The organism is bacterium (genome assembly GCA_026708015.1).
Taxonomy (GTDB): Bacteria; Actinomycetota; Acidimicrobiia; order Acidimicrobiales; family Bin134; genus Poriferisocius.
On the sequence record JAPOVT010000013.1, the window covers coordinates 1 to 57,671 of the forward strand.

A 57,671-nucleotide genomic window follows, 5' to 3' on the forward strand; every position below is an offset into this window, starting at 1 on the left:
CCACATCAAATGAAAACCATCACGACCGGTTACACAAAAAAACTGACAGACCCCTTGATTGTTCCGTTTATACGCAATCCGCAGGAATGGGTTTGGCCCGCCGAAATTGCAGTGAACTTGTCCTCGGGAGCGGCTAACTGCCCGTAAGATCGATCCCCCCAACAGTCGATCGTCTCGTCCCAGCGCAATTCCGCCAGATTTGGGAATGCACAATCCCTGCGCAGCACCCCCCAACAGTCAACCGTGCCGTCTTCATGCAGCCCACAGGCAAAGTCCAACCCAACTGAGACCTCGCTCCACGGGCCATCTGGAATTTCCGCCCAGGGGGGAGTCACCGGCTCCGGGGTTGGGGTCGGCGTAAACCAAGGGGTGGGTGATGGAGGCGGGCTAGGCGCTGGAGTCGAAGTCGGCGCTGATGTAGGCGTCGGAGATACCACCGAAGTGGAAGTAGTTGTTGGGGTCGGAGCAGGAGTCAGTGCCGCAGTCTCAGTAGCGGTTGGCTGAGCGGTGGTGGTTACTTCTTCAAAGGCCGGAAGTAGACCAACCTTCTCTCCATCATCACTTGAGCAAGCCGCTGCCCCAAGCATCACAACTAGCAGCAAACCGGTCCTACGTGCGCGCACCTATCGACCCCTTTGCGAGTACTCGACGCATCACGACCCTATTCGGTTCCCTGTTTCCACCGTCAGTAGGCCAGGAAGCAAATTTGCAGTGCCTTCTACGTATATCTATCGCTAATATGTACGTATGCCGAATCGAACGATCTATCTGCCCGATGAGCTCGACGAGATCAGCCGCCGTGTCGGTCTCAATCTTTCCCGGCTGACCCAGCAGGCGATCCGAGACTTTGTTGCGGAGCACCATGAAACGGCCCTCGAAGCCCGCATAGATGCCATCTCGGCCCGATGTCGGGAGTTGGGAATTGACTGGCCCACGGACTATCTGGATAAGCAACGATCAGAAGCCGGAGAGCGATGACGATCGTTGTCGACGCCAACATCGCCATTGCGATTCTCGACTCACAGCATCAGTTCCATCGAGCCGCGGTTCAGCGCTGCCTAGAGGCCGACGGTGTCGCCATCTTGAACATCACCCACGCCGAGGCGCTGATCTATCCGAGTCGCATGGAGAAGCTCGATGAGGCGACCACGGTACTTGACCAGCTTGGGTTCAACCCAGAAGTTCTCGACAACGGCGTTGCCGACCGGGCCAGGGAACTGCGCGCCGAATACGGCAACCGGAATTTTCCAATGGTGGACGCTGCGGTCGTGGCTTTGAGTATTGAACGGGACTGGCCAGTTGTGACATGCGACACCAAATGGCCAGAGATTGCAGAAGCAGAAATCGAGGTTCTTTCCTCCTCATAACACAGGAAGAGTCGAAACTATGACCGCCGCCCGCCTGGGCGGCCAGCCAAGAGGGAGAAGGCTACGCCTCCTCAGGGCATGTCCAGGAGGCTCCTACCACCCCAGCACTCGACGGTCCTGTCCGTGCGCAAACCACAGGTGTAGCCCGAGCCGGATGAGACCGCCGACCAAGTGCCGTCCCTGGTAGCTGTCCAAGAACCAGCGACATTGTCGATGATTGTGACGTGGATTGGAACCGGTTCGGGCGTGGGAGTGGGAGAGGGCTCGGCATCGGGAGTTGATACCGGCACTGCTGTCGGTTCCGGGGTCGGCAACGGCGTGGGCGAAGGCAACGGCGTCGGGCTAGGAGTGTTAGGGGGCGATGGTGCTGGAACCGGAGAAGCATCGGCACCGAGGACTGCTACCGCAGTTGGAGTAGGGGCTGGCGCAGGACCCGGTGTCGCACTCTCAATTCTTGTTGAGGGGCAGCGGGAATCACATGATCCTTTGCCCGGACAATGCCTTCCCCTTCACTGCTATCGCTTGAGCAGGCCGTGACCGCTATGGCCACAACCAAGATCAATGCAGTCCAGCGAACGCTCACCATCGCCCCCTTGCAAGCAATAGACGCTTCTCGACCTAGTTTGGTTCCTATTCTTCTGATTCAGAGCCGGAGCAGGCGGGTGGCGTTGGCGTTGAGGGTTTCGGCCAGGTCGGCCACGTCGGGGCCTGTGCCTCGGTCCCAGCCGCCGAAGTTCGTGCCGTAGACCAGGCGGTCGATGCCGTATTGCTCCAGAGCGAGATTGAGCTCGGCGGGGCCGGTGATGTGGCAGTCGAACCATAGGCGGCTGAGGGCTCGGTCGAAGGCCCCTGATTCCTTGATCCACTCGGGGGCGGCGGGGCGGCGCTCGGCCAGCTTGCGGAGCTTGGACAGGACGATGGGGGTGGTGCCGCCGCCGTGGGACAGGCACAGATCCAGATCAGGGTGGCGTTCGGTGACCCCGCCGAACACCAGGGTGGCCACCGCCACCGTCTCCTCATAGGAGTACTCCAACACTAGGTCCAGGTCCCAGCGGCGCAGCCGGGGATCGAGCAGCGGGCCGTCGATGCCCGACTGGGTGGGATGCAGAAAGTGGGGCACGTCGAGCTCCGTACACAGCGACCAGAGCTGGTCGAGGGCCGGGTCGTCCAGCGGGGTGCCGAAGTCGGTGCCGGTGTAGCCGGCCAGGAGGCCCAAGTCTCGCACAGCTCGCTCCAGTTCGGCGCAGGCCGCGTCGAGGTCCTGCATGGGCAGCGCAGCCAGACCGACGAAGCGATCGGGACGGGCAGCCACAGCGGCGGCCAGATCATCGTTGTGGCGGCGGCAGAAGTCGATGGCCAACTGAGGCTCGATGAAGTGGAGATAGGTGAGCGGGTTAGGCGACAGGGCCTGCACTGCTATCCCCTGGGCGTCCATGGCCTCGAGGCGCATATCCAACTCGGTAAATAGAGACCCTCGGTAGGCCACCCCGTTGAGCTGGTAGCCGCCTACCCGAAACCAGGGGGTGCCGTCGTCGTGGGCACCGATCTCGGGGCCGCACGGGCCGGCCGCGCCCATAGTGCCCTCCAGCACGATGTGGGCGTGGACATCGATGAGCCCGGTCATGGGGGTGAGCCTCCGCTGCCTGCCTTGGAGGTGGCGGGCAAACCTATTGGCGGCCTTCCATGATCCCATCGGCGCCGGGCAGCCAGGAGGCCACGCCGGAGATGGGGATGGCGCACACCACCGCCTCGGTGATCTCGGCCTCGGAGGCTCCGGCGTTGCGGGCGCCGTTGGCGTGGATGTTCACGAACCGGCTGGAGAACTCCGCGGCGTTGATGGTGCACAGCAGCAGCTCAACGTGCTTGGCGTCGAGCATGTTCTCGGCCAGCGACCACTGGCGCATCAATACATAGCCCTCCAAGGCTCGAGGGGCATGGTCGGCCATCACCTCGATGTAGTCGGGCACGAAACCGAAGTAGCTCTGGAAGTAGTCCAGCGCCGCCTGGCGATCGAGGGTGAAATCGGGAATCGGCTCGGTGGACTGGTCGGCAGCGATGTCGAACGCCTGGTCAATGGCCCGGGCGAAGGCGTTGTAGGTGGCTTCGCCCCGGGAGATGAGCACGGCCAGCGATGCGCCCCGGGCGTCGCTCAGGCTCAACCCCAGCTCGCGAGACCGGGTCATCTCCCTAAGGGCTTGCTCCGGCTGGCACCGAACCGCGGCGGCGCAGGCCATGTACAGCGCCTTGGCCCACGCGGGGCAGGCCCCGTCGCGGTCGGTCACGTCGCGGATGCGGGCGTAGCCCTCGGCAAACTTGGGGGAGATGGCGGCCAGTTCGCCGCCAGCCAGTGCAGGACTGCCCAACTCGCTGTGGACCGCGTTGTTGGACCCAGCTTGCGCATCTCTTGCAGCGGCTTGCATGGTCATCTCTTGCCTCCCTTGGCCATTTTCATTGTCAGAGCTTCATCATCAAAGCTTGGACGCTTCTCCGCCGTCGATCACGAAACACGAACCGGTAACGAACCCGGACGCCTCCGATGCTAGGTAACAGACCAGCGGTCCGAGCTCATCGGGGTGGCCCATGCGGCGTACAGGTATCTTGCGCAGCCGGGCGGCCAGGGTGTCGGGATCGCCCAACACCGCGGCCTGGGCATCGGTTTCGAACGCACCGGGGGCGATCACGTTCACCCGGATGTTGTAGCGGGCCCACTCCCCGGCCAGGGCCTCGGTGAGCCGCAACAGCCCGCCCTTGGAGGCCGAATAGGCGGCCAGGGTCGGCTTGCCCTTGAGCCCCGAAGTAGAGGCCACGTTGATCACCGAGCCGGGCCGGGCAGCATCGATCCAGTATGTGGCGGCTTGTCGGGCCAAAGCCGCCGGTGCGGCCAGGTTCACGGCCAGCACCTCGTCGAACACATCGTCAGGCTGGTCGACGAACTTGGAGGCGGGAGCGATGCCCGCGTTGTTGACCACCGAGTCGAGTCGGTCGAACCGGCTCACCGCCTCATCCACCAGCCCGGCCACTGCGTCTCGGTCCCGCATGTCGCACGGCACCGCAGCCACCGCGTCGCCCAGTTCGTCGGCCAGCGAGTCCAGGGCATCTGTGGAGCGGGCGGCGGCCACCACCCTGGCCCCTTCGGCCACCATGGCCCGCACTGCGGCCTCTCCCAACCCCCGGCTGGCCCCGGTCACCACCGTCACGTGGCCGTCAAGGCCCCAATCCACCGCCATTGCCTACTCCCCCTCCTCGCCCTGTCGGTCGGCCGCTTCGTCGCACAGCCGGCTGGCGATGCCCAGCCGGAGCACTTCGGAGGCCCCCTCGTAGATGCGCATGGGTCGGGCCTGGCGGTAGTAGCGCTCAATGTCGGAGCCCCGAATGAGCCCCCATCGGCCCATCACCTGCACGCAGCGGTCAACCACCCGGCTGGCCGCCTCGGTGGCGGCCAGCTTGGCCAGCGACGACCGGTCGAGGTGGGCCGACGGATCCTCCCGGGCGGCCTCGGCGGTGGCGTAGGCCAACAGCCGGGTGGCCTCCAACTCGGCCCAAGAGTCGGCCAGCAGGCCCGCGACTGGTCCCAGCCGCACCAGTGGCCGGCCGAACTGTTCGCGGACCGCCGCGTGGTTTGCCGCGCAGGTCAGCGCCCCGTCCATCAGCCCCACCGCGGCCCCGGCCACTGAGATGCGAAACACCGACAAGGTGGCCAGAACATGGCGGAATCCGGCGCCGGGTTCGCCCAATCGAGCCGAAGCCGGCAGGCGCACCCGGTCGAAGGTCACCTCGCCCAGCACATGGGGGGCGATGATCTCCGGAGAGGGCTCGATCGACACACCAGGAGCATCGGCGGGCACCAACACCAGCGAGAACCGGTTCTCCTCCCGGGCCATGGTGGTGTAGAACCCAGCCGCCCCGGCATTGGAGATGAACGACTTGGCCCCGTTTAATTCCACTTCATCGTCGTGGTCGGTCAGCGTGGTCTCGATTCCCCGCAGATCGGATCCCGCCACCGGCTCGGTGAGGGCCAAAGCAGCCAGCACCTCAGCGTTGGCCACCTTGGGCAGCCACTGCTCCCGTTGCTCATCAGTGCCGGCCACGGCAATGGCGTAGCTGCCGATGCCTTGGAGGGCGAACAACGAGTCCAAGTGCGACGAAGCCCGCATAAGGGCCTCCCGAACCACGCACACCGCCAGCGGGTCCACTCGCTCGTAGCGACCGCCATAAGCAGCGGGCACCATCAGCGAGCAGAGGTCGCTGCCCCGCAGCACATCGAGGGTGGGCTGATGTATGTGGTTGGCCTCGTCGGCCTCCGCGGCGAACGCGGCCACTTGGCGGGCCACCGCCCGGGCCTCTTCTTGGATTGCCCGTGTGCCGGAGTCGAGCTCGAACGCCATACGATGCCGGACAGTACGCGCTAGGAATTAATCGCGCTACAGCAGGGGGACCACCGTGAGCGACATAATCGTTGAGCGAAACGACCGAGTCGTCTGGCTGAGGCTGAACCGCCCCGAGCGATTGAACTCCTACGACCGCAACACCATCGACGAGATCATCGCCGCCTTCCGGGAGCACGTCGACGCCGGGGTGGTGGTGATCACCGGGCAAGGGCGGGCGTTTTGCGCGGGGGGATATCTGGCCAATTTGGCCGAAGCGAACTTCTATGAGCTGCGGACGATGTTCTACGGCTCGCTGGAGCTGTTCGACGCCATTCGCAACGCCCCCATGCCGGTGATCGCCGCGGTGAATGGGCCGGCCTTCGGCGGCGGCAACGAGTTGGTGGTGGCCTGCGACTTCGCCATAGCCGCCGAGTCGGCCGAGCTGGGCCAGACCGGGGTCAAGGTGGGCAGCGCCCCAGTGCTTGGGGGCACCAACCTGTTGGCCATGACCGTCGGGGAGAAGCGGGCCAAAGAAGTGGCCTTTTTGTGCCGCAAATACACCGCTCAGCAAGCCTGCGACATGGGCTGGATAAACGCAGTGGTGCCCGACGAGGAGCTGGAGAACGAGGTGCTGCGGTGGTGCGATGAGCTGCTGGCCATGAGCCCCCGCTATCTGGAAGCGGCCAAGATCAGCTCCAATGTGTACTGGAACCAGCTGCGCGACAACATGGCCTCGGGGCTGGGGATGCTGGCCCAGGCCATCGGGTCGCCCGACATGATCGAGGGCGCCACCGCGTTCATGGAGAAGCGCCGCCCGCAATTCCCCCCGAGAACCGCCCGATGAGTTTGCGCTGCCCCAGCCACAGGCCTGTGCCGTGACCCGCTACTACGACCAGTACCGGCCCACCTTCGACGACAAGGGGCTGTGGAGCGCGCCGGCAGTGCTGGCCGAACGGGCCCGAACCCACGGCGACAAGACCTACTTGGAGGTGGGCTGGACCTCCGAGCGGTTCACCTATGCCCATAGCCACGAGATCGCCCAGCGGGTGGGGCGGGGGCTGCTGGCCGGGGGGGCCGCTCCCGGCGACCGGCTGCTCATCATGGCGCCCAACTCGGCGGCCTACATCTGGAGCTGGCTGGGTTCGGCAGTGGCCGGGATGGCCGAGGTGCCGATCAACACCGCCTATCGGGGATCGTTCCTCGAACACCAGACCACCACAGTGTCGCCGTCAGCAGCGGTGATCCACGCCGACTACGCCGACCGGTTTGTTGAGCTGCCCGACGCGGTGGGCTCCATCGGCTGCTTCTACCTGCTGGGCGACGACGGCAAGATCGCCAAGGGCGGACGGGTGCTGGACGAGGCCGGTCTGCGGTGGCAGCGCTGGGACACCCTGCTGAGCGACGGCAACGCCGATCAAGCCCTGCCCGAGGTGTCGTATCGGGACCTGGGGTCGGTGTTTTTCACGTCAGGCACCACCGGGCTGTCCAAAGGGGTGATGATGCCCCACGCCCACATGCACCTGTTCGCCGATGAGTGCGTGTCGCTCACCCGGCTGACCAACGCCGATGCCTATATGTCGTGCGGGCCGCTGTTCCACGGCAACTCGCACTTTCTGGCCGCCTATCCGGCGCTGATCGCCGGGGCCCGCTACGTGCTCCAAGAGCGGTTCTCGGCCAGCCATTGGCTCGAGCAGGTGCGGCACAGCGGGGCCACCGTCACCAACTTCGTCGGGGTGATGATGGACTTCGTGTGGCAGCAGCCCCCCACCGAAGCCGATGCCGACAACCAGCTTCGGTGCGTGTTCGCCGCTCCCACCATGTCGAGCGTGCTGGATGAGTTCAAGGCCCGATTCGGCATCGATGCGTTCGTGGAGGTGTTCGGGCTAACCGAGACGTGCATGCCCATCCTCACCCCCTACGGGGAGGATCGCCCGGCGGGAGCGGCCGGGCTCTTGAACCGGGACTGGTTCGACATCCGCCTGGTGGACCCCGACACCGACGAGGAGGTGCCGGTGGGAGAGGTTGGCGAGCTGGTGGTGCGCTCCCGGGTTCCGTGGACCACATGCATGGGCTATTACGGCATGGCCGAGCAGACCTGGGACGCGTTCAGGAATCTGTGGTTCCACACCGGCGACGGACTCCGCCGGGACGCCGAGGGCTGGTACTACTTCGTCGACCGCCTCAAAGACGCCATCCGCCGCCGGGGGGAGAACATCAGCTCGTTCGAGGTGGAGCAGGCCTTGACAGGCCACGAGGCCATTGCCGAGGTGGCGGTGGTGGCAGTACCCGCCGACCAGGAAGCCGGAGAGGACGAGGTGCTGGCCGCGGTGGTTCTAGAGCCCGACGCCGCCCTCAGCGCCGATGAATTCTGGGCGTACGCCGACCGTCGGCTGCCCTATTTCGCGGTGCCTCGCTACGTGCGCTTCACCCCTGAGCTGCCCAAGACCCCGTCAGAAAAGGTGCGGAAAGTGGAGCTGCGAGACCAGGGGGTGGACGATCAGACATTCGACCGAGGCCCCATCAGCCGACCGAAGGATCGCCGGTGAACAATGGGTCGAGCAGGATCGAGCTGTCGCCAATGAACCCAGGGGAGAGTCGATGAGCCAGAGCGCAGACAAGCAGACCGAGGTGCTGGCCTCGGCACGGGGCCGGGTGGTGTGCATGGACTCGGCCTACGACGTGGACGAGACCAATCGCGGCCAGGACGTGTGCGTCAACTCGTCGTATTGCGGCGTGCTGCCCGCCCGATTCATCGCCGAGCACCGGCCCCGGGCGGCCATTGGGATGGACTGCGGCGTGGGGCCGGAGGGATCGGCCATAGCCGGACTGTGGTACCTGGAGGCCCTGGGCATTCCCGCCGCGGTGGCTGACGTGATGACCGCCCATTTGGGCGACGGCGTGCATCTCTACAACAACGGGGTGGTCAGCTTCGTCAACCAGCTCGCTCTGGACTGCGGGGTGAGCGCGGGCATGTCAGTGCGGGAGGCGGCTGCGGCCTTGCTGGACAACGATCCGGAGGCTGCCGCGGCGGCGGAGATCACCAACCGCACCGTGATGGAAACCGCCTCCGACGGGCGCTGCGTGGTGGCCGCCGACTCCATCGCCTTCGGTGCCGCCGAGGACACCGACCGCAATGTGCTGGTCACCGCGGGCCACACCGGCCGCTCGGCGGTGCCCTACCTGCGCCGGTGCCGACCGTTCGGGTTCATATGCTCCGACGGCGGACGGGGCATGGACGACTCCGGCATGGCCGGGCTCTACATCGTGGAGGCCGACGGCCTGGCCGGCGCCACCGTCGACGCCCGCCGAGCCCGCATGGGAAGCGGCCTGTCCCACTACCACGACGGCATCATCTCCGCCGCCAATGCCCCTGCCTCCGCCGCCGGCGTCGAGGTCGGCATGCCTTGCCCCCAAGCCGCCAGCCTGCTGCTGAATCGGTAGGACGTCACTAGAGTGACCACCGACATGCAAGCAGCACTCCGATGAGCATCTTGGCAACGGCCGATCTGCTAGCGCAGTCGTCGGACGACTCGATCATCGACGAGGCCCTGACCGTGTCCGACTGGGTGCAGGCCGGGATCATCGTGGCGGCCACGATTGTTGTGGCGGTGATCGCCGCTCGCCTGGTGCGAAGGGTGCTGATCCATGTGGTGGGGCCGGGCTTCGCAGCGATCGTTACCGCCAGGCTGGCGGGCTATCTCCTCTTCCTGGTCGGGCTGTTCTACGCGCTGACCAGCCTGGGGGTCCAGGTTGGGCCGCTGATCGGCGCCATCGGCCTGGGTGGCTTGGTCCTGGCCCTGGCATTGCAGAAGCTGGTGGAGAACTTCTTCTCCGGATTGATCCTTCAGGCCCGTCGGCCCTTCAGGGTGGGCGACACGGTGCTGCTGGGCGACCACCTCGGCGTCGCCGCCGACATCGACTCCCGCACCACCGTGCTGCGCGGCCTCGACGGATCGGCGGTGCGGGTTCCCAACAGCGAGGTGGCCGCCGGGCCCATCGTCAATCTCACCAACGAAGCTCTGCGACGCAGCGAATTGGAAGTAGGCGTCGCCTATGACACCAACCTGCAAGCAGCCACTGAGTGCCTGATCGAAGCGCTCGCGCGGGTGGAGCGGGTTAGCGCTGAGCCGCCAGCCCAAGCGCTGCTGACCCGCTTCGGGTCGTCAAGCATCGATTTCACGCTGTACTACTGGCACGGCAGCGACGTGCCGACAGAGCTGGCCACCCGCCACGACGTGATCTTGTCGGTCCACCAGAGCCTGGCCGCCGCGGGCATCACCATCGCCTTCCCGCAGGTGGTGGTGTGGCCTGGCCATGAGGAGGACGCACAGCCCTACCGCGGTCGCTCTGGCACCATCGCCGCGACCCCGACTCCGGGCATCCAGCCAACCACGCCACCCGCCCTGGTCCGCCAGCTCACTCGGTGGCGAGTCCGCTCCGGTATCCTGCGCCGCTTCAAGCAGGGCGGCTGACTCCGCCTGCCGGCGACCGCGAACAATGCTGGTAGTGACCGATCTGGATCGGACCTTTTGGGGGCTGGACTGTGTAGCACCGCTAGCCCACTTGGATGCGTTGGCCGAGCTGGAGGCCGCAGGGCATGTCGTTCTGGCGGCTACCGGTCGTCGATTGCGGAACATATCCCGATTGTTCGACTTGAACGGCCTCGAATTGCCCGCGGTTGCGCTTGACGGATCAATCGGGGTGGATTTCGCTGCAAAGGAGCGCTTCCACCGCGTCTCGTTCGAGCCCGGCATGTTCTGGAAGACCCAAACGACCCTGGACGGCATGGGCATCCGACCCTGCCTATACATCGACGACCGAGAGGAGGCCGGGGGCGACGTGGTAATGCCCAACAACCCGACCTCGGTTCAGACTCACTTGGAGTTTCTCGACGAAGACGTCAACCACACCCTCAGCCCCAGCGATGTGGAGCACGATGTGCTGGAACTGGTGTTGACCGGTCTGCCCTCGGACCTCGCCCATGAGGCAGCAAGAGCAGTCCACTCCCAGTCATTGGGCATCGCCCGCGTCGACGAACCCGACCCCCTCTACGGAGGCAGCCGGCTGACGGTGTCGCCCCCCGGGGTATCCAAAGTGTCCGGCGTCGAGGCCTTCTGCCGCTGGAAGGGACTCGACATCGAATTCGCCGCCGTCGGCGACGGGGTGAACGACCTCGAACTCCTAGCAGCCGCCTCCATCAGCATCGCCATCGCCAACAGCCACGCAGCCCAAGCCGCCACGCCCGACCACATCATCCCTCCCCCCGAACAATCCGGCTGGGCCTCCGTCCCCAAGCTCGCGGGTTGAAGCACGGCGAGTGCAGGGGCATGGGTAAGTGTCACACCAGCGTGCAATGCCGAAGGGAGCAACAAGCTCTGCGGGATGTCAACAGCTAACCTGTATGTGTCTGCTACTGATTGGGTGACTTCATGTCTATGAACAGCTCCGAGCCATCTGTGACGACCCATTCGGAGTTGCGGACCGTCTATCGAGAGCCGCTGCCCCGGGCCTCGCAGAAAGTGCTCGATCATCTTGATGTCCACTGCCGCAGGTTCATCGAGATGTCGCCGTTCTGCGTGCTCAGCTCCACGGGTGTCAACGGCCGGGCCGACGCCTCGCCTCGCGGCGACCCGCCTGGGTTCGTGAAAGTCCTCGACGAGCACACGTTGTTGATTCCCGATCGTCCGGGCAACAACCAGGTCGACACCATGCAGAACATCCTCAACCACCCCGTGGTGGGGCTGCTGTTCTTGGTGCCGGGCATGAACGAGACCCTGCGTGTATGCGGCTCGGCCGAGATCGTCACCGATGAGGAGGCCCTCAAACCGCTGACCGTGGACGGCAAAGCACCTCGATCAGGCCTCAAGATCACCATCGAAGACGCATTCCTGCATTGCGGCCGGGCATTGCTCCGCTCCCGCCTATGGGACCCTGAGGTCCAAATCGACCGCTCGCTCTACCCCACTTACGGCCAAGTCTTGGCAGATCAGATCGCTGGCGCCGACGCCAAGGCAATTGACGCCGACGAGGACGAAGCCAACCGCAACCAGCTCTACTAGTGGATCAGGCAGCGGCGGGGGATGGTGGCATTGATGGTGTCGATCCAGGCCAACTGTGAGCTATCGCGCGACAGAACGACTACGGGACGGCGCGGCAGATCAGGGGTCTCACACCACCAGACCTCGCCGTAGCGGAGCTAGCTGATCATTTGGGCGAGAGCATCGACGTGGTTGCGCCATTCGTCGGGGGAGAGAGCTAGGGGGACAAGCAGTACGTGCTCAAGGCCGGCGGCGATGTAGAGGGCCAGGGTTTCGGCGACATGGTCAACATCACCGATCACCATTTCCCGGTCGCCATAGCCGTCGCCTACTACTGACCAGCGGCCGGCGCTGTCGAGCGGGTTGCCGAGTCTCAGCTCCATGTGGATGGAGATTGTGGTTTCTTCTGGAGCGCGACCTAGTCGGCTCTGTTCGGCTCGCAATACATCAAGGCGCTCGGCGAAGACTTCGGGGGGTGCCCAAGTCCCCATCCAGCCATCACACCTTGCGGCTCGGCGGAGGGCTCCGGGGGACGATCCGCCGATCCAAATGGGGATCGGCGCTGCCGGCTGGGGGTTGATCCGCACCCCCGTGAAGCTGAAAAATTCGCTCTGAAACTCAGTGGCCCCCGACCAGGCGGCCCGCCACCCAGCGATGTAGTCGTCCAGCCGCTGCGCCCGATGCACTATGGGCACGCCGCAAGCCTCGAATTCCGGCTCTAGCCATCCGGCCCCCACTCCGAGGGTGGTGCGGCCGGGAGCTAGCCAGTCGAGGGTGGCCCATTGCTTGGCGAACTGCATGGGGTTTCGGTAGGCGGGGATCAGCACCGACGTGCCCAGACCCACCCGCTGAGTGTGGGCCGCCACCGCCGACAACAACGGCACCGGCTCGGGGAAGAACGACGGCATCCCCTCCAGGTCGATGGGCACGGCCACGTGGTCGGCGGTCCACACGTCGTCGAACCCGACGGCCTCGGCTTGCTGGGCAATCTCCACCAGAAGCTCTAGAGAGGCAGCCCGCCCTAGCTGGGGCAGGTGGATGCCCCATCTCATTTGCTTGCTGCCGCTCTGATCAAGGCCGCGTCCATGGCTTGCTCAGTACCGATACCGGGGCCAGGGCGGATGGATTGAATACTCCACCACTCCGTAGCCCCGCTCGCCAGTCTCCAGCACTTCGAAGTCGAAGAAAGGCTCGTGGCAGTCCAGTCGCACCTCGGCGTCGTTCTCGTCCCGCATGAGCCCGTTGCGGGTGTGGGCGTGCTTGCGTCCGGTGCGCACGGTGAGCACCTCGCCGTCTGTGGTCTCAAAGGTCATGTCGAAAGCCATGACGGTGCGCTGGTCCTCCTCCAGCCTGGGTACGCACGTAGACGACCGCAGCGCACGGGTGCCGTCGGCGTCGCCGATCCACCCGCCCACCGAAGGGGTGTCACCAGGCAGCGGCTGCGTCGGACTCATCCAGCCAAAGGAGTTCAAGTGCCGATCGGGCAGTTGCACCGAGGGCCAGAAATGCCCCCACGACTCGGCTTGGGTGCGGCGATGGCGCACATCCCAAGGCCCAGGCCGCTCGAATCGATGGGTCCAGGAGTGGTCCCGATGCGACCAGCAGTCGATGGCCCGCCGCTCCCCCGACCGGGGCCCGCCGCGGGACTCAAAATCGCCCCGGCACACTAAGGCCTGCTCGTAGTGCCCGCCATAGCCCTCATAGGCCCCCAGGGGGTTTCCTCCGAAACAGTCGTTGTAGTCGAACACGCCAAATCGGTCTTCGAAGGTCAGATCGAATCCGAAACGGGGGGCGTCAAGTTGCCAGCGGTACCGGCTGAACGGCTCCTCCACGGAGTAGGACACCCGGCCGTCGCCTAGAACAGAGAACTCCAGCTCCTCTCCAAGCGGCTGACGAGAACCCCACTGCACCGGGACACCATCAATGACGTAGAACGCGCTGGCCCGCAGGTACCCGTGCGACAGGCTGGCGTGGATGTGGTTGATGCCGAATACATCGGCGTCCCGGTCGCACACCGAGAACCAGAAGTTGTCGCTCCACAGGGCATCAGAACCAGGTGGCGGAGCGTGGAGGTATTCGTCGGAAGTGCTAAGCGGCATCGGGGACGACAATAGGCTTTGGGCTCGAAGGGTAGGAAAACAGGCCCGAAGCGAATAGAAATTACCCCCATGGCCGATCTGCCTCTCATCACCCCAATGCCTCGGGTAGCCGACTGCGTGCTTCCCTGGGACGGGCCGGTCAGTGACACCGTGGCGGCCATCAGCGCCGCCCGGTCTGCTTGCGGCGATACCTTCGTGATTGACGGCGGCGACGACCGCTACCTGTTCTTGTTCTCACCCGCTGGCCTCAGAGACTTTTACGCCGTCCCTGAGCAGCAGGCCAGCAAGGGCATTGCCGACTGGAAGATGCTGGTCCGCAAGCTGCCCGACGAGCTCTTTGACGGACGGCGGACCCTGCCCCATGAGCTGTTTACTCGGCCCAATGTGACCGGCTACCTCGAAGCACTGGAGGAGGCCATCTCGATCCAGCTTTCCGAGCTGCGTCCCGGAAATGAGATCGACCTGTTCGATTTCACCCGCCGCCTCGGCCACCGCATGGGCCTGGCCAGCTGGGGCGGGCGCGAGATCCTGCACTCCGACCGATTCGACGAATTGGTCGAAGCGCTCGATGTGCTCGACGGCTCAGAGGCGTTTGTGGCTCCCACCCGGATGCAAGAAGTGGCCCAGACGGAAAAGGCTGCCGAACGCGAGGCCATGGCCAAGGCCGAACAGATCCTGGCCCACTCCATCGCCGCCCGCCGGAGTCCCGCCGGCGACCTGCTGGACATGATCCTGGAACGGTGGGCCGACACCTCTGGCCTTGAACGCCTCACCGGAGTGGCCCGAGACGTGATCCTGGTCCACATCGGATCGATGTCCAACCTGTTCGCGGCACTGGGATGGTCGCTGGTCCATCTGGTGCAGCATCCCGATGTGCTGGCCCGAGTGCGGGCCAAGCAGGACGCCGACCACGACTTGGTATCGCGCTGTGCGCTGGAATCCACCCGGATCGGCCAGCGATCCATCATGCTTCGCACGGTGCTCGAGCCCGTGACCATCGACGATGGCTCTCAGACCTACGAAGTTTCCCCCGGGGCCTCGCTGGCCACTTTCCTGCCGCTCACCAACATGGAAAGCGGTCCCGGATTGGATCGCTACGACCCCGACCGATGGAAGGGGCCCCGCCTGGTGTCGCCCCCGGGGCTGCCCTCTGAGCTGGTTATCACCTTCGGCGTCGGTCCCCACGCCTGTCCGGCCCGGCCCTTCTCGGTCACGGCAATGTCCCGGGTAATCGAGCGGCTGTTCGAGGCCTACGATCTCGAACCCCGGTTCGACAATCCCAAGCCCCGCCCCGACCAGATCGGCGGTGTGGCTCGGGCCGCCGACCCCTGCCCAGTGGCGGTTCGGGCCCGCTAGAGCCCGCTAAGAATCGCTTTGGGCGAACTCACCCACGAGGTGAACCTGGCCATCACCCTTCTCGATCTCTCCCACCACGGTGGCTCGATGCCCGCCAGTTCGCAGAATGTCGATGGCCTTGGTGGCGTCTTTGTCCCTCACGGCCACGATCATGCCCAACCCGAGGTTGAATACCTTGGCCATCTCCTCATCGCCCACATCGCCAATGCGCTGCAACTCGGCGAACACCCGAGGTTGCTCCCAACTGCTTCGATCGACCAAGGCATCAACTTTGTCGGGCAGCACCCGCTCCAGGTTGCCGACAATGCCCCCGCCGGTCACGTGGGCGATGGCCTGTGCCTCCACCTTGGCCAGCATGTCTCGCACTGCTGGGGCGTAGATCACCGACGGCAGCAGCAGCTCATCGGCCACCGAGTGGGAGCTCCCCTCCCAGGCGGGGTCATCCAAACCCCGCTTGGCCACCTCGAAATAGAGACGGCGGGCCAGGGAATAGCCGTTGCTCCGCAAGCCGGGCGACGGCAGCCCGATCAGCGTGTCGCCGGGGCGCACGTCGGCCCCGGTGATCAGCCGCGATCGCTCCACCACCCCCACGGCAAACCCCACCAGTTCAAACTGATTGTCTAACTCGTCTTCTCTAGCAGGGTGCTCCGCCATTTCGCCCCCGATGAGCGCGCAGTCCGCTTGGCGGCAGCCCTCCACCACCCCCACTACCAGTTGCTCGATCCGATCGGGGTCAAGCTTGTGTACCGATATGTAGTCCAACATGAACAGCGGCTCGGCCCCCTGGCACACCAGGTCGTCCACGCACATGGCCACCAGATCGATACCGATGGTGTTGTACCGGCCAGCCGCCGAAGCCACATACGCCTTTGTCCCCACCCCATCGGTGGTCGACACCAATACCGGCTTCTTGTAGCCGTGACGGGTGAAGTCGAACAGCCCTCCGAACCCGCCGATCTCGCCAATCGCCTCCGGTCGAAACGTTGAGCGCACATGCTCCTTGATGCGCTGCACCGCCTCTTCGCCCGCGGCGATATCCACCCCTGACGACTCGTAGGTCTCAACCATCAGTGGATGCCACCCCCTCCGTCGAAAGCTCAGCCGCCGCCGGTGGCCCAGAGCGACGGCGCGGACTCCTCGTCGGCGTCGGCGAACTGCGCGGCACTGCGCTGATAGGAGATCGAGCCGGGCGGCGCCACTGGCACCTCCACCGGATATTCGCCGGTGAGGCAGGCGTTGCAGAATCCGGCCCCCACCGCCCCAGTGGCCTCGGTCAAACCCTCCATGTCGATGAACGCCAGCGTGTCGGCCCCCACGTAATCACACATCTCGGCCACACTGAGGTGGGCCGCCAACAATTCCGTGCGGTCGCCGGTGTCCATGCCGAAATAGCAGGGCCAGCGATAGGGAGGCGAGCTGATGCGGAGGTGAACCTCGGCGGCGCCCGCTTCCCGCAGCATGGTGACCAAAGCCCTCGTTGTGGTGCCTCGCACGATCGAGTCGTCCACCACCACCAGGCGGTTGCCCTCGGTGCTGTCTCGCAGGGGGTTGAGCTTCATGCGCACCCCCATCGACCGCATCTGCTGGCTGGGGGCGATGAACGTGCGGCCGATGTAGCGGTTCTTCACCAGCCCCTGGCCATAGGGGATGCCGCTGGCCCGTGAGAATCCCTCGGCCGCGGGCAGTCCCGATTCGGGCACCCCCATCACCAAGTCGGCATCCACCGGGGACTGTTTGGCCAGCATCTCCCCCATGCGCACCCGGGCGTGGTGCACGCTTTGGCCATAGATCACCGAGTCGGGGCGGGAGAAGTACACGAACTCGAAGATGCACAACCGGGGATCTACCCGCTCCTCCGGGAAGGGGCGCACCGAGCGCACGCCTTCGCCGTTGATCACCACCATCTCCCCCGGGGCGAGCTCCCGCAAAAAGTGGGCCCCCACGATGTCGAGGGCGGGTGTCTCCGAAGCCAGCACCCAGCCCCGATCCAGACGGCCCAGGCACAAAGGGCGGAAGCCGTTGGGGTCGCGCACACCGATCACCCGCTTCTCGTCGGCCAGGACCAGCGAGAAGGCCCCTTCGAGCCGGGGCAGCACTCCTTCCAATGCCCGTTCGAGAACTTTGCCCTCCGATCGGCTCGACGGGGGCATCGCGGAGATCTCGATGGCCAGCAGCTCAGCAATCAAATCGCTGTCGGAGCCAACCATGCCGGGCAGGATCGAAGTCTCCTCGGCCAATTTCGCGGTGTTGGTGAGGTTGCCGTTGTGGCCCAACACAAACTGGTGGTCGCCTGTGCTGCGGTACACGGGCTGGGCGTTGCGCCACGAGCTCGATCCCGCGGTGGAATAGCGGGTGTGGCCGATGCCCAGACGGCCCTCAAGGGTGGCCAAGGTGCGGTCGTCGAACACAGTGGCAACCAAGCCCATGTCCTTGACCACGGTGATGTTCTCTCCGTCGCTCACCGCGATGCCAGCCGATTCCTGGCCTCGGTGCTGCAACGCGTACAGGGCCAGATAATTCAGATGGGCGACGGGATCATGGGGTGCGTAGATGCCAACGACCCCGCAGGCCTCCCGGGGAGAGTCGTCCATGGGATCAGCCACTGTTTAAGTCTGACATGGGCGAGCGCCAGCGGTCGGAAATGGCGGCCAAATCAAGATCCAGCAGCCCTTTGATGGCGAAGCGGTCGCCGGTAGCCAATCCGACTCGGGCGACGGTTACCCCGGTGGCCGCCGCCGCCGCCTCCACCTCGGGAAGCAGCTCGGGGTCTACTGCCGCTACCACGCGAGAGGGCGCCTCGCTGAACAGCTCAGCGTGGTCGTGAATGCGAGCCCCTCGAAAGCCCACGCCGGACACAGCAGCCATCTCAGCCAGTGCTACTCCCAAACCGCCGCCGGACACATCGTGAACGGCTGACAACCGGTTATCGGCCACCAGACCGGCTACAAGACCGGCCACTCGCCGATGCTGCTCGTAGTCCAGCTCGGGCAGCCGGCCCCGCTTGTGCCCGGCTGTGGTCGCGGCCCACTGCGAGCCCGACAGTCCGGCACCGGCCTCACCCAGCACGATCACCCGGTCGCCCTCCCGCCATGCCAGCCCGGGGGGAATCCGCGTCAAACTGTCGATCAACCCCAGCAGGCCGATCACTGGGGTGGGATCGATGTTGTGACCGTTGGACTCGTTGTACAGGCTCACGTTGCCGCCCACCACCGGAATACCGAAGGCATCGCAGGCCTCGGCCATGCCGTCCACCGCCTCGGAGAACTGCCACATCACTTCAGGATGCTCGGGGCTGCCGAAGTTCAAGCAGTTGACCAAGGCCAGCGGTCGAGCCCCGACACAGGCCAGGTTGAGCACCGACTCGGCCACGGTCAACGCAGTGCCGGCCCGGGGGTCGACCGCACACCAGCGATTGTTGCCATCGGTGGTGAGGGCCAAGGCCCGGCCGGTGTCGGCTCCGGTGGCGGGATGCTTGAGCCGCAGCACGGTGGCGTCGCCCCCGGGACCCGCCACGGTGTTGCAGAACAGCATGTGGTCGTACTGCCTGTACACCCATGAAGGGTTGGCCAGGAGATCCAAGAGATCGGCTGCCAGGTCTGCGGGCGGCGGCAGTAGATCCGCGGTATCGGCTCTGGCCGCTTCCCAGTCTGCTGGCGGATGGCGAGGCCGGTCATAAAGAGGCGCTTCTTCGTGCAAAGAAGCCGCCGGCAACTCTCCCAGCACCGGGCCGTCGAATCCGTCCCGTACCCGAAGCTGCCCGCTGTCAGTCACCCGACCTACCACCGCGGCCTGCACATCCCAGCGATCGCAAATGGCCAGCACTTCGGCCAACCCGTCCGGAGCCACTATGGCCAGCATCCGCTCCTGCGACTCGCTGGTGAGGACCTCGAAGGGCTCCATACCCGGCTCACGGCGGGGGACGGCAGCCACGTCCACATCCATCCCCACGCCTCCCCGAGAGGCGGTCTCGCTAGTGGCACAAGTGAGGCCAGCCCCTCCGAGATCCTGGATGCCCACCACCAGCCCGGCGTCCAACAGGGCCAAACAGGCCTCAATGAGGCGCTTCTCTTCAAATGGATCGCCCACCTGTACGCTGGGCCGCTTCTCTGCCTCTTCCTCCTCGTCGCCGAAAGACGCCGAGGCCAGCACGCTCACCCCTCCAATGCCGTCGCGCCCGGTGGACGCCCCCAACAGCACCGCCAGGTTGCCCTCCCCGCTGGCCCGGCCCAGCACCAGCCGATCAACCGGCATCAAGCCGAGGCAGAGCACGTTCACCAGGGGATTGCCGGTATAGGTCTCGTCGAAGACGGTCTCGCCCCCCACCGTCGGCACCCCCACCGCGTTGCCGTACCCGGAGATGCCCGACACCACACCTTCGGCAATCCAGCGGCTGCGGGGATCGCTGGGGAGGCCAAACCGCAATGAGTCCATTACCGCAATCGGGCGAGCGCCCATGGTGAAAATGTCCCGCAGGATTCCGCCCACGCCGGTTGCCGCCCCCTGATAGGGCTCTATGGCCGAAGGGTGATTGTGGCTCTCAATCCGAATGGCAGCGGCAATTCCGTCGCCCACATCTACGACTCCGGCATTCTCACCGGGGCCGACCAATACCCAAGGGGCTTCAGTGGGCAGTCGGCGCAAATGCAACCGAGACGATTTATATGAGCAATGTTCCGACCACATGACTGCATACATGGCCAATTCGAGATGGTTCGGCGGACGATTCAATATCTTCTCGATGGCTTTTGCCTCGTCGTCTGTCAGGCCAAGCAACCGATGCAGCGGTTCGCTCATTTCAATTTGCCCTATCAAACAGTGGGGGTGCATGCTCAGGATGCAGACCAGATTGAGTCTTGAACTTGAACAAACGAGCAGTGCATAGTTGAATTGATCGAATCCAATAGCCCATCAAGAGGAAAAGAGGGTAAAAGTGGTATCTGAAGAAGCCAAAGCCGCACGCGCAGCCGGACAGGCTCAAGGGCGCACGGTCAGCCGTTATCTGACGGCGCTTGACTCGACCAAACCCAAGCGAGGCCGACAGCGCTCCACCGAAAAGATGCAGGCCCGCGTCGCGGAGCTTCCCGATGAGATCGCGCACGCCAAGCCGCTGAAGAGAGTTCATTTGATCCAAGAGCTCATGGACTTGGAAGCCGAGCTCGCCAAAGAAGAAGAAACGGTGGACATCAGCGGCGTTGAAAGCGAATTCATCGCGATTGCCGCTGAGTACAGCGATCGCAAGGGCATTTCCCACGCGGCATGGCGTGAGGTCGGGGTTCCGGCCAGCGTGTTGAAAGCAGCCGGAGTGAGCCGCACTCGCTCAACTGACTAGTCAATACCGATCAGTCCTTTCAGCATTAGGGCACCATCGGTGCTCCCCAGCAACGGGTGAGCAGCACGCTCAGGGTGGGGCATCAGCCCCACAACGTTGCCTCCTTCATTGCGAATCCCTGCTATGTCGGCAGTTGCCCCATTTGGATTGTCTAGGTAGGTGAACACGATTAAGTTGTTTTCCCGCAACTTTGCGAGGGTTTCTTCAGAGCAGACGTAGTTGCCTTCAAAGTGATTGATGGGGATACTCAGCTGATCGCCCAAATTCAACCTTCGTGTCAGCACTGAGTCCGTCGACTCCACCTTCAACATCGCAGGCTGGCACAAGAACTTCAGTCCTTGATTCTTGTATAGGGCTCCCGGAAGCAACTGAGCCTCGGTGAGAATCTGAAAACCATTGCAAATCCCAACCACCGGTCCGCCGTCATTGGCGAATCGAGCCACTGCGTCCATGATCGGGGAGAAACGGGCCATCGCCCCGGTGCGGAGATAGTCGCCATGGGCAAAGCCGCCGGGCAGCACCACTGCGTCGATATTGCCCAGCGTTTTGTCTTTGTGCCAGAGAAGCTCGCCAGAACCGCCTACCGAGTCGACCGCCTCCACCACGTCGTGCTCGCAATTTGAACCGGGGAATACCACCACGCCGACTTTGGCGGTCATGCGCACCCCCAGCACGAGTCAACCGAGGACACTGTCATGCCGACGGGCCCAGGGTGATGTTCACATCCTCAATCACGGGGTTGGCCAAGAAGCGCTCGCACATGGACTCCACCTGGCTACGGGCCTCGGGCTCATCAGCAGCCTCCACCACGAACCGCAGGCTCTTTCCCACCCGAACATCGCTCACGCCGTTGAAGCCCAGCGCCGGCAGCGCCCGCTCGATGGTCAGGCCCTCGGGATCGGCAATCCCCTCGCGGAGGCTCACCTCCACGATCACATCGAACTCGGTGCTCATGAGCTTCCGGGCCAGTCGGCGAAGCTGCGGCCGGTGATGATCTCGTATGCGCTGACATAGCGGTCTGCGCTGGCCTCTACTACCTCGTCGGGCAACGGCGGCGGCGGGTACTGCTTGTCCCAATCCAAGGTGCTGAGATAGTCGCGCACTGGCTGTTTGTCGTACGACGGCGGAGTAGCCCCCGGCGCCCAGCTGTCCACCGGCCAAAAGCGGGAGGAGTCGGGGGTAAGCACCTCGTCGGCCACCACCAGGGTTCCGTTCACCATGCCCATCTCGAATTTGGTGTCGGCGATGATGATGCCCTTTTCTGCGGCGGCCTCGGATGCCCGGCCGTATAGCTCCAGGGATGCGTCGCGGGCCTGCTCGGCCAGACCAGGGCCCACCAGCTCCACCGCCTGGTCGTAGGAGATGTTCTCGTCGTGGCCCGACTCGGCCTTGGTGGAGGGAGTGAACACCGGCTCGGGCAATTTGTCGGATTCCCGGAGTCCTTCAGGAAGCGCTTGGCCGTGCATGGTGCCCTGGGCCTTGTACTCTTTCCAGGCCGAACCGCTCAAGTATCCCCTCACGATGCACTCGATGGGCAGCATCTCGGCCCGCCTACACAGCATTGCCCGCCCGGCCACCCCGTTCGCCTGGGCCTCGGGGGGGAAGTCGGCCACGTCGGTGGAGATGAGGTGGCTGGGCAGCACATCGGCCAGGGTCTCGAACCAATAGGCCGACATGGCGGTCAGCACTCTTCCCTTCTCGGGGACGGGCTCGTCCATCACCACGTCAAACGCCGAGATGCGGTCGGACGCGACCATCAAAAGCCGGCCATCGCCGGCGTCGAAGATGTCGCGGACCTTGCCGGAATGAACGGGGGGCAGGGTGATGTTCTCGGTGCTCATAGGATCGACTCCGGCTGGTAGGCGGCAGCATTGGGATTTTGGACAGCCATCTCTTGGGCCCCGGCCGCAAAGGCTCGGGCTTGGCCAGAAGCTGCTCCGGTCAGCGCCAAGGGCTGGCTCTTGATCTGGCCGACGTCGATAGCCGATACCGGCAACCTCTCGTCATTGGCAATAGCCGAGAAGAACCCGTCTCCCTTGGAGACATGCTCAGAGATGATGCGATGGGCTTCTTCGCGGCCCGCTCCGGCGGCCACCGAGGCCATCAGCACCCGAGTGGCGGTGAGTGTCGGCAGGTTGGCGCTCAGCTCTGCGGCGACCGCACCTTCGAATACCACAAGCTCATTGAGCACCACCAGCACCGCCTCAAGCTGGCCGTCGAGGGCCAAGAACGCTCCAGGCAGGGCCACTCGACGCACCACCGAGCAGCTCACATCGCCCTCGTTCCACTGGTCGCCCACCAGGGAGGAAACCATGTCGGCGAAACCCCGCACCACCGCGGACAGCCCGCAAATGCGCTCAGATGTCCGGGCGTTGCGCTTGCCGGGCATGGCCGACGAGCCCACCTGGCCGGCCTTGAAGCCCTCAGAAATCAAGCCGTGGCCAGCCATCAGCCGAATGGCCTGGGCCAGGTTGGCCGGCGCCGAAGACGCCTGCACCAAGGCGGAGACCACGTCGTAGTCCAGCGACCGGGGATACACCTGCCCCACGCTGCCCATCGTGGCCGCGAACCCAAGGCTTGCGGCCATGCCTTGTTCCAGTTCTGCCACCTTGCCCGCGTCGCCGAGAACCAGATCAAGCTGATCTTGCTGGGTGCCCACCGGACCCTTTAGACCTCGCAGCCGATAGCGGCCCAGCAAATCCTCCATGCGGTCCAGGGCCACCAGCGCCTCTTCGCCATAGTTGGCGAACCGCTTTCCCAGGGTGGTGGCCTGAGCGGGCACGTTGTGGGAGCGGCCCACCATCACCAGCTCGGCATGGACATCGGCCTGTCGGCCCAGGGCGCACACCACCGCCACCAGCTTGTCCCGCACCAACCGCAGAGAGTCGCGTATCTGGAGCTGCTCGATGTTCTCGGTGAGGTCGCGCGACGTCATCCCCTTGTGGATGTGCTCGTGTCCGGCCAGGGCGCAGAACTCCTCGATGCGGGCCTTCACATCGTGGCGAGTCACCCGCTCTCGCTGTCGGATGGATTCCAAGTCGACTTGGTCGATCACCGACCGATAAGCCTCGACCACCCCGCCGGGCACCTCAATCCCGAGGTTCCGCTGGGCTTCCAGTACCGCCACCCACAGGCGGCGCTCGGCTTTGACCTTGCCCTCCGGCGACCAGATGGCCGCCATGGCCGCGCTGGCGTAGCGGTCGGCCAGAACGTCGGGGATCTGGTCCTTGTCAGCCACCGGCCATCTCAGCGCGATGGGCGGCCAGCTTGTCGGCCAGCGCCGCGTCGGTCACCGCCAGAATCTGAACGGCCAGAAGAGCGGCGTTCATAGCGCCGTTGATGGCCACCGTGGCCACCGGGATCCCCTTGGGCATCTGCACCGTGGAATACAGGGAGTCCACCCCGTTCAATGCTCCCCCCGCCAAGGGGACGCCGATCACCGGCAAGGTGGTTTGGGCCGCGGTCGCGCCGGCCAGGTGAGCTGCCATGCCCGCACCGCATATGACGACCCCGAACCCAGCATCGCGGGCCCCGGCCACAAACTGGCGGACTTTCTCCGGCGTGCGATGGGCCGACATGACCTCCCAATGGCACTCCACGCCAAACTGCTCCAACGTGGCGCGGGCCGGAGCCATGGTGTCCTCGTCGCTTGACGAACCCATGATGACAGCGACTTTCAAGCTCATGCCGATTCCCTCTGTGAAGCGCTCTCAACCGCCGCGGCGGCGATGTCAAAGCGAACGTAGCGGCCCGGCCAATCAATGTGGGTGACCCCGGCGTAAGCCCGCTCTCGGGCGGTGGCCAAGTCGGGTCCCTGACCGGTGACGTTGAGCACCCGGCCGCCTGCCGTGACCAGCTCTTTACCGTTCTGACCAGCAGAAATAGCACCAACTCCGCCTTCAGTAGCTGATGCCACTCCAGCGCAGAACACCGTCACGCCCTCCACCGCGTTGGCCGCCTCAATGCCGGCAATTGGATCGCCGGTGCGGGGGGAGGCGGGATAGCCCTCCGAGGCGCACACCACCGTCACCGCGGCGTCATCGCCGAACACCGGGTCGTCCTCCAGTGATCCGGCCGCCGCGGCGGCGAGCAGGTCGGCCAAGTCGGACTTCAGCCGGGGCAGCACCACCTGGGCCTCGGGGTCGCCGAAGCGCACGTTGTACTCCAGCACCTTGATTCCCTGGGGAGTGAGCATCAGCCCGGCATAGAGCACGCCCCGATAGTCGATGCCCTGCCGTCGGAGCTCGCCCAGCGTGGGCAGAACCGCCAGATCCATCACCTCTTGCACCACGTCGGCGCCGGCCACCGGCACGGGGGAATAAGCGCCCATGCCCCCGGTGTTGGGACCGACATCCCCCTCGCCGATGCGCTTGAAGTCCTGGGCCGGAGCCAACGGCACCGCCCGATGGCCATCGCACACCGCCAGCACCGACAGCTCGGGTCCGGTGAGACCCTCTTCGATCACCACCCGGCGCCCGGCGTGGCCGAAGGCCTCCCCCGACAGGTAGGCCCGCACCGCGTCGTCGGCCTCCGCCCGATTCTCGGTAACCAGCACCCCCTTGCCGGCGGCCAATCCATCGGTCTTGATCACAAACAGGTCGCCCATGTCGTCAAGAAAGCGGAGAGCCGGTTCAACTTCAGTGAACGATCCGTGACCCGCAGTGGGCACACCGGCGGCTACCAGCAGTTCCTTCATCCACGCCTTCGATCCTTCCAAGAGGGCTCCGTCGGCCCCAGGGCCGAACACCAGCCGGCCCGCAGCTCTCAATTCGTCGGCCAACCCGTCCACCAACGGGGCCTCGGGGCCAATCACATACAGGTCGGCGTCGATCTCGGTTGCTGGTACGGCCACAGAGCCGGGAATGCCGGGATTGCCCGGTGTAACCACCACATCGCTCGACCGGCCGAGCACATGGGCCAAGGCGTGCTCCCGGCCCCCGCTGCCAACAACGCAGACCCTCACGGGACTGATCCTGATTGGCCAACAGCCACAGCTGATCCTGTGCACCGAACCATGGCAGGGACTCTCACGGGACCGGACTGAAGGAGATGAACTGGTCCCGCCCGGGACCCACGCCGACCAGGGTGGCGGGCACGCCGGCCTGCTCCTCTATGAACCGCAGATAGTCCTCAGCCTCCTGGGGCAGTTCCGAGCGACCGATGACCTCGCTCAGATCGGTACACCATCCGGGCAGTTCCTCATAGATCGGCACCGCCCGGTGGATCTCCGACTGGTGGTAGGGCATCGAGTCGCGGCGCTCGCCGTCCACCTCGTAGGCCACGCACACCTTGATGGGATCGAGGACATCGAGCACGTCGAGCTTGGTAATGGCCAAATCAGACAGGGAGTTCACCCGCACCGCGTGGCGCAGCATCACAGTGTCGAGCCAGCCGCACCGGCGGCGGCGCTTGGTGTTGGTGCCGTACTCCCGACCCACATCCACCAAGTGGTCGCCAATCTCGTCGGTCAGCTCGCTGGGAAACGGTCCGGAGCCCACCCGGCTGATGTACGCCTTGGTCACCCCGATCACCCGGTCGATGTGTCGGGGTCCGATCCCTGCTCCCACGCAGGCTCCACCGGCCACCGGGTTGGAGGAGGTGACGAACGGATAGGTCCCGTGGTCCAAGTCCAAGAACATGGCCTGGGCCCCCTCGAACAGCACGTTCTGGCCCCCTTCCAGGGCATCGTGGAGCAGCCCCACCGTGTCGGCGATGTGGGACTCCAGGCGGGGACGGCACTCCTCTAGGTACTGGTGGGCCAGCGTCTCGACGTCGAACGGCAGCCGGTTGTACACCTTGGCCAACAGCGGGTTCTTCTCGTGCAGCACCACGCCGAGCTTTTCCCGGAAGATCTTGGGATCGAGCAGATCCTGCACCCGCAGCCCTACTCGGGCCGCCTTGTCGGCGTAGGCCGGGCCGATACCCCGCTTGGTAGTGCCCAGCTTGTTGCGCCCCAGATGCCGCTCGGCCACCACGTCCAGCGTCTGGTGGTAGGGCAAGATGAGGTGGGCGTTGCCGCTGATCTTGAGCCGCCCGCAGTCCACGCCCGCCGCAGTCAGGCGGTCCATCTCGTCGATGAGCACCCTGGGGTCGATCACCACCCCGTTGCCGATCATCGGAGTCACATGGGGATAGAGAACACCGCTGGGAACGAGTTGGAGCTTGAAAGTCTCGCCCTCCACTACCAGGGTGTGCCCGGCGTTGTGGCCGCCCTGATAGCGCACCACCATGTCCATGTCGCGGGCTAGGAGGTCGGTGAACTTGCCCTTGCCCTCGTCACCCCATTGCGTCCCGACGACCACGGTTGCTGGCAAAGCGCTACCCCATCAGCGTGGCTTACGAACTGACACTACTCGCGCCCAACCGGGGATTGACGAGCAATAAAGGGCATTTGGATAGGCATGGAGCAGCCCACCCAGGAGGATTATCGCCCTGCCACCATGCGGGACATGGTCAGCGCGTAATCGCCTCGGGCGTCGGTCCACAAGCGCTCCATAGCCAATCCCACACTGGCCAGTTCCGGGCCGATGTTCTCGGGTCGGAATTTGGCGCTGATCTCTGTCCGCATGCGCTCGCCCTGGGCGAAATCCACGGTCATTCCCAGACCGCCGATAGTCGCCTGCTGGGCACAGCGGGAGCGCAGCCACATCTCGATCCACTCCTCTTCGGGGTCGAATCGGGCTTCATGCTCAAACTGGTCCAGATCGAAATCGGCGTCGAGGCGGTGATTGATCACCGACAGCACGTTCCGGTTGAACGCCGCGGTCACGCCCTCGGGGTCGTCGTAGGCCGCGATAAGCCGATCGTGGCCTTTGACCAGGTCGAAGCCCAGCAAAAAGGTGTCCCCCGGCACCATGGCATCGGCCACGGCGGCCAGGAAGTCCTTGCGCGGTGCAGGGGGGAAGTTGCCAATCGTGCCTCCCAAAAGCATCAACAGCCGACAACCGCCATCGGGAATGTGCCCCAGGTGGTGCTCGAAATCGCCCACTACCCCGTGGACCACCAACCCCTCATAGGCCTGGGCCAATTCGGCGGCTGCGGTCCTAAGGGTAGCCTCGCTGTTGTCGAACGGGACATAGCGGCGAAGCCGCCCGGTGGCCGCTAGGGCATCCAGCACAATCCGGGTCTTCTCCGAAGTGCCCGACCCCAGCTCCACCACAGTGTCGGCTCCCGACCGCTCGGCGATCACGTCCACCTCGCGCTCGAGGATCTCCCGCTCCCGCCGGGTGGGGTAGTAGTCGGGCAGCCGGGTGATCTGGTCGAACAATTCGCTGCCCCGGTCGTCGTAGAACCACTTGGGAGGGAGCTCCTTGGGTTGGGAGGCGAGTCCTTCGGCCACGTCGGCCCGGAGTGCTCCATCGATCCACGCGCGATCCAAATGGATGTCGACAACCGGCTCGATCATTGGGCTAGGCGAACGCCAGAGAAGTGCCAGCGGGTGTGGGGATGGAAGAAGTTGCGGTAGGTGGCTCGGATGTGGCCCGGAGGAGTCACACAGGCGCCGCCCCGGAGCACGAATTGATTGACCATGAATTTGCCGTTGTACTCGCCCACCGCGCCCGGTGCGGGCCGGAACCCGGGATAGGAGCCGTAGGGGCTGGACGTCCACTCCCACACGTCTCCAAAAAGCTGGCGGAGGCCGTTGCCGGGCGGGGCAGCCGCGGGATGCCATCGGCCCTGGTCGCCCAAGTTACCCTCGGGCCTCTGCTCAGCCGCAGCCTGCTCCCATTCGGCCTCGGTAGGGAGCCTGGCACCGGCCCAGCGGGCGAAGGCATCGGCCTCGTAATAGGAAAGATGGCACACCGGTTCGTCGGGTGACAGCGGTTGAAGGCCGTGGAGGGTGAACACCCGCCAGCCCTCGTCGGAGTGGAAGTCCCAGTAGGAGGGCGCGTCCCAGCCATTTTCCTGTCGCTGGTGCCAGCCGTCCGACAGCCACAGGGTCGGGGTGTCGTAGCCGCCATCGGCCATGAACTCCAACCACTGTCGGCAAGTAACTAGCCGGTTGGCCAGCCGGTACGGGGGCAGGATGGTCCGGTGGCGAGGACTCTCATTGTCGAAGGCGAAGCCGACGCCATCGTGGCCCACCCAAACCTCTCCGCCGTCGAAACTGGTCCAGTCGGCCGCCGGTTGGCCGTTGTCCGACGAGGCGGCCAGCATTGGAGGAAGCTCGTGATAGGCCGGCCACATCGCCCGATTGGTCGACAGAACATGCTTGATGTCCATGAGCAGCAGCTCCTGATGCTGTTGCTCATGATTCAGGCCCAAAACCACCAGTTCGGCGGTGCCATCGTCTATTGGGTCAGCGTCCATTGGGTCAGCCAGCAACTCAGCCATGGCCCGATCCACGTGGGCGCGGTAGGCGGCCACTTCCTCGCACGACGGACGGGAAAGGTTGCCCCGCTCAGGCCGGGGGTGTCTCTCCCCGACCGCCTCATAGTAGGAGTTGAACAGGAAGCCGAACGCCGGGTGGTACTCGTGATAGCCCTTCAGGCAGGGCTTGAGCAAGAAGGTCTCGAAGAACCAGGTGGCGTGGGCCCGATGCCACTTGGTGGGGCTGACATCGGGCATCGACTGAATGCACTGGTCTTCGCTGCTCAGCGGAGCGGCGAGCGCGTCGGTGTAGGAGCGGACGGATTGATAGCCCACCAAGAGGTCGGAAGCGAGAGTCGGTGTCACAGTCACAAAGGTGGCAGGGCTGAACTTTACCCGCCCCGGTTCTTACTCTTCGACCTCAGACTCTTCGATACAACACAATGTCGGCCCGCTTTGACTCGAGCTCACGGGTGAGACGAGCCACTTGCTCCCTGAGCCGAACCACCTCGGCTTCGAGGGCCAACACCCGCTCCACGCCGTCGAGGTTCATGCCCTCGCTGGTGAGTTCGTGTACCCGGCGGAGCTTCTCGATGTCGGCATCGCTGTAGCGCCGGCTGCCCCCGCCGGTGCGGGCCGGTTGCACCAGGCCCCGGCGGTCGTAGATCCGGAGGGTCTGGGGATGGATCCCGGCCAACTCGGCGGCCACCGAGATGACATACACCGCCCGATCGCGGCCTCGAGGATCGATCATGGTCCTGCCTCCATAGCTTTCTCGAATGCCGCCAGGGCTTGGCGCTGCTCGTCGCTCAGCTCGGTGGGGACTTCTAGGGCCACCGTCACCAGCAGATCGCCGGTTCCCTTGGCGGTCTCCACCCCCTTCCCCCGTACTCGCAGCACCTGGCCGGGCTGGCTGCCGGGAGAGAGGCGCAATGTCACCGGGTCGCCCTCGAAGGTGGGCACTGAGATCTCAGCGCCCAGTGCGGCCTGGGCGAAGGTCACCGGCACGGTGACGGTGAGGTTCTTGCCCTGGCGGCCGAACACCGGGTGCGGATTGACCTTGACCCTCACGTACAGGTCGCCGGGCGGGCCTCCGTTTACCCCCGGCTCTCCCTTGCCGGCCAGCTTGATCCTCTGGCCGTTGGCCACCCCGGCGGGGATGCGCACCGAGAGGGAGCGCCCGGTCCGAGCGGTGTCACCGCTCAGCGTCAAGTCGGTGGTCGTACCCCGCACCGCCTCGGCGAAGTCCAGAGACAGCTGGGCGCTTAGATCATGCCCCCGCACCGGGCGGGTTTGCCCTCCGAAGGGGGGGCCGCCCCGATCGAATCGTCCGCCGCCCATGAAGGCCGAGAAGATGTCGGCCATATCGCCTTCCATGGTGAAGCCGCCTGGACCGGCCTGGAAGTTCATCGGCCCCATGTGGCGAACCTGATCGTATTGGGACCGGCGCTCGCCATCGCCCAGCACGTCGTAGGCCGCCGACACCTCCTTGAACCGCTCCTCGGCCTTGGCATCGTCGGGGTTGGCGTCGGGGTGAAGCTTGCGGGCCAGCTTCCGGTAGGCCTTGGTGATCTCCTTGTCTGAGGCCGATGGGGAGACGCCGAGGACCTTGTAGTAGTCGGTCTCCAGCCATTCCCGCTTCACGTCCATGCTGCGATCGCCTCCGTCCTACCCCCGGACCTTCACCATGGCGGGTCTCAGAACACGGCTGTTCCATACGTAGCCGGCCCGCAGGACCTCGGCGATCACCGCCTCTCCCTCCCCCGGCTCATGCGCCACAGCCTCATGGCAAGTGGGGTCGAACGGGGTGCCGGGATCGTCCAGCTTGGCCAAGCCCTCCTTCTCCAGCGCGCCGAACAGCGCGTCTCGAATGGGAATGACATCCTCGGCCCCTTGGGCCACCGCGGCGTCGCAGGCGTCCAGCACCGGCAGCACTTTCTCCACGATGTCGGCTGCGGCCATGGCCACCGTCTCCTGCTGGCGCTCGGCTGCTTTGCGGCGGTAGTTGGCAAACTCGGCGGTCACCCGCTGGAGGTCGTTGAGATAGCCATCCCGCTGGGCCAACAGCTCATCCATCGAGGGCGCGGGCTCCTGAGGATCGCCAGTCTCCTGAAGCTGCTCGCCTGTGGCCTGCTCGTCGCCAGCCTGCCTTTCAGCAGCCTGCTCATCAGCAACCTCTTCAACGGCCTGGTCCTCATCGGCCAGGTCAGCTAGGGGCTCCTCGCTCACTGGGAACTTCCGTCTTCTTCGTCTTCAACGATCTCGGCGTCGACGATGCTGTCATCATCGGCGGCATCAGCCCCGGGGTCCCCGGCGAAATCGCCCGGAGCATCGCCCGCCGCGGCAGCAGCATGCTCGTACATGGCCGCGCCGATCTGCTGGCTGATGGCCGACAGCTCCTCGGTGGCCGAGCGGATGCGGTCCACATCCTTCTCGTCGACGGCCGACTTCAGCTCGCCCAGCTTGGCCTCAACCTCTGAGCGTTGGTCGGCGTCCACCGAGTCGCCGGCCTCGGACAGCAGCTTCTCCACCTGGTACACCAGGCTGTCGGCGTTGTTGAGAGCTTCGGCCTCCTCCCGGCGGCGGGCGTCTTCGGCGGCGTGGGCCTCGGCGTCGGCGACCATCTGGTCGATGGTGTCCTTATCCAGCGAGGTCTGGCCGGTGATGGTGATGGACTGCTCTTTGCCGGTGGCCCGGTCTTTGGCCGACACGTGGACAATGCCGTTGGCGTCAATGTCGAAGGTCACCTCGATCTGGGGCACGCCCCGCGGCGCGGGCGGCAGATCCACCAGCTGGAACTTGCCCAGCGTCTTGTTGTAGGCGGCCATCTCCCGCTCGCCCTGGAGCACATGGATCTCCACCGTGGGCTGGTTGTCGTCCGCGGTGGTGAAAACCTCGGTGCGGCGGGTGGGGATGGTGGTGTTGCGCTCGATGAGCCGGGTCATCACCCCGCCCTTGGTCTCGATGCCCAGCGACAGCGGGGTCACATCCAACAGCAGCACATCTTTGACCTCGCCCTTGAGCACACCGGCCTGCACCGCGGCGCCCACCGCCACCACCTCGTCGGGGTTGACTCCCTGATGGGGCTGGGTTCCGGTCATGCCGGTCACCAGGTCCACCACCGCAGGCATCCGGGTGGAACCGCCCACCAGGATCACGTGGTCCATGTCGCCCGCCGACAGGCCGGCGTCAGAAAGGGCCTGTTCAAAGGGCTTGCGGCACCGGTCCAGCAGGTCGCTGGTGAGGTCTTGGAACTTGGCCCGGCTCAGCTCGTAGTCCATATGGAGTGGCCCCGCATCGGTGGCGGTGATGAAGGGCAGGTTCACATTGGTGCTCTGGGTTTGCGACAACTCGATCTTGGCCCGCTCCGCGCCCTCCTTGAGCCGCTGCATGGCCATGTTGTCCTTGCTCAGGTCTACCCCGTGGTCGTTGCGGAACGAGTCCACCAGCCAGCCGATCACCCGGTCGTCCCAGTCGTCGCCGCCCAGGGCGGTGTCGCCGCTGGTGGACTTGACCTCGAACACCCCGTCGCCAATCTCCAAGATGGACACGTCGAAGGTGCCCCCGCCCAGGTCGAAAACCAGAATGGTCTGATCGGTGTCGCCCTTGTCGAGGCCGTAGGCCAGGGCGGCTGCGGTGGGTTCGTTGATGATCCGCAGCACCTCGAGGCCGGCGATGGTGCCGGCCTCTTTGGTGGCGGTGCGCTGGGCGTCGTCGAAGTAGGCCGGGACGGTGATAACCGCCTCGGTGACGTCAGTGCCCAGATAGGTCTCGGCGTCCCGCTTCAGCTTTTGCAGTACCCGGGCCGAGATCTCCTGGCTGCTATAGGCCTTGCCGTCGATGCTCTCCGACCAGTCAGTGCCCACGTGGCGCTTGACCGAGCGGATGGTGCGATCGGGGTTGGTGATGGCTTGGCGCTTGGCCACTTCCCCCACCAGCACCTCTCCCTCCTTGGAGAAGGCCACCACCGACGGGGTGGTGCGAAAGCCCTCAGTGTTGGCGATGACCGTGGGCTCACCGCCTTCGAGCACTGCAACCACGCTGTTGGTGGTGCCCAAATCAATGCCGACAACTCTGGCCATTTTGTTCGACTCCCTTTTTGTTGTTGTTTTTTGGTTGAAGTTTGGTTTTTGGGTTGAAGTTTGGTTTTGAGGATTATCTTCGACCCTCAGGATACCCCCCAAATTGTCATATCCCAAAACTTGAGTGCGGAGCACTAAGGGTTAGAGCCGCTACGCTGCCCAGGGTGAGTCCAGCAACACTGATCCTGCTTCGCCACGGGCAAAGCCAGTGGAACGCCTCCAACCAGTTCACCGGCTGGTACGACTGCGACCTCACGGAACAAGGAGAGGCCGAGGCTCGAGCTGGCGGGCAGGCGCTGGCTGAGGCCGAACTGCTGCCCGATGTCGTACACACCTCGGTGCAGACTCGGGCCATCCGCACTGGGGAATTGGCCCTGGCCGAGATGGGTCGGGCATCAGTGCCGATGAAGCAGCATTGGCGGCTGAACGAGCGCCACTACGGTGACCTCACCGGGTTGGACAAGTCCGAGACCCGACAGCGCTATGGCGACGAGCAGCTCAACGCCTGGCGCCGGGGCTACCGCACCCCACCACCCCTTATTGCCGATGACAACCCGTGGAATCCCAATGGCGACCCCCGCTACGCCCATATCCCTCCGGAGCTGCTGCCCAAGAGCGAGTGCCTGGCCGATGTGGTGGAACGGCTGATGCCCTACTGGTATGACGAGATTGTCCCTGATCTGCAAGCCGGGCAGTTGGTGTTGATCTCGGCCCACGGCAACAGCCTGCGGGCGCTGGCCAAGCACCTCGATCAGATCGACGAGCGTGCCATCGCCGAGCTCAACATCCCCACCGGGATGCCGCTTGTGTACGAGCTGGGACCGGACATGATGCCCATCGAGGCCAAAACGACGCTCGCCCGCTCGCTCGACCCCGCCGCAGCGGCCGAGGCTGCCGCGGCGGTGGCCAAACAAGCGGGCTGAGCGCCCAATGGGTTGTGGTCAGTGGGCTGTAGGAGTGTCAGCCCACAGATGTGGAGGTGTCCGGGCCGTAGCCGGGAACTCCGTGCTCGTGGAGGTCGAGACCACCAATCTCTTCCTCACGAGACACCCGTAGACCCATCGTCTTCTTCATGACAGCGAACAAGATGCCGGTTGTTATGGTCACCCAGGCAAACACCAGCACCACGCCGATGAGCTGGACCACCAACTGGTCGATTCCTCCGCCGTAGAAGAGTCCGGCGTTGTCTTGGCCCACAAACGCATCGTCATAGCGGGAGAACAGGCCCACGGCCAGCGTCCCCCACACGCCGCACACACCGTGAACCGAAATGGCACCCACCGGGTCGTCGATTCGGACCCGGTCGAAGAACAGCACCGAGTACACCACGATGACTCCGGCGATAGCGCCGGTCACCACTGCGCCCAGTGGGTTCATGGTTCCGTTGCCAGCGGTTATACCCACTAAACCAGCCAGTACGCCGTTGCCGGTCATGGCCACATCCAGCGAGCCGGCCTTGCGCCAGATGACCGCCCCGGCGGTCAGGCCACCGGCAGCCGCGGCCAGCAGCGTGGTTACCGCAGCACGCATCACGAAGTCGTCCGCAGCCAGCTCCGAGCCGGGATTGAATCCGAACCAGCCGAACCACAGGATGAACACGCCCAGCACTACAAAGGCGATGTTGTGTCCGGGCATAGCCCGAGGGTTGCCGCTCTCGTCGTACTTGCCGATGCGGGGTCCGAGGAAGATGGCACCCATTAGGGCGGCCCAGCCGCCGGTGCTATGCACGATGGTGGAACCGGCGAAATCGCCGAACCGGGCGTCGCCGATCTTCAGATCCGACAGCAGGCCGTCGCCGTGCCAGAAGGAGTGGACCACCACCGGATAGATCAGCGCGGTCATGAAGAAGCTGAACACCAAGTACGCGGAGAACTTGGTCCGCTCGGCCATGGCCCCCGAGGCGATCGTCACCGCGGTAGCCGCGAAAACCACCTGGAAGAAGAACCGGCCTCGTAGTGCCAGCTTGAGTACGGAACCGGGGGATGTCAACAACTAGGTTTGGAGTCGCCATGGACCCAAAGCGCCTGCGTCCCTTCCACATAGTCCTCGGCCTCGGGCTGGGCTTCGCCGCCTTCACCATTGCTTCAGGCATCGCCTCGGCCATTACCGAGTTCAAGAACCCGGCCGAAATCACCCGTCACCCCTGGGAAAACATCCCCAGCGGGTGGAAGGCCGCCTTCTACACCATCATCCCCATTTTCTTGGTGTGGGCTTCTTGGGAGTTCGCCAAGCGGGTGAAGAACTGGGAGCGGGGCGGCCCTGACAACCGGCGCACCACTCTTTCCAACGCCAAGACCCGCCTCGAAGACCTCCGACGGGGCATGTACATGCGTACCTTGCTGCGGGAGCCCGGCGCTGGCGTCATGCACACCATGATCTACGTGGGGTTCATCATCTTGTTGGGCGTCACCACCACCCTGGAGATCGACGAGCAACTACCCGACGGGGCCAAGTTCCTCCACGGCCGGGTGTACCAGGTGTACTCCGCAGTGGGCGACATTGCGGGGGCCATCTTCCTGGTGGGGGTGATGTGGGCCATCGTGCGCCGCTACGGCCCCCGACGACTGCGCCCCTACCGCATCCGCATCAAGTCGCGGCCCGAGCACGCGGTGATCTTGGGCACGTTCTTCGCCATCGGAGTCACCGGATTCGGCGCTGAAGTGTTCCGCATCGCCGACCACGGAGTGCCCGACTTCGAGAAGTGGTCGGTGCTCGGCTATCAGGTTGCTACCCAAATGCGGGGACTGGAGGGGCTCGACCACTGGCACCAGTTCTGGTGGGCGGGACACGTGATCGCTTTCGTGGCCTTCTTGGTGCTGCTGCCCATCACCATGCTGCGTCACATGTTCACCTCCCCGCTGAACATGTACCTGCGGGACAAAGACCGGCCCAAGGGGGCCATGAAGCCCATGCCCAACCTGATGGAGACTGACTTGGAGTCGTTCGGGGCAGCCACCGTGGAGGACTTCACCTGGAAGCAGCTGCTGGACACCGACGCCTGCACCATGTGCGGTCGGTGTACATCGGTGTGCCCCGCCCACGCCACCGGCAAGCCGCTCGACCCCCGGGAGATCGTGCTCAAGACCGGCGAGGTCATGGCCGCCACCGGCGAGCCGGCCACCACCCCGCCGCTGGGCACCGTGCCGGAGATCAAGGTTGAGGCCAACTCGCTGTTCGAGCGGATCACCGGCGAGGAGATCTGGGCGTGTACGTCCTGCAAGGCGTGCGACGAGATCTGCCCGGTGAACATCGAGATCCTCGACAAGATCCTCGACATGCGCCGATACCTGTCGCTGATGGAGTCGGACTTCCCCAGCGAGCTGGGCCAGGCCTATCGGTCGATGGAGAACTCGGGTAACCCGTGGGGCATGTCCCAGGGGGACCGCGGCGCCTGGGCTACCGATTTTGAAGGCATCGCCGTGCTCGACGGGGGCGACCCGCTGGAGTCGGAATACCTCTACTGGGTGGGCTGCGCCGGCTCGTTCGACGACAAGAACCGCAAGGTCACCCAGGCGGTGGCCAAGCTGCTCCAGCGGGCCGGGATCAGCTTCTCCATCCTGGGGCCGGCTGAAAACTGCACCGGCGACCCGGCCCGGCGCTCGGGCAACGAGTACATCTTCCAGATGCTGGCCATGCAGAACATCGAGACCCTCAATGAGATGGGGGTCAAGAAGATCGTCACCCAGTGCCCCCACTGTTTCAACACCCTGGCCAACGAGTACCCCCAGCTTGGCGGGCACTACGAGGTGGTTCACCACACCCAGTTCCTGGAGGCGCTGATCGACGACGGCCGCCTGGACATGACCGGCGCCCGCCTCGACGAGCGGGTGGTGTATCACGACTCCTGCTACCTGGGCCGCCACAACGACGTGTACCTGGCCCCTCGCCGGGTGGTGGGATCGCTGGGCGGGGTCGAGGTGGTGGAGGCCGAGCGCAACGGCACCAAGGGAATGTGCTGCGGCGCCGGTGGGGCCCGAATGTGGATGGAGGAGACCATCGGCAAGCAGGTGAATGTGGAGCGCTCCCAGGAGCTGCTAGCCACCGGGGCCGACCGGATCGCCACCGCCTGCCCGTTCTGCTACATCATGATCGACGACGGCATCAAGGCCGAGGGCGCCGACGACGACGTGGTGGTGGGCGACATCTCCATGCACCTGCTGGAGGCCCTAGAGAACCGCGACGCCGCAGTGGAGGAAGCCCGCCAGTCCGAGCTGCTCACCATCCGCTCTCCAGCCCCTGCGGCCGGGGCAGTTGCGGTGGCCGAGCCCCAGGCCGCCGCGGATGTTGAGACCGAGCCTGAAGCAGCTCCCGAAGCCGCGATGGCGACTCCCCCAGTAGAAGCCGAGGCGGAAGTCGAGGAAGCGCCGGCTCCGGAGACCGAGGCTGAACCAGAGCCCGAACCGCAACCAGAGCCGCAACCCGAAGCGCCTGCCCCCGCGGCCAAGCCCTCGGCGCCAACCCAGCGACCAGACGACTTCACCCGGATCATGGGAACCGACCCCGCCCTGGCCCGGGCGCTGCCCGAACACGGCATCGTCACCTACGAAGACCTGGCCGCCCTCGACGACGCCGGCGTACAGGCGCTAGAAGCAGCTTTGGAGATCCCCGGTCGCATCAGCAAGTGGAAATGGCCCACCCAGGCCGCCGCCCTCATCGCCGAGCGCGACGAATCCGACTGATCAGCGCCAGCCCATTCTCCGAATGGAGCTGTCAATCGAGCATCATGACGCGCTCACCGAGGGGCCAAAAGTCCAGGTAACCGAGCTAGCTCCGGGCGTCAGCTTCACGGTCAACGATGTCCAGGTGTCCACCGCAGCCACCACACTGGCGCCGGAGGCTCACCCAATAGCGGAGCTACCTGCCGGAGCTAACAACCTCTATGGGCGGAACATCTAGCCGCCTGACCATTTCGGTCACACCGCTGGTTGCTACTTGGCCTCGTGTTGCTTCAGAAAGCTGATCCAAGCATCAACAGGGATGCCAGCCAAGGGCTCTCCTAGTATTTCTTAGACCCATTCATCCATTTGGTCCGAGGGTCATTCGGGTCAAGCTGAGGAGGCTCTGGGGCAGGCACCTCCCCTTGTTGCACCGACTGGTTGTTCATCGAGCTTGGAGCGTAGTCAGGATTCAGCAGATCTGATACGCTCAATGGCCAAGTCGGCAAAGTGGTCTACTGTCTCCGCCGCGTAGCCGCGTCGCCCAGCCTTGACGGCAGCCACCACCGCGCTGCACAGTCCCCCAAAGGGCTCCCAAACAGCGTCGCCGGGCTCGGTAGCAGCTTTGATGATTCGGTGCATGAACTCCAGTGGCTTCTGATTGAGGTGGACAGCGGCGTTGCGGCCTGGCTTGTACACCCGCGGCGCCGAGCGAACCCCGTTGCCCTTGTAGCGCTCCTGCCCGTTCAACGGCGGTGCTGACCACACGTTTGTGAGGCCATGCGTGTGATTCCACTGGTCTCGCATCCTGGCCCACTCCCCTGCCGTGATCGGAGTGACACCGTCTAGGGAGTAGTAGGGGGCACCAGCCGCAATGCCATGCTCATTGGCGTAGCACACTAGGCGCTCCATCATTTCGGGTGGCGGGAAATACCAGAGCCAGTCTTGGGTGAGGTATTTGCGTGTGGCGGCATTCGCCACTCCACATGCCTCGTTTGCTCGATAAAGGGGTAAACCAGCTCGCTGCCACTCATACCGCAGCCATTGCCGAGCCGTCATCACGCCATCTGGCGTCGGGAATTCCAAACGGCGTCGATAGAACACGCAAACCTCGGTTACCACCGGAAAGCGACGGATGGTGTCCCCGTTGACGTTGCCTGCGATGTGTCCAATCCCCTTGTCCCACACGATCGTTTGGACATAATCCCAGCCGAATTCGGCCAAGAGCGGATGAACTGTGGCCCAACCGATCTCGGTATTCCAAAACCACAGCGTCGACGACGGCAGTGAGTGCTTAGACCACGCCTCAACATGGGGTGCGTACCATTCGGCCAGATCTTCTGGCGTGCGCGGATCGCCGGGGAACCCACCAACCCCGTAGGCACCATCAGAGACAATGGCCGAGGGGGATGGCCAAACAGGATAGGCGTCGAGCGCGTCTCCCATATGGACCGACCAGGCTCGTCGGTCGTCATTGACAGCAGACACAATTCCTCCTCCGCAGGCACCAAATGGGAGCCTGCGATTGGCCTCCCTTGGAAATGATCCCATGCCGCACCTCGCGCGTTGGTGGATGCTTGGGCGGCATGGTATGGAGCCGCGACTGGCGACGACATTACTGGGATTCGGTGACAGATTCGCCCATCATCCGGTTGCGCCAATCTTCGCTCATGCCGCCGACTCGGACTGGCTCCCCGGCGTAGCAGCGGGACTTTAGGTGTGAGAGGGCCGTACCGGACCTGCTCAGGCGGCTGTTCGATGGCGGTGGTGATGGTGTTGGTGGGGAGGTTGAGCCGGGGCTGCCCGGCTGGGCCGATGGAACTGATCGAGTCGGTATCGCCCGGCTTCGGGGTCATGTCGAATGGTGTGGCCGTGTTTGTGAACTTTGGTGTGGCACTTGGGGCACAACAGCACCAGGTTGGTGATGTCGGTGGGTCCGTTGTGTTCCCAGGGCAAGATGTGGTGGGCATCGCAAGCCTGTGGGCGGATGCCGCAGCCTATGCAGCCTCGGTCTCTGCGGTATAGGTGCGGCGATGTCTTCGCAGCGTGTCTTGCGATATGGAGACCACAAAGCCCACCGAGGGATCGGACCGGGACCCTCGACGAAGGCGAGGTTGCGGGCCGACGAACTCAGTCCCATTGCCGGGATTCGCCCCAAGGCGACTCGGCGGCTGGGACTCCCTACCCGGTGTTTCTGAGGCCGGCGGCTATGCCGTTTACGGTGAGCAGCAGGGCTCGCTGAATGCGTCGGGCGTCTTCGGGGGAATCGACCCCGGCCCGTGATCGGGCCAAGAGCTCTACCTGCAAGACGCTGATGGGATCCAGATAGGCGTCGCGCACTGCCAGAGTCCGCTTAAGCACAGGAAGATCGCTGAGCAGATCGCCGCCGGTCAGCTTGGCGATGTGAGCCACCGCGAGGTCGTGCTCATCAGCGATGGCAGCGAAGAAGTGGTGGAGTTCGGGGGCGACAAGGCGGTTGACGTAGTGGCGGGCAATAGCGAGATCGGTCTTCACCAGGGTCATCTCGACGTTGGAGACAAACGTGCGGAAGAATTGCCAGTCCTCGTACATTTCCTGGATCTGCTCTGCGTAGCCGGCTTGCTGGGCCGTCTCCAAAGCGGTGCCCACTCCGAACCAGCCGGGGATGATCTGGCGCGACTGGGTCCAGCCGAACACCCAGGGGATGGCCCGGAGGCGCTCGATGCCCTCAGCCGAGCCGGAGCGGCGGGCCGGTCGCGAGCCGATGTTCATGGCCGCCAGTTCTTCCACCGGTGTGGAGGTCTGGAAATACTCCGCGAACCCAGGGGTATCGAGCAGGCTGCGATAGGCCTCATAGGCCCGGGCCGACATCAGGTCCATGACGTCGTTCCAGGCATCGACGCCGCCATGGCCGTGACGGGGACGCCGGTGGGCGAGCGTGGCCTCCAGCACGGCTGAAAGAGCCAGGTCGAGGTTGCGCTGGGCCAAGCCAGGCAGGCCGTACTTGTCGGCGATCACCTCGCCCTGCTCGGTGATCTTCATCGCCCCAGCCACCACCCCGGCCGGTTGCGACAAGATGGCGGCATTCGTTGGGCCGCCGCCTCGCCCTACCGTGCCCCCCCGACCGTGGAACACCACGACCTGGATGCCGGTCTCCGCCGAGACTTCGGCGATCTCACGCAGCGCCTTGTGGATCTCCCACTGCGAGGTGGTTATGCCGCCGTCTTTGTTGGAGTCGGAATATCCGACCATCACCTCTTGCCTGGCGCCCCTGAGTTGAACCAGCCGACGGTAGGCAGGAATGGCGAATAGCTCCCGGAGCATGGGCCCGACTCCTCGGAGATCATCGATGGTCTCAAACAGCGGGACGAAGCCCATTCGGGCGACGCCTCCGGGTATGTCCACCAGGCCGACCTCCCGGGCCAGGACCGCAGGGGCCAGCACATCGTCCACGCCCTGGGTCATGGAGACGATATAGCTCTCGATCACCCCGTCGCCGTGGCGGTCGAGAGCTCGGCGCAGGGCAGCGAACAGAGCCAGCGAGCCCTGGGCACTCGACCCCGCGGGAGGGGCCAGGGGGCGGCGGCTTTCCAGTTCTGCGGCCAACAGGGCGGTGCGGTCGGGGCGCTTCAGGGAGCGGTATTCGGTTCCCAATTCGGCGAATAGCTCGTCCAGGGCCTCGTGATGGGCCGCGGCGCTCTCGCGGATGTCGAGGGTGGCGAGGTGGAACCCGACCATGGCCAGGATTCGCCAGACGCGGGCCAAGCGGCCGCTTGCCATCAGCGATCCCCCGTTGACCTCGAGCGATCGGGCCATGGCGGCCAAGTCGGCCTCCATGTCGGAGGGCGACCAATAGGCCCTCGGGCCGGGAGGCTGAGCTGCGGCTTCCAAGAGGCGCTGGTGAATCACCGAACAGCGCTGCCGGTAGGGCTCGCCCGCGCTCAACTTGCTGAAACGGGATACCACGTCGGGAAAGTCGTGGCAGTCGGCTTCGATTTGGGCCTGCAATTCAGGGGTAATGGCGGTGACGGCGGTGCTCACCGACAGTTCCGACGACAACTCCTCGACCTCGGCCACCAGCAGGCGCAGCGCCCGTCCCCGCTGAAAGTTCAGCACCTCCAGCGTTGTCTCGGGGGTGACATTGGGGTTGCCATCGCGATCGCCGCCCACCCACGACCCGAAGCGGACCGGCACCTGGGGCCCGTCCAGCGACCCACCGATGTTTCGCAGCACGGCATCGACGTCGTCGAACAGCTCGGGCACCCCGTCAGCCGCGATCTCAGTGAGGAAGTAGAGGATGGAGCGGGCCTCGTCAACGGGATCGGGCCGCTCTCGGCGCAGCTCATCGGTTTGCCAGATGGCGTCGATGAGCTCGTCGATGCGGCGGTCGATCCGGTTCCGATCGGCCGGGCCGCTGCCGGCCTCGCTGCGACGTTCAATGAGCACGGCGATCTCGTTGAGCTTGTCGAGTATCGACCGGCGGGAGGCCTCGGTGGGATGAGCGGTGAACACCGGGCGGAGATCGGCACCTCGGGTGGCGGCCACGATCTCAGCCGGGTCGATGCCAAGATCCCGGAGCTTGGCCACCGTGTCAGCGAAGCGGAGGCTGCCGGCAAGACCACCGGCGTTGAGATCCTCGATGCGGTGGACCTGCTCGGCGGTGTTGGCCAGGTGAAAGTAGACCGTGAATGCCCTAACCAGGCGGATGGCCTCCACCACATCTACATCGTCGAGCACCTCGGACAAGGCTGCGCCGGATTCCTCGTCGCGCCGCAGGCCCCGGGCCATGGTCCGCACCTGCTCCACACGCTCGAGCAACTCAGGACCGTGCTGGCGTACCAAGGCATCGCCAAGTTGGTTGCCCAGCCGCCTGATGTCGTTGCGAAGCGCCGAGTCGATTTCGTCCAAATGGTCCGCTGAAGCCATGACTCTGAGACCTTTATTCTACGCGGAAAGGGGTCAGGAGCCTCCGGCGGTGAACACCAATGCCTCAGGGTCGAAGAACCCGACCATGGCGGGTGCATCAGAGACGTCGAATTTGCCGGCACCGAGCGAGCTGGCCACCAATCCGGTTACCTCAATGGGGCCAAAGCCCTCCGCGGCGGCGGCAAATGACTCGGTGGTCAGCTCGGGGCCTGCCGCACGGGCCACCGCGGCAAAGATATCGATGACCTGACACGCCAAGAGGGTGGGAACCAGGTTGTCCGGGCCGTCATCGGCCTGATCGATGTTGACAACCTCACCTGAGGCAGACTCGAAGCGGTCGAGGCAGTCGGCGACTCCGGCGATATTTTCGGGGTACAGCGAGGCTGGATCGACATCGCGCACGAGGACCACGGCGAGTTCGAGTGGAGCAAGGCTGTAGCCAAAGGAATCCCGCATCAGCGACGGCACCACGTGGGTGTTCTCCGGCAAGAGCATGGGCAAGTCGATGCCCCGGCGCTCATACGCCCCGACAAAGTCCAGGCCTGATTCGGGCGAGCTTCCCAGAACCGCCTCTGCGCCGCTGGCCAGATCGGAGTTGAATCCGGCTCTGTCGGAGCCGCGCCGGATTCACCTTCGGATGATCCAGAGCACCCCATCGCAAACAGGGCGGCAACCAAGAGAACAGCACATCGGCGGGCCAGCTTTGACATGGTGTTCGACCTCCAAGGCGATCGGGATGGATCACCAGATATACGGCCGTGGCCGCATTTGGTGCGGATGATGAGCAGCCGATGTGAGTATAGTTTTGCCAGTATTGATGTCAATACCTTATGCCAGTGTTAAGCGCAATTAATTTGGAGGATCGGCGATGCGAATCGGCGATGTGGTGAAGGCTCTCGGTTCAGTGGCAGCGGCACCGCTTCAGGTGCGGCGTCACCCACCCCAGCCCCCGGTCGGGAGCGAGCACTACCTCCTGCCGGAGTTGGCACCAGATCTCCAGTCGACTTCTACCAAAGCGGTCGACTTGCCGGTTGTCCGAACGCCCCCCGGCCGGTGGCGGGAGTGGCCGCCGCTGGTTCTGGCCGGTTGCGACGAGCCGCTGGCCGACGGTGCCCCTGACCTTCGCGGCGTATGGCAGGTGTACCGGGGACCGCTGAAGGGCCACATCGAACGCAACGAGCAGGCCGGCAACCGAGTGGTAATCACCGCGGCTGGAATTATTCACGACATGTTCGCCGACGGCACCCTTGATGGAGGCGTGCGCGACGAGGGGGTCGGCGGTGTTCAGATCGAAGTGGCGGCCCGGTTCGAAGAGGGTCGTCTGAACCTCTATTTGCGGGGCAAGCGCCTGGTGGTCACCCGCTATCGCGACGGAGACGATCTCGTCTGGCGATATGGCCCCTACAAGAACCGTCTTCGCCGCCTAGCCTCGCCCGACGACGCGGCTTAGGCCGCGGTCTCAGGCCCGTCCATGATCACCACGATGTCCATGGCTAGACCGGGCCGCCCTTTTCACGGTCGAGCAAGATGGGGCAGGTCACCGCAGCGCGCCTCCCAGCATGGAAGCCACAAAACCCATCGAGGGGTCGGACCGGCCCTCGAGCAAATCGTGATACACCGCCGCGGTCTCCTGGGGCCCAAAACGGTGGACGACGGTAAGCCAGCGATCGGTGTCGTTGAGAAGCTCGTGCCACGCGGCGGCAATTCGTCTCGTCAATTCGGCGGCTCCCCACTCCTGGGAGCGCTTGGCAATCTGGGCGGGAGCGAAGAAGAACTTGGGCAACGGACCGGGCAACTCAGTCCCACCCGATGCTGTGTCCTCCCAGTGGGTGACGCCAACGGTCAAGGAGAAGCGAAGAGCCTCGCCGAAGTGGGCATGCACCCCCGACCGCACGGTGTCGCTGCCAGCCATGTCAACCAGCCCCGAAGCGGCCTTGGGGTCGAGTTGGTTGATTTCTTCGTAGACGATCACCTCGTCGTACAGGCCGAGACCTTCGACGAAGGCGCGGTTGCGGGCCGACGTAAGACCCACGCTGCGGTGCCCGCGTCGAGCCAGACACGCGGCCAGACAGATCGAGGTCTTCGATGAAGCACTGGTAACCAGGGTCTGCGAGGCGCCATGGAACCCGTGGTCGCCCAGGTAATCGTCGGCCAGAAACGACGTCATGAACAGCCCGCGGAGCAAGAGGAACTCGTCGACCCGGTCATCACGGAACATGATGTCGGCGGCAACATCGCTGAAATCGGTGTAGACCGCAGCGTGGTTGGCCCGGTGGACCCCGACGTCGGTGAACGCGTCTCCCTTGGGCTCAGCGGTGATGACCACTTCGGTCGACATGGGATAGAAGCCGAAGAAGCGGCCGCCGGTCCCGATGTCGGGATGGGCGGATTCGACCACCGAGCCCAGCCCCATGGCCGGGATCCGCCCCCAGGGTGCCTCCGTAGGGAAGAAGCCCCAATAGTCGAGCATGTCGCCGGCAACCGCATAGGTCACGTTGTTTGCGGTCAGCGCGAATCTCTCCACGGCCAGCCGGATCTGCCCCGGTGTGAGTTTGGCCGGTGACGAGTCAACTGTCCGGGTGTCGCGAAAGTCCTGGCGGTTGACCTCGAATTCCATAGCGGAACCCTAACGGTCGCCCCAAACTATTGCCAGTGAAAGGCGCAATACTATAAGGTCCGCCCATGCCCCGGTATGGAGCGCTGAACGACACCTACGTGGCCTCCTGGTTCGAGCGAGAAGAGCCCGGCGGGCCGATGTGGGCGCTCAATCTGATGAAGTACCGAGCCGTCGCCGATTACGGGGATGGCCGGACCTCCACGCTCACCGGCGTCGAGGCCGACGATGTCTATGCACCCCACGAGCAGCTGAAGGCGGTGGGCGCCCGCATCATCCTGGTCGCACCGGTGGTCCATCAGCTGCTGGGCGACGATACCGAGTGGGACCGTATCGCCATCGCGCAGTACCCCTACCGCGCCGCCATAGCCGAGATGACCATGCGCGAGGACTTCCAGGAGTCTCACGTCCACAAGGACGCGGGAATGGAGTTCACCATTGTCATGGCGACCTTCCCGGCAGAAGACGACCCGTTACCGCCACAGGCGTCTGGAGCCGACTCCGAACAACTCCTGCTTCTCCAAGTTGTGGCCGACGCCTCGAATCCCGATCTGGCCGAGGCGATCGAATCGACCCGCATCGGCCGGTTCTGGGTCGAAGACCGGTTCCTCGGCGATCACCGGACCTTTGCCGAAGCCCGATTCGACTTGATCTCCCCGGCAACGGCCCAAGAGCTGGCGGCCGGCGGGACCACCCACGACGAGGCCAACTACGCAGTGATCGCCGACCCGCTCCTCGACGACGTGGCCCGGTCGCTGACTGACCCCACCCGGGTGTTGTTCTAGTGCGCATTCTCCGCACTCCCGACGATGCGGCCGATGGCCTGGCCGACTATCCGATCGAGCGCCGCTACATCTCGATTCCCTCCGGGAACGGCCAAGAGCTGCGCGTGCACTTCGTCGACACCGGCGACTCCGACGCCGCGCCGGTGGTCTTCCTCCACGGCAACCCGTCGTGGTCATTTATCTGGCGGCACCAGATCAATGCGGTCGCCTCGGCCGGCTGGCGTGCCATCGCTCCCGATCTGGTGGGCATGGGCATGTCTGACAAGCCGTCGGAGATGGCCGACTACACGCTGGACCGACACATCGACTGGATGCGGTCGCTGCTGTTCGATCATCTCGACCTCGCCGATATCACGTTCGTGCTGCACGACTGGGGCGGCATCATAGGCATGCGCCTGGCGGCCGAACAGCCCGACCGGGTCGGTCGCATGGTCATCTCCAACACCGGCCTCCCCTGGCGGAACATCAATGAACCGCTCCCCGAGGTGATCGAGGCATCCGGCCCCTTGGCCGACTTCCAGGCCTTCGCGGCAGCAGCCCTGGTGTGGGAGCCGTGGACCCTGCTTCCCATGGTCATGGTGACCGAGCCCACCGCCGATCTTGTGTCTGCCTACCGGGCGCCCTATCCCGACCAGGAACTCACCGTGGGGAGCCGGGCCTTCACCCAGCTGCTGCCCACCCGCCCCGACAACCCCATGTATCCCACCAACTACGAGGCGTGGAAGGTGCTGGAGCGGTTCGACCGACCGGTGCTCACCATATTCAGCGACCTCGACGCGGTGGCCCCCGACGGCTGGAAGCCGATCACTGCTCGGATTCCCGGAGCCGCCGGCCAGCCCCACACGATTCTCAACGGCGGTGGCCACTTCCTTCAAGAAGACCTGCCCGACCAGTACACACAAGCCCTGTTGACCTGGCTGGGGGTTCCGACATGACCAGTCCTTATACGCTCTATGGCGCCCCGGTGTCGCTCTTCACCGGCAAGGCGCGCTCCTACCTGCGCAAGCAGGGAATCGACTTCGTCGAGGTCTCACCAGGCAGCGACCGCTATCTGAACTACATCGTGCCAACGGTGGGCCGGTGGATCATACCGGTCATGGAAACGCCCGACGGGCGGATCATTCAGGACGGCGCCGACATCATCGACCACTTCGAGAAGGGCGACGGCCAGCCGTTGCGCCGGATGTCGGTGTACCCCGAATCGCCTGTGCTCCTGGCCATCAGCCACCTGTTCGAGAACTTCGGAGGGGAAGGGCTGATGCGGCCGGCCATGCACTACCGGTGGAACTTCGACCGCGAGAACCTGGACTATCTGCGGTCGGAATTCGCCCTCGTGGCGCCACCGGCCGCCTCGCCGGAGGAGGAGGAGAGAGTATTCCTGCACAACAGCGGGCGCATGCGCAAGGCGACGGTGAAGTTCGGAGCCACCCCAGAGACCGCTCCACTAATCGAGCAGGCCTTCCACCAATGGCTCGATCTCTTCAACACCCACCTCGCCCACCATCCCTACCTGCTCGGCGGACAACCCACCATCGGCGATTTCGGACTAATAGCCGCCATGTGGGCCCATCTGTTCCGCGATCCGGTGCCGCAGTCGCTGATCAAGGCTCACGCGCCCCGGGTGGGGCGGTGGGTCGAGCGCATGGCCACCAGCGAGCCCTACGCCCACGAGTACGACGCCGAAACCGACATGATTTCCGACAACGACGTCCCCGAGACGCTGAAATCGATGATGCGCCATGTGGCCGATGAATGGCTGCCCGAGATCGCGGCCCACTACGAACACGCCAACCAGTGGCTAGCCGAACGGCCCGACTTGGTTACCGGCACCAACGGCAAAGACAACCCGGCCAGCCGCAACATTGGCGAGGCCGTTTTCGAGTGGCGGGGGACGCGCATCACCACCGTCGTCCAGCCCTACCGCTTCTGGCTGCTCCAACGCCTTCATGACGATCTGGCCACCGCCGAACCCTCCGATCAGGCTCGGGTTCGCCAACTCTTCCGCGACACGGGCGTCGAGGCCCTGCTCGACCTTCGGACCATTCGACGGGTCGAGCGGGTGCACCATCTCGAGGTCTGGGGCCCAGTCAGCGACGACTGAGACGCTCAAGTGACTGCTACCGTCAAACCGCGATGACCGACGTGGACCGCACCGACGCATCCGTCGACGGGCGGGTCGCCCGCCGAGAGCGCAACATCAACGCCGCTCTCGACACCGTCCTCGAAATGTTTGGCGAGGAGTCGCTCTTCCCGACCATCGAGCAGGTCTCCAAGCGGTCTGGACTTTCCCTGCGATCCCTCTACCGATACTTCGCCGATCCCGGCGAGCTCGTCGAATCCGCCATCCATCGCCATCGCGAGCTCATGAGGGACGCTGGCCACCTCCACAAGATCGGCCAAGGACCGCTCGACCGCCGTATTGACGACTTCGCGGCCATGCGGCTCCGACTCTATGAGAGAGCCGGCTCGGTGTATCGGGCTGCGGTACACAATGCTCCCAACCACCCCCGGGTTCGCGACTGGCTGGCCGTAGCCCGCGACGACCTCCGCGACCAGTTCCAACTCCAGTTCGCTCCCGAGTTGGGTGCCGTGAAGACATCCGATCGTCAGGCCGTTCTATCCGCCGGCGACGTCCTTTTCCAGTTCGACACCATCGACTACCTGCGCCGCCATCGCCGATGCACCATCGCCGAGACCGAGGCCGTGCTTCGGGCCGCGCTAGAGGCAATCCTCCGGCCCTGAACGGGAGGCGCTAGCCGCCTGCTGGACCAACGAGCTCTGGGGATAGCTCTCCGAACACAGATCAGGTACGCCTCGTCTGCGGTTGACTAGGAAGCGGTTGTCCCGTCCGCTGGTAGTGTTGCCATCGTGTTCGCTTGGGGGGATGGGTTAGCGGGAGCGCGGGGCCTGGGCGTAGAAGCCATCTCGCTTCCATGATGGCGAGCGAGATGACCGGCGATGCCAGTGCTGTTCTTGATGGAGCGGTATCCAAGCTCGAATCGCATGCCTATGAGCAGACTGACGGAGTATGGCTTGAAGTTCTGACCGCTGAAGTGGCTCCGCACATCCGCGACTGGAATATCGGTGACTGCTGGCGCTGGTCGGAATGGCCCGATAGAGACGAAGTGATGCCCGAAGGCACGCCGTCCGTCGACGTCGGTATTGACCTTGTGGCCCGCCGACGCGATGACGGGAAGTGGGTGGCGATCCAGGCGAAGGCCCGACAGCTTGACGAGATGGGTGAGGGTGCCCCGATTCTCTCGCGGGAAATGAACAAGTTTCTGTCCGCAGCGGCGGACAAGGACATTTGGGCCGAACGGTGGCTGGCGGTCAACGGAAACGTCCCTATCAGCGGGCACTCACCTGGCAAGGTCGCCATGTCGGGCACCCCTGTCAAGTTGGTGAACGTTGCCCAAGCCGTTGAGAGGCAAAGGGCAGCGCTGGATGCGGCATCAGAGTTCGACCAATCCCCTAGTGGCAGCGCTGGGACTGGGCGCAAGCCTGCTGATGATGGTGAGCCATTCTCACAGACGCGTTCTGATATGCAGCGGGAAGCCGTTGACTTGGCTGTGGAGCGGCTGAGAGACAATGAGCAGGCCGAAGAGGTGGGTATCCCAAGAGGCGAGGCCCGAGGGCGCATCGTCCTGCCCTGTGGTGCTGGGAAGACGAGGATTGCTCTGCGGATCGTCGAAAAATTGACCTACCAGGGCGAATTGTCTGTGGTGCTGTGCCCGTCGATAGCGCTTGTGGCGCAGATACGCCGCGAATTCCTAGAGCACGCCGAGCTTTCGCTGAGGTCAATGGCGGTTTGCTCTGACCAGGGCGTCGCGGCTGATGAGGAGAAGGTGGCCAACGCCGATGACGCCACCCTGGACAGGGGTTTGGAGACTGTTGAAACGCTGAAGGGCTGCCCCGTCACGACCGATCCGTCCGAAATCGCCGACTGGATAAGAGAAAGGCGCACAGGTCCCGCTAGCGAGATGGTGAGCATCATTTTCGGCACTTACCAGTCGGCCAGGCGAGTGTCGGATGGCATCAAGCAGGCCGACGCGGCTGATGCCTTCAAGGTGCTGATCTGCGACGAAGCCCACCGCACTGCGGGAGTGCGACGCCGCAAGCGCAGCACTGCCGCTGATGTGATGCTGAGCGACTTCACTCTTTGCCACGACCGCGACGCATTCCCTGCGACCTACCGCGTCTATCAGACAGCTACCCCGCGCATCTACGGCGACAGCGCCCTGGCTGAGACAGCAGGCCGCTCTGACAAGCATGACTTTGTGGTCAGACATATGGACGACCAGTCTGTTTTCGGGGTGGAGCTTTACCGCCGCTCCTACGTAGATGCCGTCAGCAACGGGTGGCTGTCGGACTATCGGATCATCGCCATGGGCATCGGTGACCAGGCGGCAATCGACCTCGCCAACCTGCTGGTCCGCCAAGCTGACGAGGAGGCAGCGCGCCAAGCGGAAGCGGCAGCGACCGGGGGGAAGCCTCAGTCGCGATCCAGGCGTGGGGAGATGCTCCCTACCACTGGCGATTATCTCAAGGGAATGGCTTTCGCGTTGGCGATGGGAGGGGGAGCCGTATCAAAGGACGGAAGCTACGTTCCGATCAAGTCGTGCATCGGGTTCCTGAACACCATCGCCCGCAGCAAAGCCATGACCGATGTTCTGCAATCCGATGCGGTGAAGGAATGGATCGCCGCCGAGGTGGGGGAATCAATTTCCGATTTCAAGTTGGAGCATCTTGACGCGTCTACGCCTGTTGCTGGGCGCGACGAGGCTAAACGCCACCTGGCCAAAGCCACCTCCGATAATCCGCATGCCGTTCTCAACGTCGGGATATTCGGCGAGGGCACCGACTCCCCGTCGCTGTCGGCCGTAGCCTTCCTGGAACCGCGCAAATCCTCCATCGACGTGGTTCAAGCAGTCGGGCGGGCAATGCGCCGCGCTCAGGGCAAAGACCTCGGCTACATCGTGGTCCCCGTGGTCATCCCCCCGGGCGTGGACGCTGAGCGGCATCTCGCCACCAGCGACAGGCACGAGGGCTGGCGAGAACTCGGCGACATACTCCAGGCGCTTCGCGCCCACGACAAGCGGATCGAGGACTCGCTGCCCGAGATGCTGACCATCTCATTGCCCTCTAACCAGCCGCCGCCGTTGGAGATGCGAACAGTCGTGGCAGTGGGCAGACCCAGCCAAAGGAACCTCTCATATGCCGTCGTGAAGGGCAGCAGAGACGATGCCGAAGACATCGCCCGCGCCGCGGTGAAGCAAGATCGCCCGCTGCTCGACTTCGACGACGCCGAGCCCTTCGCCAAGGCACTGTGGTCAGAGCTCAAAGATCAGCCGACTGCGATGATCGTCCACGTCGAGCGTCCCGACGGCAGCACAGAGACACGCGAGGACGCAGTGGTACGCCACAAGCCGAAACCCAGCCAAGAGATTGGAGATGTCAACGAGAGGCAGACCAAGCGGCGAGCAGGCAAAATGGCGAACGGCGAACGCGGCAGACCAGTCCCGAATCCCGCTGAACGCGAGCGACAGCGCAAAGAGCAAGAAGCCCAGAAGAAGGCCGTGTTCGAAGAGCACATCCAAGGGGTGCTGCTCGACTTGTCGGAGCAGATGGGCGGCGCCATCGCCATGAACCTGCTGGAGAAGTCGGGTCTGACGGGCAACAAGGTCCAACGCGACTTGAACCTGCTCAGAGGCACAGTGAATGAGGCGGCCAGGTACATCCACGAAGAGTCCGAGCTGTCGGTGGCGCTGAACGCCCACTTCGGGCTCGACCAGTTGTCGGCACCCAAACAGAACAAGCCGAGGGCTGATGGCGCGACCATCGCCGCCTTGCTGTGGATGAACGCGGCGATGCTGCATCAGAGAATCCACTCTGGCGGATGGCTCGGACACAGGGGGATAGAAGCCCTCGCAGATGTCAAGGCAGCACCCGAGCCGGACGAGATGTTCCGCGACTCGTGGCAAGCCATCACCAGGCAGGACTTCCTGCCTGTTATCGAACCAGCGGTGGAAGCCCTGACAGCAGCGAAGAGGACGGGGATGCTCGGCGGGTTTCGCCGCGCCCTTCGACACATAGCGGGCGAGGCGGAGATGATCGCCGAGACCTACGCCGATATGGGCACAGACCACGCCGGGGCGCTGTTCAATGAGGTCATGGGAGACCAGTCATCTGATGGCGCGTTTTTTACCCGCCCTGTAGCAGCGGACATAGCAGCGTGGCTGGCATTGGATGCCGTTGACCCTGACAACGATTTGGACTGGTCTGACAGCGATGTCTGGCGTGCCCACAAGACCGTTGACTTGGCGTGCGGATCGGGCACACTGCTCGCTGCTGTGATGGCCGAGATGAAGCGCCGAGCAAGACTTCACTGCGCTGACGACGAACGGTCAGCCAACTTGCAGAAAGTCGCAGTCGAAGAGGTGCTCAAAGGCCTCGACGTGAACCCCGTGTCCCTCCAACTGGCGGCCACCCAGCTCATGTCGGGCAACGCCGACGTGAAATACCGAAAGATGGGCCTCCACCTGATGCCCTACGGGCCGCAACCCGGTGGTGGATCCGCCGCAGGCACCCTCGAACTGTTGGCCAGAAGCGAGATCATCGACTCGGGGCGGCTTTTTGACGATGCAGCCGAATCTGTCACCATCAAGACTGGAGCCGAGACAACACTTGAAGGCCCCGAAATGGACGACGCGGCAGCAGCAGCCGCGAATGCTCGCATCGTCATTATGAATCCGCCATTCACAAATCGGTCCAAAGCAGGCGAGAAGTTTGATCAGGATGACCAGAGGGCGCTGCGCAGCAGAATGGACGCTCTTGAAGGAATGCTGGTCAATGCCGATCTTTCGCTGGATGGAGTTCTTGATAAGAACTCCATCCAGCCAATGTTTGAAACATTGGCCGGATATTGCCTGGCCAAGGACGGCGCAGGGGTCATCGTGATGATCGCTCCAATGGTAATCGCAACGGCAGCGTCAGCAGAGGTGATGCGCTTATGGATGGCAGAGAGGTTCCATGTCCACACCATCTTGACGAACTTCGCCACCCGTGACGGAAACCTGTCTCAGAACACGGAGATAAACGAGAGCATCTTTGTGTTCACCCGCTACGAGGGTTCCCAACACCCGTCACGGATCATCCGTTGGACCGATTCCCCACCAATGAGCAGGAAACCGAGACACTGCACACCCTCCTGCGGTCAGCCGATGCGGGAAGACTGCCCGACGGATGGGGCGAAATCTCATACTGGCCTGCCGAGAGGGTCACCGCCGGCGACTGGACCGCTGCTGTGCTGCGCTCACCTGTTCTCGCATCAGCGGCCGCGGAATTCGCCGATTCCGATGACCTGGCAGCGTTGCAGAGAGAGAGAGAGAGAGAGAGACGAACCGTCCACAAAACCAACCCGTTGCTCAGCGCCCAATACCGCAGAGCGAAGAGCAAGTGAGACAGGGCAACGTGATGGTTCACACCACGCTTCAACCGCTAAACGCCAACTACCGCAGGACGGGACGTCGTCCAGAAGCGATGACGTAGCGGTACACGCGACAGGACAAGCAATGCGCGACGACTACAGCAAGCAGGACACTGGCGAATTCGAAACTTTCCCTGTGCTGCAATCCAAAGGGGCAGACGGCCAGCAGCGGATCGAGGCGGTGCCCGACGCATATTGGGAGTGGAAGAAGCCAGGTAAACCCCCAATTTTAGAAAAGGCTGGGCATCTGCTGGTCTCAATGGGTCATCAGCTTTCGACGGCCCGCCTCACCGCGGTCGCCTCTGACGAGCGCTATGTCGGACAGGGCTGGATGCCCGTCACAGGCCTCGACCCAGAGGAATCGAAGGCAACTGCCGTGTTCTTGAACTCCACACCAGGACGTTTGCTGATCCTGCGGTGTCCGGGAAAGACACTGAGATTCCCGTTCTACAACCCCGCCGTCTGGCGCGACCTCCCGATCCCCGACCTCGAAGACGAGCGTATCCGCGAGACACTGGCGGCCTGTTGGGAGTCGACCCGCCATGTGGAAGTGCCACAGTTCCGTGAAGGCTACTGCGACGTGCGCCGTCAGTGGGACGAGGCGGTTGCCGATGCGCTCGGCTGGGATGCCGCTCACTTGGCCGAGCTCGGCGGCCTGATTGCCCAAGAACCGCCTGTGAGAGGACTTGCTTACGGGCAGTACGGCGACGGAACCGACGAGTAAGCCCTCAACGGCAGTTCCGCTGCCTTCCGCTTCGGCATCCTGAAGGCCCAGCCTCCCAAGGAATCGACTGGGACTACCTCCAAAACCACCGGGTGGAGCAACCCTCAGACTGTCCAGCACCTTGCAAGATCCGTATCCCAAACAAGGGGGGATGACGTTATTGTCATTATGAAGTATATAGTGAAGTATGGCTACCTGGTCGAAGGCCCCCGACACACCGTTTGGCGCGGCACCCGCGCGCATCCTGCTTGACCCAGATCCGCTGGTCAGAGTTGTCGCGCAGGTTCGGTTCGCGCCTGTTCTCAGCACAAGGGAGGCACGCTTTATTGCACCTTTCCAAGAAGCGATTCGAGGCGACTATCCCCTGGTCAAGATGGAGCAGCAACAGCAGGTGGCGTTGGGAGTGCAGGGTGCGCTGACGACCGACGCGTCCGTGCTGTGGCGGTTTTCCGACGCGGACGGTAACTGGCAGTTAACTCTGTCCGACAGTTTCGTCTCGCTGGACTGTAGCGACTACACCAACCGGCCTGATTTCATGGACAGGCTGAGCAACGCGCTCGCCGCTGTGGCCAAGCACATCCGGCCCGTGCTCACCAATAGGGTAGGCGTAAGGTACATGGACCGGCTCGCCGATCCCGCCAAACTGGAGCGGCTCGGAGGCTTCATCCGCCCCGAGATGCTCGGTCTGGGCAGTGCTGGGCTCAGCGGGGGACAAACAACAAGTGAGATGACCCACGCCGAATTCTCTGTAGACCGAGTCAGCCTGCTCGGCCGCTGGGGGCACCTCCCGCCGAACAGCACCCATGATCCATCGATCGAGCCCGTCGACGGGCCCAGCTGGATTCTCGACTTGGATGCATACACGGCTGTGACAGCCCCATTCGAAGCTGCCTTGTGCGCGGAAGAAGCAGAGAAATACGCCAGCATCGTCTACGGTTTCTTCCGATGGGCGGTTTCGGACGAGTTCTTGAGAGCCCATGGAGCGGCTCTGTGAGCACCGCTCTCGTACCGGCTGCGGCCGAGCCTGACGCCCATAGCCATGAGGAAAACCCATTTGCCCTGAGCGTGATTCGCGTGCTTGTCAGCGATCCTTGGCCCGCTGACCAATCCCCCGAACTGGGAGATAGCGCGGCGGAAGTCGCACTCCTTTGGGAAGCCGAAAGCTCGCAGCAAGAACCAGCCTACGAGGCGACCTATTTGGCTTGTCTGGCTGGCTTGACCTTCGGCGGCTCCTGGAATGAGTTGGTGGCCCGAGTCGCAGCCGATCTGTCGACTTCGTCGCAGAGCACTCCCATCAAGGGCATCGGGACCGACCCTCACCCGCAACCAGCCACTGTGTCGCGGGTTCGACGAATCAAGGAGAACAGTGGTCTGACATGGGACCAATTCCGACGACTGTTTGGCGTGAGCCAGCGTTCCGTGCATTTATGGGCTAGCGGTGCGCGAATGAGCGCCCGAAACGAAGAGCGCCTCACCCAAATAGAACAAGTAGTCAGCGCCCTAGGCCTCGCGACACCCCAGCAACGTCGAGACAGCCTGCTGCGATCCCCCGCAGGGGGCGGACGCTCTATCTTCCAACGGCTCGAAGGCTCCGCGGGCCAGCCAGCACCCGTTGACATCGAGGCACTGACCGAGTCTTCGGGAGCCGGCCCCACCATCCACGGCGAATTCCTCTTCGCTGAGGAGATTGGCGGCAGCGGGGAAGACCGTTGATCGGTGGCCGACCCCTCGCCGCTGCCAGGCCTGCTCGATGAAGCACAACTCGGCCAGTGGCGCCAGGGCGAAGTTGCGCACAGAATGGCTTGAAAAATCCTTCTGAGTCCCTAAAATGAAGGCGAACCACCTAGTTCTCTGTCAAGGGGCTAGGCCCAGCAGGAGTCCGCTTCGGCGGACTTTTGCGCGCTAGGCCTTCCATTCTTTGGGCTTGTGGATCAGTTTGCCTGCCCGGGTAGTCACCGGGTCGGGGAGCTGGCAGCGCTCAAGCAGCTTCCGGTTCAATGTCCGCTTGTCACCGCTCAACAAGCGTCGCGGCTGCTGGGTCTGTTTGTGGGGGTTGACCGTGATGACAACTATTCCCTCCTTTTCGGCCATCGTGACCGGAGTCTGGAGATCGCTGTCGTTCGACAAGACCAACGCGACTTCCATGCTCTTGTGGCAGGCATCCCGCACTAGATGCGCGCCCAGAGAGACGTCTGATCCCTTCTCCTCCGTGTGTATCACGCGAGCCATCTTGATCTTCCCCTTCCGATGTTCGCGGGCAAGGGGCAGATTCTTCTCCCTGTGCTTGAATTGACCCAGGTGGATTTCGACTCCGGCATGCTCTTTGAGGGCACGAATGTAAACATCCTGCCGCTGAGCTAGTCCAGAATCATCAGGCCGATCCTGAACCCTGGCTGTGAAGTACCTGACAGCATCGACGTGGTGCCCCCGCAGCGAACGACTGGCCAATTTGCGATAGTCGAGCCACTTCAGATCCGAATTGCCTTTGAGGGCTCCGTAATAGAAGTTGAAGCCATCGACGTACACAATGGCGCTCGGTTGAGGCTGCTGAGACATGGCGTATCAGTCTATGGGAGGCACTGAACAAAACTTGTGGGGCGCGAGGCGTTAATCCTCGAAGATGGGTGGGGCCGTCAGGGCCGCAGCAAGAGCTTGCCGTGGTTTTCGCCGCGAAACAGCATGCGGAAGCCCTCGGGGAAGCTCTCGATTCCGTCGATGATGTGCTGGCGATGCTTCACCGAGCCATCAGCCGCCCACTCGGCCAGATCGGTCACGGCCTCGGGAATGCGGTGGAGGTAGTCGAGCATGGTGAACCCCATCATGCGACCGCTCTTGGTGATGAGCTGAAGGTAGTTGTCGGGTCCGGTGGCGTTGGCCATATCCCCGTACTGCGAGATTCCCCCGCAGAGCACAATGCGGGCGTGTCGGTTGATGTGCCCCAGCACCGCGCCGAGGATCTCGCCGCCGACGTTGTCGAAGTACACATCGACCCCGCCGGGCGCGGCGTCCCGCAATCCGTCGACCACCGATTGGGTCGTCGATTTGTAGTCGATGGCGGCATCGAGACCCAGTTCATCGAGCAGGTAGGCGCACTTGGCCGGACCCCCGGCGATGCCGACAACCCGCGCCCCCTGCCGCTTGGCGATCTGGGCCGCCACGCTGCCAACGGCCCCCGACGCGGCCGACACCACCACGGTATCGGTGGCTTCAGGACGCCCCAGATCCAGCATGCCGAAGTAGCCGGTGAAACCGGTCATGCCCAAAACGCTCATATGAAGTTCCATCGGTGCGAGCGCCATGTCGATCGGGCGCATGGAGCGGGAGTCCACCACCGCACGGGTCTGCACTCCTGTGAACCCGGAGACCACATCGCCTTCCGAGTAGAAATTGCTGGCGCTGCGCACCACCGGCCCGATTCCGAACGCCCGCATGACGTCGCCCAAGGCCACTGGTTCGATGTAGCTCCGCATGGGTGTCGCCCACCCCTTCATCCCCGGATCAATCGAGATCAGCTGCACATCCACCTCGATCTCGCCGTCGCCCAACTCGGGCGG

At 64.2% G+C, this 57,671-nt stretch carries 51 protein-coding genes (1 of these 51 running past the window's edge); 21 read left to right on the forward strand and 30 right to left on the reverse strand.

What is annotated here, in order from left to right:
• The first annotated feature begins 747 nt into the window (after positions 1–747).
• A complete protein-coding gene (locus tag OXG30_02690; GenBank protein MCY4133807.1) occupies positions 748–978 on the forward strand; it encodes a hypothetical protein in 231 nt (76 codons plus the stop codon).
• Positions 975–1,367 carry a PIN domain-containing protein gene (locus tag OXG30_02695; GenBank protein ID MCY4133808.1) on the forward strand — a complete coding sequence of 131 codons (393 nt, stop codon included), beginning with the start codon at positions 975–977 and terminating at the stop codon, positions 1,365–1,367. Before OXG30_02690 ends, OXG30_02695 begins: the two co-directional genes overlap by 4 nt.
• 643 nt (positions 1,368–2,010) lie before the next feature.
• Here the strand turns inward: OXG30_02695 and OXG30_02700 are convergent.
• The 4 genes from OXG30_02700 to OXG30_02715 are packed head-to-tail and all read right to left on the reverse strand — an operon-like array spanning position 2,011 to position 5,752.
• Entirely contained in the window at positions 2,011–2,991 is a 981-nt protein-coding gene (locus OXG30_02700; GenBank protein MCY4133809.1) for an amidohydrolase family protein, read from the reverse strand.
• A gap of 43 nt (positions 2,992–3,034) precedes the next feature.
• Positions 3,035–3,793, reverse strand: coding sequence for a hypothetical protein (locus OXG30_02705; GenBank protein ID MCY4133810.1), 759 nt, complete (start codon positions 3,791–3,793; stop codon positions 3,035–3,037).
• Between the two features lie 42 nt (positions 3,794–3,835).
• Positions 3,836–4,594, reverse strand: a complete 759-nt coding sequence (locus OXG30_02710; GenBank protein ID MCY4133811.1) for a glucose 1-dehydrogenase — start codon at positions 4,592–4,594, stop codon at positions 3,836–3,838.
• Between the two features lie 3 nt (positions 4,595–4,597).
• Positions 4,598–5,752, reverse strand: a complete 1,155-nt coding sequence (locus tag OXG30_02715) for an acyl-CoA dehydrogenase family protein (protein ID MCY4133812.1) — start codon at positions 5,750–5,752, stop codon at positions 4,598–4,600.
• A gap of 55 nt (positions 5,753–5,807) precedes the next feature.
• Between OXG30_02715 and OXG30_02720 the strand changes: the two genes are divergently transcribed.
• The 6 genes from OXG30_02720 (at position 5,808) to OXG30_02745 (ending at position 11,793) form a co-directional block, all read left to right on the forward strand.
• Positions 5,808–6,578, forward strand: a complete 771-nt coding sequence (locus OXG30_02720) for an enoyl-CoA hydratase-related protein (GenBank protein ID MCY4133813.1) — start codon at positions 5,808–5,810, stop codon at positions 6,576–6,578.
• Positions 6,579–6,609: 31 nt separating this feature from the next.
• Positions 6,610–8,280, forward strand: a complete 1,671-nt coding sequence (locus OXG30_02725; GenBank protein ID MCY4133814.1) for an AMP-binding protein — start codon at positions 6,610–6,612, stop codon at positions 8,278–8,280.
• A gap of 52 nt (positions 8,281–8,332) precedes the next feature.
• The gene (locus OXG30_02730) at positions 8,333–9,175 is read left to right on the forward strand and encodes a hypothetical protein (GenBank protein MCY4133815.1); all 843 of its coding nucleotides are present in this window, start codon (positions 8,333–8,335) and stop codon (positions 9,173–9,175) included.
• Between the two features lie 41 nt (positions 9,176–9,216).
• Positions 9,217–10,206, forward strand: a complete 990-nt coding sequence (locus tag OXG30_02735) for a mechanosensitive ion channel (GenBank protein ID MCY4133816.1) — start codon at positions 9,217–9,219, stop codon at positions 10,204–10,206.
• 34 nt (positions 10,207–10,240) lie between these two features.
• Positions 10,241–11,041 (forward strand): HAD hydrolase family protein, encoded by an 801-nt coding sequence (locus OXG30_02740; GenBank protein MCY4133817.1) that lies wholly within the window; start codon positions 10,241–10,243, stop codon positions 11,039–11,041.
• A gap of 149 nt (positions 11,042–11,190) precedes the next feature.
• Entirely contained in the window at positions 11,191–11,793 is a 603-nt protein-coding gene (locus tag OXG30_02745) for a pyridoxamine 5'-phosphate oxidase family protein (GenBank protein ID MCY4133818.1), read from the forward strand.
• 137 nt (positions 11,794–11,930) lie between these two features.
• On the opposite strand, the gene OXG30_02750 is transcribed toward OXG30_02745, so the two are convergent.
• A complete protein-coding gene (locus OXG30_02750; protein ID MCY4133819.1) occupies positions 11,931–12,824 on the reverse strand; it encodes a TIGR03619 family F420-dependent LLM class oxidoreductase in 894 nt (297 codons plus the stop codon).
• Between the two features lie 42 nt (positions 12,825–12,866).
• Positions 12,867–13,871, reverse strand: a complete 1,005-nt coding sequence (locus OXG30_02755) for a hypothetical protein (protein ID MCY4133820.1) — start codon at positions 13,869–13,871, stop codon at positions 12,867–12,869.
• A 69-nt stretch (positions 13,872–13,940) separates the two neighbouring features.
• Here OXG30_02755 and OXG30_02760 point away from each other — a divergent pair, with 69 nt between their 5' ends.
• Positions 13,941–15,227: a cytochrome P450 gene (locus tag OXG30_02760; protein ID MCY4133821.1), complete on the forward strand. Its 1,287-nt coding sequence runs from the start codon at positions 13,941–13,943 to the stop codon at positions 15,225–15,227.
• Between the two features lie 6 nt (positions 15,228–15,233).
• On the opposite strand, the gene purM is transcribed toward OXG30_02760, so the two are convergent.
• From purM to purL, 3 genes are read right to left on the reverse strand one after another with little or no spacing between them, the layout of a single operon-like run.
• Positions 15,234–16,295, reverse strand: a complete 1,062-nt coding sequence (gene purM / locus OXG30_02765; protein ID MCY4133822.1) for a phosphoribosylformylglycinamidine cyclo-ligase — start codon at positions 16,293–16,295, stop codon at positions 15,234–15,236.
• Between the two features lie 29 nt (positions 16,296–16,324).
• Positions 16,325–17,830, reverse strand: coding sequence for an amidophosphoribosyltransferase (gene purF / locus OXG30_02770; protein ID MCY4133823.1), 1,506 nt, complete (start codon positions 17,828–17,830; stop codon positions 16,325–16,327).
• Complete coding sequence (purL, locus tag OXG30_02775; GenBank protein ID MCY4133824.1) at positions 17,823–20,021, reverse strand: phosphoribosylformylglycinamidine synthase subunit PurL; 2,199 nt, start codon at positions 20,019–20,021, stop codon at positions 17,823–17,825. Before purL ends, purF begins: the two co-directional genes overlap by 8 nt.
• A 136-nt stretch (positions 20,022–20,157) precedes the next feature.
• Between purL and OXG30_02780 the strand changes: the two genes are divergently transcribed.
• Positions 20,158–20,556 (forward strand): hypothetical protein, encoded by a 399-nt coding sequence (locus tag OXG30_02780; GenBank protein ID MCY4133825.1) that lies wholly within the window; start codon positions 20,158–20,160, stop codon positions 20,554–20,556.
• Here OXG30_02780 and purQ read toward each other — a convergent pair.
• The 13 genes from purQ to dnaK form a co-directional block, all read right to left on the reverse strand.
• Complete coding sequence (purQ, locus tag OXG30_02785; GenBank protein MCY4133826.1) at positions 20,553–21,215, reverse strand: phosphoribosylformylglycinamidine synthase subunit PurQ; 663 nt, start codon at positions 21,213–21,215, stop codon at positions 20,553–20,555. The two genes, OXG30_02780 and purQ, sit on opposite strands and share 4 nt — an antisense overlap.
• A gap of 34 nt (positions 21,216–21,249) precedes the next feature.
• On the reverse strand, positions 21,250–21,510 hold the full coding sequence (purS, locus tag OXG30_02790; GenBank protein ID MCY4133827.1) for a phosphoribosylformylglycinamidine synthase subunit PurS: 261 nt from the start codon (positions 21,508–21,510) through the stop codon (positions 21,250–21,252).
• On the reverse strand, positions 21,507–22,397 hold the full coding sequence (locus OXG30_02795) for a phosphoribosylaminoimidazolesuccinocarboxamide synthase (protein MCY4133828.1): 891 nt from the start codon (positions 22,395–22,397) through the stop codon (positions 21,507–21,509). The genes purS and OXG30_02795 overlap by 4 nt, the downstream gene beginning before the upstream one ends.
• The gene (purB, locus tag OXG30_02800) at positions 22,394–23,794 is read right to left on the reverse strand and encodes an adenylosuccinate lyase (protein MCY4133829.1); all 1,401 of its coding nucleotides are present in this window, start codon (positions 23,792–23,794) and stop codon (positions 22,394–22,396) included. Before purB ends, OXG30_02795 begins: the two co-directional genes overlap by 4 nt.
• Positions 23,787–24,242: a 5-(carboxyamino)imidazole ribonucleotide mutase gene (purE, locus tag OXG30_02805; GenBank protein MCY4133830.1), complete on the reverse strand. Its 456-nt coding sequence runs from the start codon at positions 24,240–24,242 to the stop codon at positions 23,787–23,789. Before purE ends, purB begins: the two co-directional genes overlap by 8 nt.
• Entirely contained in the window at positions 24,239–25,519 is a 1,281-nt protein-coding gene (gene purD, locus OXG30_02810) for a phosphoribosylamine--glycine ligase (GenBank protein ID MCY4133831.1), read from the reverse strand. Before purD ends, purE begins: the two co-directional genes overlap by 4 nt.
• A gap of 64 nt (positions 25,520–25,583) precedes the next feature.
• Positions 25,584–26,870, reverse strand: coding sequence for an adenylosuccinate synthase (locus OXG30_02815; GenBank protein MCY4133832.1), 1,287 nt, complete (start codon positions 26,868–26,870; stop codon positions 25,584–25,586).
• 110 nt (positions 26,871–26,980) lie between these two features.
• Entirely contained in the window at positions 26,981–27,961 is a 981-nt protein-coding gene (gene egtD / locus OXG30_02820) for an L-histidine N(alpha)-methyltransferase (protein MCY4133833.1), read from the reverse strand.
• Positions 27,958–29,232, reverse strand: a complete 1,275-nt coding sequence (egtB, locus tag OXG30_02825; GenBank protein ID MCY4133834.1) for an ergothioneine biosynthesis protein EgtB — start codon at positions 29,230–29,232, stop codon at positions 27,958–27,960. The genes egtD and egtB overlap by 4 nt, the downstream gene beginning before the upstream one ends.
• A gap of 55 nt (positions 29,233–29,287) precedes the next feature.
• Positions 29,288–29,620, reverse strand: coding sequence for a MerR family transcriptional regulator (locus tag OXG30_02830; protein MCY4133835.1), 333 nt, complete (start codon positions 29,618–29,620; stop codon positions 29,288–29,290).
• Positions 29,617–30,516, reverse strand: a complete 900-nt coding sequence (locus tag OXG30_02835) for a J domain-containing protein (GenBank protein MCY4133836.1) — start codon at positions 30,514–30,516, stop codon at positions 29,617–29,619. Before OXG30_02835 ends, OXG30_02830 begins: the two co-directional genes overlap by 4 nt.
• Positions 30,517–30,534: 18 nt before the next feature.
• Positions 30,535–31,095 (reverse strand): nucleotide exchange factor GrpE, encoded by a 561-nt coding sequence (locus OXG30_02840; protein MCY4133837.1) that lies wholly within the window; start codon positions 31,093–31,095, stop codon positions 30,535–30,537.
• Positions 31,092–32,948 carry a molecular chaperone DnaK gene (dnaK, locus tag OXG30_02845; GenBank protein ID MCY4133838.1) on the reverse strand — a complete coding sequence of 619 codons (1,857 nt, stop codon included), beginning with the start codon at positions 32,946–32,948 and terminating at the stop codon, positions 31,092–31,094. Before dnaK ends, OXG30_02840 begins: the two co-directional genes overlap by 4 nt.
• Positions 32,949–33,112: 164 nt before the next feature.
• Between dnaK and gpmA the strand changes: the two genes are divergently transcribed.
• Entirely contained in the window at positions 33,113–33,871 is a 759-nt protein-coding gene (gene gpmA, locus OXG30_02850) for a 2,3-diphosphoglycerate-dependent phosphoglycerate mutase (GenBank protein ID MCY4133839.1), read from the forward strand.
• A 37-nt stretch (positions 33,872–33,908) separates the two neighbouring features.
• Here the strand turns inward: gpmA and amt are convergent, their stop codons facing one another.
• Complete coding sequence (gene amt, locus OXG30_02855; protein ID MCY4133840.1) at positions 33,909–34,937, reverse strand: ammonium transporter; 1,029 nt, start codon at positions 34,935–34,937, stop codon at positions 33,909–33,911.
• A gap of 20 nt (positions 34,938–34,957) precedes the next feature.
• On the opposite strand from amt, the gene OXG30_02860 reads away from it, so the two are divergent.
• Positions 34,958–37,627, forward strand: coding sequence for a heterodisulfide reductase-related iron-sulfur binding cluster (locus OXG30_02860; protein MCY4133841.1), 2,670 nt, complete (start codon positions 34,958–34,960; stop codon positions 37,625–37,627).
• A gap of 22 nt (positions 37,628–37,649) precedes the next feature.
• Entirely contained in the window at positions 37,650–37,844 is a 195-nt protein-coding gene (locus tag OXG30_02865) for a hypothetical protein (GenBank protein MCY4133842.1), read from the forward strand.
• Between the two features lie 224 nt (positions 37,845–38,068).
• Here OXG30_02865 and OXG30_02870 read toward each other — a convergent pair whose 3' ends face one another.
• From OXG30_02870 to OXG30_02885, 4 genes are all read right to left on the reverse strand, one after another.
• Positions 38,069–39,091 (reverse strand): DNA methyltransferase, encoded by a 1,023-nt coding sequence (locus tag OXG30_02870; protein MCY4133843.1) that lies wholly within the window; start codon positions 39,089–39,091, stop codon positions 38,069–38,071.
• Between the two features lie 255 nt (positions 39,092–39,346).
• Positions 39,347–39,559, reverse strand: coding sequence for an HNH endonuclease (locus tag OXG30_02875; GenBank protein MCY4133844.1), 213 nt, complete (start codon positions 39,557–39,559; stop codon positions 39,347–39,349).
• A gap of 225 nt (positions 39,560–39,784) precedes the next feature.
• Complete coding sequence (ppc, locus tag OXG30_02880; protein ID MCY4133845.1) at positions 39,785–42,508, reverse strand: phosphoenolpyruvate carboxylase; 2,724 nt, start codon at positions 42,506–42,508, stop codon at positions 39,785–39,787.
• A gap of 33 nt (positions 42,509–42,541) precedes the next feature.
• The gene (locus OXG30_02885) at positions 42,542–43,003 is read right to left on the reverse strand and encodes a hypothetical protein (GenBank protein MCY4133846.1); all 462 of its coding nucleotides are present in this window, start codon (positions 43,001–43,003) and stop codon (positions 42,542–42,544) included.
• A 373-nt stretch (positions 43,004–43,376) separates the two neighbouring features.
• Here OXG30_02885 and OXG30_02890 point away from each other — a divergent pair, with 373 nt between their 5' ends.
• On the forward strand, positions 43,377–43,958 hold the full coding sequence (locus tag OXG30_02890) for a hypothetical protein (GenBank protein ID MCY4133847.1): 582 nt from the start codon (positions 43,377–43,379) through the stop codon (positions 43,956–43,958).
• A gap of 87 nt (positions 43,959–44,045) precedes the next feature.
• Here OXG30_02890 and OXG30_02895 read toward each other — a convergent pair whose 3' ends face one another.
• Positions 44,046–45,125 (reverse strand): DUF2855 family protein, encoded by a 1,080-nt coding sequence (locus OXG30_02895; GenBank protein ID MCY4133848.1) that lies wholly within the window; start codon positions 45,123–45,125, stop codon positions 44,046–44,048.
• A 65-nt stretch (positions 45,126–45,190) separates the two neighbouring features.
• Between OXG30_02895 and OXG30_02900 the strand changes: the two genes are divergently transcribed.
• The 7 genes from OXG30_02900 to OXG30_02930 all read left to right on the forward strand — a co-directional run bounded on the left by OXG30_02900 (position 45,191) and on the right by OXG30_02930 (position 55,830).
• A complete protein-coding gene (locus OXG30_02900) occupies positions 45,191–45,907 on the forward strand; it encodes a hypothetical protein (GenBank protein ID MCY4133849.1) in 717 nt (238 codons plus the stop codon).
• Entirely contained in the window at positions 45,907–46,842 is a 936-nt protein-coding gene (locus OXG30_02905; GenBank protein ID MCY4133850.1) for a haloalkane dehalogenase, read from the forward strand. The genes OXG30_02900 and OXG30_02905 overlap by 1 nt, the downstream gene beginning before the upstream one ends.
• Positions 46,839–48,008: a glutathione S-transferase C-terminal domain-containing protein gene (locus OXG30_02910; GenBank protein ID MCY4133851.1), complete on the forward strand. Its 1,170-nt coding sequence runs from the start codon at positions 46,839–46,841 to the stop codon at positions 48,006–48,008. Before OXG30_02905 ends, OXG30_02910 begins: the two co-directional genes overlap by 4 nt.
• 32 nt (positions 48,009–48,040) lie before the next feature.
• On the forward strand, positions 48,041–48,649 hold the full coding sequence (locus tag OXG30_02915) for a hypothetical protein (GenBank protein MCY4133852.1): 609 nt from the start codon (positions 48,041–48,043) through the stop codon (positions 48,647–48,649).
• 191 nt (positions 48,650–48,840) lie between these two features.
• Positions 48,841–54,117 carry a DEAD/DEAH box helicase family protein gene (locus OXG30_02920; protein MCY4133853.1) on the forward strand — a complete coding sequence of 1,759 codons (5,277 nt, stop codon included), beginning with the start codon at positions 48,841–48,843 and terminating at the stop codon, positions 54,115–54,117.
• A gap of 187 nt (positions 54,118–54,304) precedes the next feature.
• Positions 54,305–55,111 carry a TIGR04255 family protein gene (locus OXG30_02925; GenBank protein ID MCY4133854.1) on the forward strand — a complete coding sequence of 269 codons (807 nt, stop codon included), beginning with the start codon at positions 54,305–54,307 and terminating at the stop codon, positions 55,109–55,111.
• 452 nt (positions 55,112–55,563) lie between these two features.
• Positions 55,564–55,830: a hypothetical protein gene (locus OXG30_02930; GenBank protein ID MCY4133855.1), complete on the forward strand. Its 267-nt coding sequence runs from the start codon at positions 55,564–55,566 to the stop codon at positions 55,828–55,830.
• Between the two features lie 189 nt (positions 55,831–56,019).
• Here OXG30_02930 and OXG30_02935 read toward each other — a convergent pair whose 3' ends face one another.
• Complete coding sequence (locus OXG30_02935) at positions 56,020–56,673, reverse strand: NYN domain-containing protein (GenBank protein ID MCY4133856.1); 654 nt, start codon at positions 56,671–56,673, stop codon at positions 56,020–56,022.
• A 77-nt stretch (positions 56,674–56,750) separates the two neighbouring features.
• On the reverse strand, positions 56,751–57,671 hold the 3' portion of the coding sequence (locus tag OXG30_02940) for an NADP-dependent oxidoreductase (GenBank protein MCY4133857.1). The gene runs 87 nt beyond the window's last position; only the last 921 of its 1,008 coding nucleotides appear in the window; its start codon lies beyond the right edge, outside the window; it ends in the stop codon at positions 56,751–56,753.

Bases quoted from the DNA above. Each gene is read 5' to 3' on its own strand.
- OXG30_02715 (MCY4133812.1), bottom strand. From the start codon at position 5,752: ATGGCGTTCGAGCTCGACTCCGGCACACGGGCAATCCAAGAAGAGGCC.
- OXG30_02705 (MCY4133810.1), bottom strand. From the start codon at position 3,793: ATGACCATGCAAGCCGCTGCAAGAGATGCGCAAGCTGGGTCCAACAAC.
- OXG30_02890 (MCY4133847.1), top strand. From the start codon at position 43,377: ATGCGAATCGGCGATGTGGTGAAGGCTCTCGGTTCAGTGGCAGCGGCA.
- OXG30_02920 (MCY4133853.1), top strand. From the start codon at position 48,841: ATGATGGCGAGCGAGATGACCGGCGATGCCAGTGCTGTTCTTGATGGA.
- ppc (MCY4133845.1), bottom strand. From the start codon at position 42,508: ATGGCTTCAGCGGACCATTTGGACGAAATCGACTCGGCGCTTCGCAAC.
- OXG30_02755 (MCY4133820.1), bottom strand. From the start codon at position 13,871: ATGCCGCTTAGCACTTCCGACGAATACCTCCACGCTCCGCCACCTGGT.
- OXG30_02830 (MCY4133835.1), bottom strand. From the start codon at position 29,620: ATGATCGATCCTCGAGGCCGCGATCGGGCGGTGTATGTCATCTCGGTG.
- OXG30_02930 (MCY4133855.1), top strand. From the start codon at position 55,564: ATGAGCGCCCGAAACGAAGAGCGCCTCACCCAAATAGAACAAGTAGTC.
- OXG30_02700 (MCY4133809.1), bottom strand. From the start codon at position 2,991: ATGACCGGGCTCATCGATGTCCACGCCCACATCGTGCTGGAGGGCACT.
- OXG30_02735 (MCY4133816.1), top strand. From the start codon at position 9,217: ATGAGCATCTTGGCAACGGCCGATCTGCTAGCGCAGTCGTCGGACGAC.
- OXG30_02795 (MCY4133828.1), bottom strand. From the start codon at position 22,397: ATGAGCACCGAGAACATCACCCTGCCCCCCGTTCATTCCGGCAAGGTC.
- purE (MCY4133830.1), bottom strand. From the start codon at position 24,242: ATGAGCTTGAAAGTCGCTGTCATCATGGGTTCGTCAAGCGACGAGGAC.
- OXG30_02835 (MCY4133836.1), bottom strand. From the start codon at position 30,516: ATGGACGTGAAGCGGGAATGGCTGGAGACCGACTACTACAAGGTCCTC.
- OXG30_02860 (MCY4133841.1), top strand. From the start codon at position 34,958: ATGGACCCAAAGCGCCTGCGTCCCTTCCACATAGTCCTCGGCCTCGGG.
- egtD (MCY4133833.1), bottom strand. From the start codon at position 27,961: ATGATCGAGCCGGTTGTCGACATCCATTTGGATCGCGCGTGGATCGAT.
- purS (MCY4133827.1), bottom strand. From the start codon at position 21,510: ATGAGCACCGAGTTCGATGTGATCGTGGAGGTGAGCCTCCGCGAGGGG.
- OXG30_02730 (MCY4133815.1), top strand. From the start codon at position 8,333: ATGAGCCAGAGCGCAGACAAGCAGACCGAGGTGCTGGCCTCGGCACGG.
- OXG30_02900 (MCY4133849.1), top strand. From the start codon at position 45,191: ATGCCCCGGTATGGAGCGCTGAACGACACCTACGTGGCCTCCTGGTTC.
- OXG30_02750 (MCY4133819.1), bottom strand. From the start codon at position 12,824: ATGAGATGGGGCATCCACCTGCCCCAGCTAGGGCGGGCTGCCTCTCTA.
- OXG30_02885 (MCY4133846.1), bottom strand. From the start codon at position 43,003: ATGCTCTTGCCGGAGAACACCCACGTGGTGCCGTCGCTGATGCGGGAT.
- OXG30_02935 (MCY4133856.1), bottom strand. From the start codon at position 56,673: ATGTCTCAGCAGCCTCAACCGAGCGCCATTGTGTACGTCGATGGCTTC.
- dnaK (MCY4133838.1), bottom strand. From the start codon at position 32,948: ATGGCCAGAGTTGTCGGCATTGATTTGGGCACCACCAACAGCGTGGTT.
- OXG30_02895 (MCY4133848.1), bottom strand. From the start codon at position 45,125: ATGGAATTCGAGGTCAACCGCCAGGACTTTCGCGACACCCGGACAGTT.
- OXG30_02695 (MCY4133808.1), top strand. From the start codon at position 975: ATGACGATCGTTGTCGACGCCAACATCGCCATTGCGATTCTCGACTCA.
- OXG30_02865 (MCY4133842.1), top strand. From the start codon at position 37,650: ATGGAGCTGTCAATCGAGCATCATGACGCGCTCACCGAGGGGCCAAAA.
- OXG30_02910 (MCY4133851.1), top strand. From the start codon at position 46,839: ATGACCAGTCCTTATACGCTCTATGGCGCCCCGGTGTCGCTCTTCACC.
- OXG30_02925 (MCY4133854.1), top strand. From the start codon at position 54,305: ATGGCTACCTGGTCGAAGGCCCCCGACACACCGTTTGGCGCGGCACCC.
- purM (MCY4133822.1), bottom strand. From the start codon at position 16,295: ATGGTTGAGACCTACGAGTCGTCAGGGGTGGATATCGCCGCGGGCGAA.
- OXG30_02915 (MCY4133852.1), top strand. From the start codon at position 48,041: ATGACCGACGTGGACCGCACCGACGCATCCGTCGACGGGCGGGTCGCC.
- purQ (MCY4133826.1), bottom strand. From the start codon at position 21,215: ATGACCGCCAAAGTCGGCGTGGTGGTATTCCCCGGTTCAAATTGCGAG.
- OXG30_02760 (MCY4133821.1), top strand. From the start codon at position 13,941: ATGGCCGATCTGCCTCTCATCACCCCAATGCCTCGGGTAGCCGACTGC.
- OXG30_02710 (MCY4133811.1), bottom strand. From the start codon at position 4,594: ATGGCGGTGGATTGGGGCCTTGACGGCCACGTGACGGTGGTGACCGGG.
- purL (MCY4133824.1), bottom strand. From the start codon at position 20,021: ATGAGCGAACCGCTGCATCGGTTGCTTGGCCTGACAGACGACGAGGCA.
- OXG30_02690 (MCY4133807.1), top strand. From the start codon at position 748: ATGCCGAATCGAACGATCTATCTGCCCGATGAGCTCGACGAGATCAGC.